The 54,874-nt window shown below is 72.0% G+C and carries 56 protein-coding genes and 1 tRNA gene (2 of these 57 running past the window's edge); 18 read left to right on the top strand and 39 right to left on the bottom strand.

From position 1 onward, the window contains the following. The 4 genes from Sco07f_RS30165 to Sco07f_RS30150 all read left to right on the top strand — a co-directional run. A protein-coding gene (locus tag Sco07f_RS30165; protein WP_108989686.1) for a response regulator transcription factor crosses the window boundary here: on the top strand, positions 1-550 show its 3' portion. It extends 110 nt beyond the left edge of the window; only the last 550 of its 660 coding nucleotides appear in the window; its start codon lies beyond the left edge, outside the window; it ends in the stop codon at positions 548-550. 82 nt (positions 551-632) lie between these two features. Next, positions 633-2,087, top strand: a complete 1,455-nt coding sequence (locus tag Sco07f_RS30160; protein ID WP_087791600.1) for a peptidoglycan D,D-transpeptidase FtsI family protein — start codon at positions 633-635, stop codon at positions 2,085-2,087. Between the two features lie 76 nt (positions 2,088-2,163). Further along, a complete protein-coding gene (locus Sco07f_RS30155) occupies positions 2,164-2,739 on the top strand; it encodes a SigE family RNA polymerase sigma factor (RefSeq protein ID WP_007443393.1) in 576 nt (191 codons plus the stop codon). Next, positions 2,736-3,425: a hypothetical protein gene (locus Sco07f_RS30150; RefSeq protein WP_108989685.1), complete on the top strand. Its 690-nt coding sequence runs from the start codon at positions 2,736-2,738 to the stop codon at positions 3,423-3,425. The genes Sco07f_RS30155 and Sco07f_RS30150 overlap by 4 nt, the downstream gene beginning before the upstream one ends. 12 nt (positions 3,426-3,437) lie before the next feature. Here Sco07f_RS30150 and Sco07f_RS30145 read toward each other — a convergent pair whose 3' ends face one another. From Sco07f_RS30145 to Sco07f_RS30080, 14 genes are all read right to left on the bottom strand, one after another. Then, entirely contained in the window at positions 3,438-4,235 is a 798-nt protein-coding gene (locus Sco07f_RS30145; protein ID WP_087791599.1) for an HAD family acid phosphatase, read from the bottom strand. Positions 4,236-4,361: 126 nt separating this feature from the next. Further along, positions 4,362-5,522 carry a pectinesterase family protein gene (locus tag Sco07f_RS30140; RefSeq protein WP_108989684.1) on the bottom strand — a complete coding sequence of 387 codons (1,161 nt, stop codon included), beginning with the start codon at positions 5,520-5,522 and terminating at the stop codon, positions 4,362-4,364. A gap of 76 nt (positions 5,523-5,598) precedes the next feature. Beyond that, the gene (locus Sco07f_RS30135; protein ID WP_108989683.1) at positions 5,599-6,930 is read right to left on the bottom strand and encodes a pectate lyase family protein; all 1,332 of its coding nucleotides are present in this window, start codon (positions 6,928-6,930) and stop codon (positions 5,599-5,601) included. A gap of 39 nt (positions 6,931-6,969) precedes the next feature. Next, a complete protein-coding gene (locus tag Sco07f_RS30130; protein WP_108989682.1) occupies positions 6,970-7,773 on the bottom strand; it encodes a rhamnogalacturonan acetylesterase in 804 nt (267 codons plus the stop codon). 134 nt (positions 7,774-7,907) lie between these two features. Continuing rightward, positions 7,908-9,278 (bottom strand): ABC transporter substrate-binding protein, encoded by a 1,371-nt coding sequence (locus Sco07f_RS30125; protein WP_174855434.1) that lies wholly within the window; start codon positions 9,276-9,278, stop codon positions 7,908-7,910. A gap of 64 nt (positions 9,279-9,342) precedes the next feature. Continuing rightward, positions 9,343-10,896 carry a glycoside hydrolase family 43 protein gene (locus tag Sco07f_RS30120; RefSeq protein WP_108989681.1) on the bottom strand — a complete coding sequence of 518 codons (1,554 nt, stop codon included), beginning with the start codon at positions 10,894-10,896 and terminating at the stop codon, positions 9,343-9,345. Further along, positions 10,893-11,738, bottom strand: coding sequence for a DUF6807 domain-containing protein (locus tag Sco07f_RS30115; RefSeq protein ID WP_108989680.1), 846 nt, complete (start codon positions 11,736-11,738; stop codon positions 10,893-10,895). Before Sco07f_RS30115 ends, Sco07f_RS30120 begins: the two co-directional genes overlap by 4 nt. After that, a complete protein-coding gene (locus tag Sco07f_RS30110) occupies positions 11,735-12,892 on the bottom strand; it encodes a Gfo/Idh/MocA family protein (RefSeq protein WP_054101603.1) in 1,158 nt (385 codons plus the stop codon). The genes Sco07f_RS30115 and Sco07f_RS30110 overlap by 4 nt, the downstream gene beginning before the upstream one ends. Continuing rightward, a complete protein-coding gene (locus Sco07f_RS30105; protein WP_087791583.1) occupies positions 12,889-13,785 on the bottom strand; it encodes a carbohydrate ABC transporter permease in 897 nt (298 codons plus the stop codon). The genes Sco07f_RS30110 and Sco07f_RS30105 overlap by 4 nt, the downstream gene beginning before the upstream one ends. Beyond that, the gene (locus Sco07f_RS30100; RefSeq protein ID WP_042825915.1) at positions 13,782-14,717 is read right to left on the bottom strand and encodes a carbohydrate ABC transporter permease; all 936 of its coding nucleotides are present in this window, start codon (positions 14,715-14,717) and stop codon (positions 13,782-13,784) included. The genes Sco07f_RS30105 and Sco07f_RS30100 overlap by 4 nt, the downstream gene beginning before the upstream one ends. A gap of 115 nt (positions 14,718-14,832) precedes the next feature. Beyond that, positions 14,833-16,563 (bottom strand): L-arabinonate dehydratase, encoded by a 1,731-nt coding sequence (gene araD / locus Sco07f_RS30095; RefSeq protein WP_087791581.1) that lies wholly within the window; start codon positions 16,561-16,563, stop codon positions 14,833-14,835. After that, positions 16,560-17,468, bottom strand: coding sequence for a dihydrodipicolinate synthase family protein (locus tag Sco07f_RS30090; RefSeq protein ID WP_007448190.1), 909 nt, complete (start codon positions 17,466-17,468; stop codon positions 16,560-16,562). The genes araD and Sco07f_RS30090 overlap by 4 nt, the downstream gene beginning before the upstream one ends. Next, positions 17,465-18,133 carry a GntR family transcriptional regulator gene (locus Sco07f_RS30085; protein ID WP_108989679.1) on the bottom strand — a complete coding sequence of 223 codons (669 nt, stop codon included), beginning with the start codon at positions 18,131-18,133 and terminating at the stop codon, positions 17,465-17,467. The genes Sco07f_RS30090 and Sco07f_RS30085 overlap by 4 nt, the downstream gene beginning before the upstream one ends. 199 nt (positions 18,134-18,332) lie before the next feature. After that, positions 18,333-18,941, bottom strand: a complete 609-nt coding sequence (locus tag Sco07f_RS30080) for a TIGR03086 family metal-binding protein (RefSeq protein ID WP_087791579.1) — start codon at positions 18,939-18,941, stop codon at positions 18,333-18,335. A 139-nt stretch (positions 18,942-19,080) separates the two neighbouring features. Between Sco07f_RS30080 and Sco07f_RS30075 the strand changes: the two genes are divergently transcribed. Beyond that, a complete protein-coding gene (locus Sco07f_RS30075) occupies positions 19,081-20,310 on the top strand; it encodes an MFS transporter (protein ID WP_108989678.1) in 1,230 nt (409 codons plus the stop codon). Between the two features lie 61 nt (positions 20,311-20,371). On the opposite strand, the gene Sco07f_RS30070 is transcribed toward Sco07f_RS30075, so the two are convergent. Next, entirely contained in the window at positions 20,372-21,142 is a 771-nt protein-coding gene (locus tag Sco07f_RS30070) for a methyltransferase domain-containing protein (protein WP_108989677.1), read from the bottom strand. A 28-nt stretch (positions 21,143-21,170) separates the two neighbouring features. Between Sco07f_RS30070 and Sco07f_RS30065 the strand changes: the two genes are divergently transcribed. After that, entirely contained in the window at positions 21,171-21,701 is a 531-nt protein-coding gene (locus Sco07f_RS30065; RefSeq protein WP_244942167.1) for a MerR family transcriptional regulator, read from the top strand. Here Sco07f_RS30065 and Sco07f_RS30060 read toward each other — a convergent pair. Together Sco07f_RS30060 and Sco07f_RS30055 are read right to left on the bottom strand one after the other, a co-directional pair. Continuing rightward, entirely contained in the window at positions 21,638-22,807 is a 1,170-nt protein-coding gene (locus tag Sco07f_RS30060) for a hypothetical protein (protein ID WP_108989675.1), read from the bottom strand. The two genes, Sco07f_RS30065 and Sco07f_RS30060, sit on opposite strands and share 64 nt — an antisense overlap. After that, entirely contained in the window at positions 22,804-23,754 is a 951-nt protein-coding gene (locus Sco07f_RS30055; RefSeq protein WP_108989674.1) for a 5-dehydro-4-deoxyglucarate dehydratase, read from the bottom strand. The genes Sco07f_RS30060 and Sco07f_RS30055 overlap by 4 nt, the downstream gene beginning before the upstream one ends. A gap of 229 nt (positions 23,755-23,983) precedes the next feature. Here Sco07f_RS30055 and Sco07f_RS30050 point away from each other — a divergent pair, with 229 nt between their 5' ends. The 8 genes from Sco07f_RS30050 (at position 23,984) to Sco07f_RS30010 (ending at position 31,818) form a co-directional block, all read left to right on the top strand. Next, positions 23,984-24,793: an NAD-dependent epimerase/dehydratase family protein gene (locus Sco07f_RS30050; protein ID WP_007448205.1), complete on the top strand. Its 810-nt coding sequence runs from the start codon at positions 23,984-23,986 to the stop codon at positions 24,791-24,793. A gap of 284 nt (positions 24,794-25,077) precedes the next feature. Next, positions 25,078-25,854 carry a DeoR/GlpR family DNA-binding transcription regulator gene (locus Sco07f_RS30045; RefSeq protein WP_054101615.1) on the top strand — a complete coding sequence of 259 codons (777 nt, stop codon included), beginning with the start codon at positions 25,078-25,080 and terminating at the stop codon, positions 25,852-25,854. A gap of 111 nt (positions 25,855-25,965) precedes the next feature. Further along, positions 25,966-27,336 (top strand): ABC transporter substrate-binding protein, encoded by a 1,371-nt coding sequence (locus tag Sco07f_RS30040; RefSeq protein WP_007448215.1) that lies wholly within the window; start codon positions 25,966-25,968, stop codon positions 27,334-27,336. After that, positions 27,333-28,277 carry a carbohydrate ABC transporter permease gene (locus tag Sco07f_RS30035; protein ID WP_042825917.1) on the top strand — a complete coding sequence of 315 codons (945 nt, stop codon included), beginning with the start codon at positions 27,333-27,335 and terminating at the stop codon, positions 28,275-28,277. The genes Sco07f_RS30040 and Sco07f_RS30035 overlap by 4 nt, the downstream gene beginning before the upstream one ends. After that, positions 28,274-29,149 (top strand): carbohydrate ABC transporter permease, encoded by an 876-nt coding sequence (locus tag Sco07f_RS30030; RefSeq protein ID WP_042825919.1) that lies wholly within the window; start codon positions 28,274-28,276, stop codon positions 29,147-29,149. The genes Sco07f_RS30035 and Sco07f_RS30030 overlap by 4 nt, the downstream gene beginning before the upstream one ends. Beyond that, the gene (locus tag Sco07f_RS30025; RefSeq protein ID WP_007448217.1) at positions 29,146-30,135 is read left to right on the top strand and encodes a zinc-dependent alcohol dehydrogenase family protein; all 990 of its coding nucleotides are present in this window, start codon (positions 29,146-29,148) and stop codon (positions 30,133-30,135) included. Before Sco07f_RS30030 ends, Sco07f_RS30025 begins: the two co-directional genes overlap by 4 nt. Positions 30,136-30,282: 147 nt before the next feature. Beyond that, a complete protein-coding gene (locus Sco07f_RS30015) occupies positions 30,283-30,504 on the top strand; it encodes a hypothetical protein (protein WP_054101616.1) in 222 nt (73 codons plus the stop codon). 96 nt (positions 30,505-30,600) lie between these two features. After that, entirely contained in the window at positions 30,601-31,818 is a 1,218-nt protein-coding gene (locus Sco07f_RS30010; RefSeq protein ID WP_108989672.1) for a TerD family protein, read from the top strand. A 38-nt stretch (positions 31,819-31,856) separates the two neighbouring features. On the opposite strand, the gene Sco07f_RS30005 is transcribed toward Sco07f_RS30010, so the two are convergent. The 7 genes from Sco07f_RS30005 to Sco07f_RS29980 all read right to left on the bottom strand — a co-directional run bounded on the left by Sco07f_RS30005 (position 31,857) and on the right by Sco07f_RS29980 (position 39,904). Beyond that, positions 31,857-32,417, bottom strand: coding sequence for a TetR/AcrR family transcriptional regulator (locus tag Sco07f_RS30005; protein WP_042825910.1), 561 nt, complete (start codon positions 32,415-32,417; stop codon positions 31,857-31,859). 90 nt (positions 32,418-32,507) lie between these two features. Continuing rightward, complete coding sequence (locus tag Sco07f_RS30000) at positions 32,508-33,524, bottom strand: 1-aminocyclopropane-1-carboxylate deaminase (protein ID WP_007448171.1); 1,017 nt, start codon at positions 33,522-33,524, stop codon at positions 32,508-32,510. 13 nt (positions 33,525-33,537) lie between these two features. Next, positions 33,538-34,182 (bottom strand): GntR family transcriptional regulator, encoded by a 645-nt coding sequence (locus Sco07f_RS29995; protein ID WP_174855433.1) that lies wholly within the window; start codon positions 34,180-34,182, stop codon positions 33,538-33,540. Between the two features lie 98 nt (positions 34,183-34,280). Then, the gene (locus tag Sco07f_RS29990; protein ID WP_054101620.1) at positions 34,281-35,864 is read right to left on the bottom strand and encodes a TROVE domain-containing protein; all 1,584 of its coding nucleotides are present in this window, start codon (positions 35,862-35,864) and stop codon (positions 34,281-34,283) included. A 380-nt stretch (positions 35,865-36,244) separates the two neighbouring features. Beyond that, positions 36,245-36,370, bottom strand: a tRNA-Ser gene (locus tag Sco07f_RS39850). Beyond that, positions 36,363-37,844 (bottom strand): PhoX family protein, encoded by a 1,482-nt coding sequence (locus Sco07f_RS29985; RefSeq protein ID WP_108989671.1) that lies wholly within the window; start codon positions 37,842-37,844, stop codon positions 36,363-36,365. Before Sco07f_RS29985 ends, Sco07f_RS39850 begins: the two co-directional genes overlap by 8 nt. Before the next feature lie 635 nt (positions 37,845-38,479). Continuing rightward, positions 38,480-39,904, bottom strand: a complete 1,425-nt coding sequence (locus Sco07f_RS29980; RefSeq protein ID WP_108989670.1) for a hypothetical protein — start codon at positions 39,902-39,904, stop codon at positions 38,480-38,482. Between the two features lie 217 nt (positions 39,905-40,121). Between Sco07f_RS29980 and Sco07f_RS29975 the strand changes: the two genes are divergently transcribed. Further along, positions 40,122-41,963: a DUF8508 domain-containing protein gene (locus Sco07f_RS29975; RefSeq protein ID WP_108989669.1), complete on the top strand. Its 1,842-nt coding sequence runs from the start codon at positions 40,122-40,124 to the stop codon at positions 41,961-41,963. A gap of 25 nt (positions 41,964-41,988) precedes the next feature. On the opposite strand, the gene Sco07f_RS29970 is transcribed toward Sco07f_RS29975, so the two are convergent. The 3 genes from Sco07f_RS29970 to Sco07f_RS29960 form a co-directional block, all read right to left on the bottom strand. Continuing rightward, complete coding sequence (locus Sco07f_RS29970; protein WP_054102450.1) at positions 41,989-42,693, bottom strand: antibiotic biosynthesis monooxygenase; 705 nt, start codon at positions 42,691-42,693, stop codon at positions 41,989-41,991. Positions 42,694-42,906: 213 nt separating this feature from the next. After that, complete coding sequence (locus Sco07f_RS29965) at positions 42,907-43,356, bottom strand: DUF3618 domain-containing protein (protein WP_054102449.1); 450 nt, start codon at positions 43,354-43,356, stop codon at positions 42,907-42,909. Then, complete coding sequence (locus Sco07f_RS29960; RefSeq protein ID WP_007448266.1) at positions 43,353-43,772, bottom strand: phage holin family protein; 420 nt, start codon at positions 43,770-43,772, stop codon at positions 43,353-43,355. Before Sco07f_RS29960 ends, Sco07f_RS29965 begins: the two co-directional genes overlap by 4 nt. 160 nt (positions 43,773-43,932) lie before the next feature. Between Sco07f_RS29960 and dapA the strand changes: the two genes are divergently transcribed. Then, positions 43,933-44,853 (top strand): 4-hydroxy-tetrahydrodipicolinate synthase, encoded by a 921-nt coding sequence (dapA, locus tag Sco07f_RS29955; RefSeq protein WP_174855432.1) that lies wholly within the window; start codon positions 43,933-43,935, stop codon positions 44,851-44,853. Here dapA and Sco07f_RS29950 read toward each other — a convergent pair. After that, entirely contained in the window at positions 44,838-45,101 is a 264-nt protein-coding gene (locus Sco07f_RS29950) for a hypothetical protein (RefSeq protein WP_108989667.1), read from the bottom strand. The two genes, dapA and Sco07f_RS29950, sit on opposite strands and share 16 nt — an antisense overlap. A 120-nt stretch (positions 45,102-45,221) precedes the next feature. Here Sco07f_RS29950 and Sco07f_RS29945 point away from each other — a divergent pair, with 120 nt between their 5' ends. Then, positions 45,222-45,410: a hypothetical protein gene (locus Sco07f_RS29945; RefSeq protein WP_042825930.1), complete on the top strand. Its 189-nt coding sequence runs from the start codon at positions 45,222-45,224 to the stop codon at positions 45,408-45,410. Positions 45,411-45,456: 46 nt separating this feature from the next. Here the strand turns inward: Sco07f_RS29945 and dapD are convergent, their stop codons facing one another. The 11 genes from dapD to Sco07f_RS29890 all read right to left on the bottom strand — a co-directional run bounded on the left by dapD (position 45,457) and on the right by Sco07f_RS29890 (position 54,049). Next, a complete protein-coding gene (gene dapD, locus Sco07f_RS29940) occupies positions 45,457-46,446 on the bottom strand; it encodes a 2,3,4,5-tetrahydropyridine-2,6-dicarboxylate N-succinyltransferase (protein ID WP_007448274.1) in 990 nt (329 codons plus the stop codon). 9 nt (positions 46,447-46,455) lie between these two features. Next, positions 46,456-47,049, bottom strand: coding sequence for a TetR/AcrR family transcriptional regulator (locus Sco07f_RS29935; protein WP_108989666.1), 594 nt, complete (start codon positions 47,047-47,049; stop codon positions 46,456-46,458). After that, positions 47,049-47,369: a DMT family transporter gene (locus tag Sco07f_RS29930; RefSeq protein WP_007448278.1), complete on the bottom strand. Its 321-nt coding sequence runs from the start codon at positions 47,367-47,369 to the stop codon at positions 47,049-47,051. The genes Sco07f_RS29935 and Sco07f_RS29930 overlap by 1 nt, the downstream gene beginning before the upstream one ends. A gap of 102 nt (positions 47,370-47,471) precedes the next feature. Then, positions 47,472-47,804 carry a metal-sulfur cluster assembly factor gene (locus Sco07f_RS29925; protein WP_007448279.1) on the bottom strand — a complete coding sequence of 111 codons (333 nt, stop codon included), beginning with the start codon at positions 47,802-47,804 and terminating at the stop codon, positions 47,472-47,474. Beyond that, complete coding sequence (gene sufU, locus Sco07f_RS29920) at positions 47,801-48,271, bottom strand: Fe-S cluster assembly sulfur transfer protein SufU (RefSeq protein ID WP_007448280.1); 471 nt, start codon at positions 48,269-48,271, stop codon at positions 47,801-47,803. Before sufU ends, Sco07f_RS29925 begins: the two co-directional genes overlap by 4 nt. Positions 48,272-48,288: 17 nt before the next feature. Then, on the bottom strand, positions 48,289-49,545 hold the full coding sequence (locus Sco07f_RS29915) for a cysteine desulfurase (protein WP_007448281.1): 1,257 nt from the start codon (positions 49,543-49,545) through the stop codon (positions 48,289-48,291). Next, on the bottom strand, positions 49,542-50,306 hold the full coding sequence (gene sufC, locus Sco07f_RS29910) for a Fe-S cluster assembly ATPase SufC (protein ID WP_007448282.1): 765 nt from the start codon (positions 50,304-50,306) through the stop codon (positions 49,542-49,544). Before sufC ends, Sco07f_RS29915 begins: the two co-directional genes overlap by 4 nt. Before the next feature lie 7 nt (positions 50,307-50,313). Next, the gene (locus Sco07f_RS29905) at positions 50,314-50,631 is read right to left on the bottom strand and encodes a non-heme iron oxygenase ferredoxin subunit (RefSeq protein WP_003976896.1); all 318 of its coding nucleotides are present in this window, start codon (positions 50,629-50,631) and stop codon (positions 50,314-50,316) included. Beyond that, complete coding sequence (sufD, locus tag Sco07f_RS29900; protein WP_007448283.1) at positions 50,628-51,812, bottom strand: Fe-S cluster assembly protein SufD; 1,185 nt, start codon at positions 51,810-51,812, stop codon at positions 50,628-50,630. Before sufD ends, Sco07f_RS29905 begins: the two co-directional genes overlap by 4 nt. 60 nt (positions 51,813-51,872) lie before the next feature. Beyond that, the gene (gene sufB, locus Sco07f_RS29895; protein WP_007448284.1) at positions 51,873-53,294 is read right to left on the bottom strand and encodes a Fe-S cluster assembly protein SufB; all 1,422 of its coding nucleotides are present in this window, start codon (positions 53,292-53,294) and stop codon (positions 51,873-51,875) included. Further along, positions 53,291-54,049 carry a helix-turn-helix transcriptional regulator gene (locus Sco07f_RS29890; protein WP_007448285.1) on the bottom strand — a complete coding sequence of 253 codons (759 nt, stop codon included), beginning with the start codon at positions 54,047-54,049 and terminating at the stop codon, positions 53,291-53,293. The genes sufB and Sco07f_RS29890 overlap by 4 nt, the downstream gene beginning before the upstream one ends. 171 nt (positions 54,050-54,220) lie before the next feature. On the opposite strand from Sco07f_RS29890, the gene Sco07f_RS29885 reads away from it, so the two are divergent. Beyond that, positions 54,221-54,874, top strand: partial view of an AAC(3) family N-acetyltransferase gene (locus tag Sco07f_RS29885; RefSeq protein ID WP_007448311.1) — the 5' portion only. The gene runs 135 nt beyond the window's last position; 654 of the gene's 789 nt are visible here — the first part of the coding sequence; its start codon is at positions 54,221-54,223; the stop codon falls past the right edge of the window.

The following is a 54,874-nucleotide window of genomic DNA, read 5'->3' as shown; positions in this document are numbered from 1 at the left end:
CGCCACCGGCGCCGAGGCCGTCTCCGTCGTGCGCGAGGTGCGGCCGGACGTGGTGCTGATGGACGTCCGCATGCCCGAGGTCGACGGCATCCGCGCCACCGAGCAGATCCTGGCCACGCTCGACGCGCCGCCCCGCGTCGTCGTCGTGACCACCTTCGAGAACGACTCGTACGTCTACGACGCGCTGCGCGCCGGCGCCGCGGGTTTCCTGCTCAAGCGGGCCGACGCCGACACCCTGGTCCGGGCCGTGCGGCTGGTGGCGCACAGCGACACGCTGCTGTTCCCGTCGGCGGTGCGGACGCTGGCCGCCGAGCACGCGCGCGCGAACCCCGCGCCGCCGGCCTGGGTGGCGCGGCTCACCGAGCGCGAGGGCGAGGTGCTGCGTCTGATGGCGACCGGGCTGACCAACGCGGAGATCGCCGGGCGGCTGGGGGTGGGCCCGGCCACGGCGAAGACCCACGTGGCGGCGGTGCTGGCGAAGACCGGCGCCCGGGACCGCACCCAGGCGGTGATCCGGGCCTACGAGGCGGGCTTCATGAACGGGCGATGAGACCGGATGAGAAAGATGAGAAAACGGGGCAGACGGGAACGATCAGCTCCGGCCCGTTCGTCCTGTCAGCGGGATGAACGGGATGAACAAGACGATCAGGCGCGCCTCCGTCTTCACGCTGCTCCTGGTGTTCGCTCTGCTGATCAGGGCGACCTGGGTGCAGTTCTACGAGGGTCAGGCGCTCGCGGACAGCAAGGACAACCGGCGCAACGCGATCGAGACGTACGCGGAGCCGCTCGGGAACATCATCGTGGCCGGCCGGTCGGTCACCGGTTCGGCGCCGACGGAGGACGGCGACCTCGCCTACAAACGCACGTACGAGAACGGCAAGCTGTACGCGGCGGTGACGGGCTACGCCTCGCAGGCGTACGCGCCGACCCAGCTGGAGGGCATCTACCAGGACGTGCTGAACGGCACCGATCCCCGGCTGAAGACCGTGATGGACACCGTCACCGGCACCCGGGCGGAGCCGGGCAACGTGGTGACGACGATCGACCCGGACGTGCAGAAGGCCGGGCTCGAGGCGCTGGGCGACAAGAAGGGCGCCGCCGTGGCGATCGACCCGAAGACGGGCAGGATCCTGTCGGTCGTGTCGACTCCGTCCTACGACCCGGCGTCGCTGACCGACGCCAACACCGCCGGTGCGGCCTGGGAGAGGCTGACCAGTGACCCCGACAAGCCGCTGACCAACCGCGCGCTGCGCCAGCCGCTGCCGCCGGGCTCGACGTTCAAGCTGGTCGTGGCGGCCGCCGCGCTGGAGAACGGGCTGTACGACTCGGTGGACGTGAAGACCGACAGCCCCGACCCGTACACGCTCCCGGACACCACGACGGACCTCACCAACGAGAACCCGAACGCCCCCTGCGAGAACGCCACCATCCGCACCGCGCTCCAGTACTCGTGCAACAACGTGTTCGCGAAGATGGCCGTCGACCTCGGCCAGGACGACCTGCGCGCCATGGCGGAGAAGTTCGGCTTCAACGACGAGACGCAGGACGTGCCGGTACGGGCCTACACCAGCGTCTACCCGAAGGACATGAACCGGCCGTCGACGGCCCTGACGGGCATCGGCCAGTTCGACGTGACGGCGACCCCGCTTCAGATGGCGATGGTCTCGGCGGCCCTGGCCAACGGCGGCGAGCTGGTCTCCCCGCACATGGTGTCGCAGATCACCGACAGCGGCGGCGACGTCCTGGAGGACCACACCGACCCGGACTCGAAGCGCATCGTCAGCTCCTCCACCGCCGATCAGCTGCAATCGGCCATGGAGACGGTCGTCGAGGACGGCACGGGGTCCAACGCGCAGATCGCCGGAGCGACGGTGGGCGGCAAGACGGGCACGGCCCAGCACGGCGAGAACAACAGCAAGACGCCGTACGCCTGGTTCACGTCGTACGCCAAGTCCGACACCTCGGACAAGGAGGTCGCGGTGGCGGTCATCGTCGAGCAGTCCGACGCGGCCCGCAGCGAGGTCAGCGGCAACGGCCTGGCGGCCCCGGTGGCCAAGGCGATGATGGAGGCGGCGCTCAAGGGCTGACTTTCCCCGGGCCGTGCGGGTTCGGTCTGCCGTACGGTGTTCGGCATCCGGGAAGCCGCTGCGAGGAGAGTCCGCCGTGAGGACAGTCGTCGACGACGCCGCCTCCGCGGAGTTCCACGCCTTCTTCGAGCGCCACTACGCCGAACTGGCCCGGCTCGCCCATCTGCTGACCGGCGAGCCGGACGCCGCCGACGACCTCGCTGCGGACGCCCTGCTGGCGCTGTGGCACCGCTGGGACCGGGTCCGCGCGGCCGACCACCCGGTGGCGTACGCGCGGGGGGTCGTCGCCAACCTCGCCCGCACCCGCGTCCGGAGCGCCGTGCGCGAGCGCAGGCGCGTCGCCCTGTTCTGGTCGCAGCGCGAGGAGCGGACGGAGAACCCGGACGTCGCGGGCGTGGTGGACGTCCAGGAGGCGCTGCGCAGGCTGCCGTTCCGCAAGCGGGCGTGCGTGGTGCTGCGGCACGCGTTCGACCTCTCGGAGAAGGAGACGGCGCTCGCCCTGGGCGTCTCGGTGGGCACGGTCAAGAGCCAGACGTCGAAGGCGGTGGCCGAACTCCAGCGGCTGCTCGGCACCCGGGCCGCCCCCCGCGCTCCCCAGCAGGTGCGCGCGGCGATCGCGCACAGCGGTGAGGCCGCGGGAGGGACCCGATGACCGGATCGCGGCGGGACGGGGACGTGGACGTGGACGACGGGCTGCGCTCCCGGCTGCACGAGGCGGCCGGGGCGCACCGGCCGGACCGCGCCCGGATGCTGGCCCGGGTCGAACGCGGCATGACGGCCGGGGACCGGGGGCCGGCCCGCCCGGCGCCGGCGGGCTGGGTACGGGTGGCCGGTGCGACGGCGGCCGTGGCGGCCGTCCTGGTGGCCGGCGGCTACACCGTCGCCTCGGCGGTGCGGGACGACGCTCCCGCGCAGCGCTCCGTCGCCGGCTCACCGGCTTCGCGCGAACCCGGCCCGCTGTGGTCGAGCGGCGCGGTGGACCCTCACAGCAACGAGTTCTGGGCACAGAGCAACATCACCCTGAGAACGGGTGCTCCCCTGGCCGCGCTCACCGTCGAACTGCGGGTGGCGCAGACGGGGTCGGTGACCTCCATCGGGGCGTGGCGGTCGCTGCCGGAGGAGGACTTCACGTTCACGGCCGGCGAGCGGGACGGCTTCGTCGTCTACCGGTGGACGCTCAAGGAGGGCCGTACGGTCCCGGCGGGCGAGTGGATCTTCGCCGGGCAGTACAACCACGAACGCGGCGGCCGGGACGCGGGCGGCGACCGCTACACGGCGACGGCCACCACCGCGTCCGGGCGCCTCTCGGCGGAGGGCGGATTCACCACGCGCGGCTGAGCGGAGGACCTGCTACTCGACGAAGTACGTCGGGTTGGGCAGCTTGTAGGTGCGGTCCGCGTAGCCGCCCTGGAGGTCGGAGTACTGGTCGCCGAAGTTGGCGACGATGTCGTACCCGAGGTCCCGTTCGATGTGCCGGCGGGTGCCCGCCTTGTACTCCACCGTGGTGCACTTCCAGGCGCCCGGGGTGGCGCAGTGGGCCAGGTAGGACGGCGGGTTCGCCTTGTCCTTCAGGAAGACGTGGGCGGTGTCGAGGTTGACGTCGGCGCCGACCTTCTTCAGGTTCTCGACGGCGGCGGTGCGCTGCGCCTCGCTCAGCCCCGAGTTGTAGAAGACCTCGACGCCCTTCTTCTCGGCGTACCGGACGAGTTCCGGGCTGCCGGGGACGGCCGGGCGGTCGGCCCGGTCGACGTAGGCGGCCCAGGTGGCGCCGTCGTAGCCGTAGTTGTTCTTCTTCTCGTAGTCGAGGCTGAGCAGCAGCGTGTCGTCGATGTCGAAGACGACCGCGGGCCTGGTGTGCCGGTGGTGCGCCGTGCGGGCCGCCCGGTCGATCTGCTTCTTCGCGGCGGCGTCGACGCGGGCCAGGTCGTCGGCGTACGGGCTGTCCGGGGAGGCCTGGTAGACGCCGTCGTCGTCGAGCGTGGTGCCGTAGTAGGCGTCGATGTCCTTGGCCAGCACCCCGATGTTGTACGGCTCGTGGGTGGAGTTGGCGGTGGACTGGCCGGCGGTGGCGGCGCCCGTGCCGTACAGGACGGCACCGGCGACGGCACAGGCGGCGGTGACGGTCGCGATGCGCAGTGGTTTATGCATGGCACATGTTTCTACGCGCGTCACCCGGGTGAGCGCGAGACCCGTGGCCGGATTCGCGCCCCCGTATCTGGCAAAGATCGCGTCAAGCAGGTCAAGTACCGGCCGCGCGGGCCCGGTCGGACCCGTTCAGTGCCGCCCTCCGCGGTGCGGCTGCCGGTCGTAGGGCCGCCAGTCGCCAAGGTACGCCTCCCGGGTGTGCGCGGCGGCCTCGGCGCGGGTGAGCTGCGGCCGGTTCTCCGGGACGGTGGTCGCGGCGCCGGGCCCGGTGTTGCGGTACTCGCGGAACCGCTGCTCCTGCCAGGGGTACGCGTCCCGCATGTTGGCGTACGGGGCCACCGCGTCGATGCCCGCGCCCAGGTGGGTCTCGCGCACGGTGAGCATCGGGCGGGCGGTGGTGTCGGAGCTGGGCACCCAGGGGCGGGCCAGCTTGTAGTAGCCGTCGGGGGCCTCGCTGCTGACGCGGCCGCGGGCCACCAGGTGGCCGCGCGGGTTGGCGCCCGCCGTGGACGGCGCGAAGACGAAGCCGTACGGGGCCGCGTCGAGGTCGGGGCGGACCAGGGTGCGGAAGTGGCAGTGCTCGTACACCGCGGTCGCCCGGCCGAAGACGAAGTCGACGTCGCCCTCGACGTAGCAGCGCTCGTAGTACTGGCGGGCGAAGAGGGAGAGGTCGCGGGTGTCGGCGTAGAGGGTGTCCTGGTGGCCGAGGAAGCGGCAGTCGTGGAAGGCGGACCGGTCGCCCATGACCTTGATCGCGACGGCCTGGGTTCCGGTCCAGTCGGGCCGGTCGGCGCGCAGCCAGTCGTTGGCGAAGGTGAGGGCGCGGGCGGTGAAGCCGTCGGCGCGCACGGTGGTGGTGGCGGACCCGCTGGTGCCGTGGGTGCCGGAACCGTCCGGCTTGGGGGTGCCGGCGGCGTTGTCGTAGACGATGACGATGTCGCGCGGGTCCCCGGAGGCGCCGATCCAGGTCGCTCCGGTGCGCGAGGCGTCGACGGAGACCGTCTCGCGGTAGGTGCCGGGGGCGAGGACGAGCGTCCAGCCGTCGCCCCGGGCGGCGTCGACGGCGGCCTGGACGGAGGTGAAGTCGCCGCGGCCGTGCGGGTCGACGTACAGGGTCTCGGGAGTGCGGCGGGCGGCCGGTGAGCCGTACCGGCCGAAGGGACGCGGATGCGGGCGGGGACGGGAGCCGGCGACGGCGGAACCGGCTGCCGCGAGGCCGAGGCCGAGGGCGGCGCCCGTGCCGGCGGTCGCCAGGAGGAAGCCCCTGCGGGAGGGGGCGGGTCGGGGCATGCGGGTGCTCCTTCGAAGACGGGCGGGGGTGGGCCGGGGCGGTGCGGGCGCCCCGGCCCGGTTCACGGGGGACGGGTCAGCGCAGGCGGCCGGCGCCCGCGCCGTGGTCGACGACGAAGGGGACCGCCCGGGACGGCAGGACCTTGGTGCGCAGCGTCGGCTTCCAGCCCGCGCCGGAGCGCAGGGCGGCGTCCGGGTTGGCGGCGTTGTGGGCCGCGACGAGGTCGACGGTGCGGCCGTTGACGCGGTTGTGGGCGGCGCTGAGCGGCGAGTCGTTCCAGCGCTTGAGCACCTTCGCGGGGCTGACGCCGGCCGGCAGGGTGAAGGCGTTGTGCTCGGCGACGAGTGCGGACTCCTTGCCGACGCCGAAGCTGTAGGCGTAGTCGTCGGAGGCCACGAAGTGGTTGTTGTAGACGTCGACCTGGCCGAAGCGGACGCGGGGCGCGCGCTCGACGAGGTTCTTGAACAGGTTGTGGTGGAAGGTCGCCTTCAGGTGGCCGCGGTCGACGGCGGCGGTGGACTCGCTGTCGCTGTTGCCGATCAGGATGGTCTTGTCGTGCTCGGTGAAGACGTTCCAGGAGGCGGTGACGTAGTCGGCGCCCTTGACGATGTCCAGCTGGCCGTCGTGCTGCTGGTAGAGCATGCCGAAGTGGGTGGGCGCCGCGCTGTCGGGGTGGTCGCCGTCGGTGAAGGTGTTGTGGTCCAGCCAGACGTGCGTCGACCCGTACACGACGGCGCTGTCGTACTCGGAGTTCCAGTTGCCCCGGTCCCCGTCGGTCGGGTCCCACTGCGGGAAGCAGTCGACGGGGCTCTCGAAGGTCAGGTTGCGGACGATGACGTTGTCGACGCCCTTGATCTGGAGGCTGGCGCCCTTGAGCGCGGCGCCCCGGCCGACGCCGATGATGGTGGTGTTGGAGGGCACGTTCGCCTTGATGGACCGGTCCTGCTGTGCGGCGGAGACACGGCGCAGGCCCTCGGGGCTGTCGTCGGGCTCGGCGCTCAGGTCGGTGTCCATGCCCCAGTTCTCGGGCGCGTACTTCTCCAGGTAGGCGTCGAAGTCGTAACCGGGCGCGGCGAAGGCCTCGCAGCCCTCGGAGACGGCGTCGACGGTGCCCCTGACCTTGATGATCCTGGGCGCGGTGCCGTCGGCGGCGAGGGCGGCCCGGAACTCGGCCCAGGTGGAGACGGTGTACACGTGCTCGGCGTCGGCGGCGGCCCCGCCGGTGGTACCGGCGCCCTGCGAGGCCCAGCCGTCGCCCGCGGGCAGGGTCTGCCGGGCGGTGTCCCGGTGGTGGTGACCGGGGCGGGCCTGTGCCGTGGCAGCGGTCAGGCTCAGCACGAGGGCGGTGCAGCCGACGAGTGCGGCGGTTCTCTTTGTGGCATGCCCATGCCATACATGAGTGCTCATGGTGCGGCTCTCCCTTGTTCTCGGGGTCGGTCGGCGGTGTTACGCGGTGGCCGGTTCCGGCCAGCTGATCCAGGACTCGGGGATCTCCTCGTCCAGCCGGCGCACGTCCCGGTGCGCCAGCACCCGCCCGCGCAGCAGCTCCCGGGCGACGAGCCGGGCGACCGCGATCGCGCCCGGCGGGTTGAAGTGGGTGTTGTCCTGCTCGGTGGCGGTCCAGTTGAAGTACGCCTTGGTCCCCTCGGCACCGAGCCGCTGCCACAGCGCGAGCGACAGCGCCTGTACGTCGAGCAGCGCCACGCCCTCCCGCCGTGCGAGCGCCCGCATCGCCGCCGGGTACTCGCCGTGACTCGGCACGGCGTTCCCCGCCGCGTCGAACCGCCGCCGCTCCACGGGCGTGGCCAGCACCGGCCGCGCCCCACGGGCCCGCGCCCCGTCGACGTACCTCCGCAGGTACTCCTGGTACGTCGTCCAGGGCTCGGTGTAGCGGGCCGGATCCTCGTCCTTCTCGTCGTTGTGCGCGAACTGGATCAGCAGGAAGTCACCGGGCCGGATCGCGCCCAGGACGGCGTCGAGCCGCCCCTCGTCGACGAAGCTCTTGGAACTCCGCCCGTTCACGGCGTGATTGGCGACGCGAAGGCCGTTGCGGAGAAAGAAGGGCAGGGCCATGCCCCACCCGGTCTCGGGCGCGGCGTCGGCGTACTTCTGCGCAGCGGTGGAGTCCCCGGCGATGTAGAGGGTGCGGGGGTGGTGACGTCCGCCGGCCTGGGCGGTTTGAGCGGCGGCGAACGCCAGGGGAATGGAGGAGACGGCAGCTGCAGTGACCTGTCTTCGGCTGAGTGACACGCCGGTCTGCCTTTCAATAGGAGGTGGGGCAGTCCGCCCAGGGGCGCGGGGAACTGCGCGATCAACCACGGACGGCCCGCAGCCCGCGACGAACCACGGACCCCCACGGCGAAACTGAAACCGAAACCGACCGGCTAACCCATCTGCTCGACCCACTCGGCCTGCGCCTCATTCAGCTTCTCGGCCAGCCCGTCCAGAAAGTCCTTGGCGCTCATGTCGCCCAGCAGCACCTTCTGGAACCCCGGCTCACTCTCCGACTTGGACAGCGTGTTCCAGTCCGGCAGGTAGTACGGCAGCTGAACAATGGTCGTGGACCCGTCGTTCAGCGCCTGCGCCGCCAGCTTCGTCGGCTCGGCCTTCTGGATCCACGCGTCGTTCGCGGCCTCGGTGTTGGACGGCACCTGCCCGGCCGACTCGTTGAACTTCGAGTTCTGCTCCTTCGACGTGGCGAACTCGATGAACTTCCAGGCGGCCTCCTTGTTCTTCGAGCTCTTGAAGATGCCGAGCCCGTCGACCGGGTTGGACACCTGGACCCGCTTGCCGGAGGCGCCGACCGGCTGCGGAACGCCGCGGAACTTGTCGACGCCGAGCGCCTTCACGTGGTCCTGGTAGGAACCCAGGTTGTGGTTGAGCATGCCGATGGTGCCGGTGTCCCACTGGGCGACCATCTTGGCGAAGTCGTTGTTGACGTCGGCGGCCGGCGTGACCTTCTTGTAGAGGGCCGCGTACTTCTCCAGCGCCTCGACGTTCTTCGGGTCGTTGACGGTGGTCTTCTTCTTGCCGGCGTCCCAGAACGAGGTGATGCCGGACTGCCCGTACATCGCGTCGAGCGCCTGGGCGATGGAACCGGAGCCGCCGCGGATGGTGTAGCCGAACTCGTTCTTGCCCACGTCGGTCAGCTTCTCGGCCGCGGCGTAGAACTTGTCCCACGTCGTCGGCGCGTCGAGACCGGCCTTCTCGAACAGGTCGGTGCGGTAGTAGAGGACGCCGTTGTTGGCGGAGGTCGGCATCGAGTACAGGGTGCCGTCGCCGCCGCCGGCGGCCTTCAGGGACTCGACCATGTCCTTGTTGAGCTTGGCGCTCAGGGAGGACTTGGCGAGCCGGTCGTCCAGCGGTTCCAGGGCGCCCTGGGCGGAGAACCCCGCGAGCATGGACGCCGTCACACCGCCGACGTCGGGCAGGCCGCCGCCCTGGATGGCGGTGTCGACCTTGGACTGGTACTCGGTGGCGGCGATCCCGACGTACTCCACGTCGATGTCCGGGTTCGCCTTCTCGAAGTCGGCGATGATCGTCTTCCAGACGGCCGTACGGATACCGCCGTTGTTGTCCCAGAAGGTGATCTTCCCCTTGCCGCTGCCCTCGGCGCCCTTGTCGCCGCCCGCCCCGCTGCCGTCGTCACCGCAGGCGGTGGCGGTCAGCGCGAGTACGGCCCCCAGGGCGACGGCGGCGGACGTCCGGCGCCCGACTGTGCCTCGGTCTCTGCTGCTGAGCATGCTGATCCTCATTGGTCGGCTCTCTTCTTCCGGGTCGTCTGGATGGAACGAAGCGGTGGAACGACAACGTGGGGGTTCAGTGGGGCCCGACGCGGAACCGCGTGAAGGTGGCGGTGCCGGCGGGTCCCTGGCCGGCGGGCGCGAGGGCGAACAGGCCGAGCAGTGCGCCGACCCAGCGCCAGGGGGTGGCGGCAAACTCCCGGCCGACGGGGACGGGGTACGGCCCGTCGCCCGGGTCGCCGTCGCCGAGGTCGTACGAGAAGCGGCAGCGCGCCCCCGGCACCGTCTCGATCCGCAGCCGGGCCCGTCCCCCGGGTGCGGGGCGGGGCCGGTCGGCGTCCCGCTCGGCCTCGGCCACCGACTCGGCGAACCGGTGCACCAGGTGCACGGTCCCGTCGGTGTCCCGCTGGAGCCCGATCCAGCGGTAGGCGTCGCCGAGGACCGCGAGCCCGGCCCGCGCCCCCGGTTCCTCGCTGTCCAGGCGCAGCTCGACCTCGATCACCGAGGGCTCGCCGGGGAAGCGCTGGGTCAGGACGCTCGGCAGCAGGCGCAGGTCGTGCGCGTCGGCCGAGCGGACGCAGGCGAGGCGCAGCCCGTCCCCGGCGTGCTGGGTGGCCCAGCCGGCCCGGGGGTTGGCCGTCCACGACCACTGGCGGCCGAACCGCCCGCCGGGGAAGTCGTCGTCGGTGGCGGGCGCGGCGGGCGGCTGCGGGGGCAGGGCTGGGCGCGGGTGCTCGGCGACCGGGGCGCCGTCGTCGCCCAGGACCGGCCAGCCGTCTGTCCCCCACCGCATCGGCTGGAGGTGGACCACCCTCCCGTACGCGCCGCGCTGCTGGAAGTGCAGGAACCAGTCCTCGCCGGACTCCGTGCGCACCCAGCCGCCCTGGTGGGGGCCGTTGACGTCGGTGTCCTTCTGCTCCAGGACGACCCTCTCCTCGTAGGGCCCGAAGAAGTCGCGGGAGCGGAAGGCGCCCTGCCAGCCGGTCTCCACCGATCCGGCGGGGGCGAGGATCCAGTACCAGCCGTCGTGCCGGTAGAGCTTGGGACCCTCCAGGGTGAACCAGCCGGGGAGCCGGTCGCCGTCGACGATCACCGTGCCTTCGTCGAGCAGGCCGGTGCCGTCGGGGCGCATGCGGTGGCCGGTGAGGCGGTTCTTGATCCCGGAGCGGGAACGGGCCCAGGCGTGCACGAGGTACGCCTCGCCGCTCTCCTCGTCCCACAGGGGGCAGGGGTCGATCAGGCCCTTGCCGGCCTTGACCAGGTGGGGCGCGGTCCACGGGCCCCGGATGCCGGGGGCGTTGACCTGGAAGACGCCCTGATCCGGGTCGCCCCAGAAGATCCAGAAGCGGCCCGCGTGGTGGCGCAGGGACGGTGCCCAGACGCCGCAGTCGTGCCGGGGCCGCGCGAACTCCCGCTCGGGCTCCAGGCGGTCCAGGGCGTGCCCGACCAGGGTCCAGTCGACCAGGTTCCGGGAGTGCAGGAGCGGCAGTCCGGGGACGCGGCCGAAGCTGGAGGCGGTCAGGTAGAAGTCGTCGCCGACGCGGACGACGTCCGGGTCGGACCAGTCGGCGTTCAGGACGGGGTTGGTGTAGGTCCCCGGGGTCCCGGGGGCGGTCTCGGCGGCGCTCACGTGCTCACCGCCTTGCGCACGAGGGCGGCGGCGCCGTCGGCGTCGAGGGGGCCGTCGGCGACGACGGTGACGATCCGGCGGACCAGGGTGTCGCCCGGGGCGACGGTCACCCGGTCGTCGTGGGCCAGCGAGGACCCGACGCCTGGGTACTCCTCCGTACGCACGAACCACGGGTCGCGCCTGGTGCGTGCGGTGGCGCCGGCGAACACCAGCGACCAGGTCTCCCCGGTCAGGGCGAGCCAGTCGGCGCCGCGGCCGTGCACCTCCCGCTCGCCCTCCCGGTCGGCGGTGAACACCCTGGGCGCGGCGCTCTCCTTGCGGGCGCGCCAGAAGAAGCCGCCGTAGGCCGCGCCGGGGCGTCCGTTGGTGGCGGGGCTGCCGACGCCGAGCGGGTCCGGGGTGGTGTTGGTGAGGGAGAAGGTGAAGTCCAGCGCCCAGGCGGTGCCCGTGAGTTCGGTGGCCGCGACCGTGCGGCGCTCGCGCAGCAGTTCGGCGCCGGCGGCGATCCAGCGCAGTTCCTCGACGAAGCCGTCGGGGTCGCGGAGCTGGAAGGCGGTGTGCCGCTGGGTGCCGTGGTTGTCCAGCTCGGTCGGCCCCCGGCCCCGGACGAAGGTGCGCCCGCCCCAGAAGTTGTGCCCCTCGACGTCGGGAACGGCGACACCGACGCCGAGGTGATGGAGGTGGTCGGCAGGGCTGAACTCGGTCACGGCCGTGCCGGCCAGGGTGGTGACGGGGTGCAGGTAGGGGCGTGGGGAGAGCCGGTGGGGCAGTTCGGGCCGGGTGACGTAGCGGGCGACGGGGCGGCCCGCCACACGCAGCACCGGGGAGTCGTTGCCGGTCATCGGGTGCTCACCTCGTAGCGCGGGTGCTCGGTGCGCGGCGCCCAGGGCGCGCCCAGTTCGGAGTAGAGGGAGAGGGTCTCGGCGGCGGCGACCACAAGGGCGTCCACGCCGGGGACCACGCGGCGCTCCTCGCCGGGGACGCGGCGCCAGGCGGCCTCGGGCAGCGGCTCCGGGTCGGGTGCCCGGCGGATCGCCTCGACGACCCGCATGAAGGCGCCCGTCCCGTCCGGCGGGACCAGCAGCGGGGCCCCTGTGGCGAGGTGGTCGACCAGGTTCTCCAGCAGGTCGGTGCGGTCGTGGTGGAACTCCTCGGGGCCGTGGCCGCCGCGCTGGAGCAGGACGCGGTCCTGCTTGTACCAGAAGGTGACGCGGCCGCTCGAGCCGTGCACCAGGACGTACGGTTCGTCGGCCCGCTCGGCGCACAGGGTGGCGGCGACGGTGACGCGGTGCCCGCGCGCGGTGCCGATCCGTACGCAGGAGGTGTCGTCGGCCTCGATGTCGTTGGCGTGGCTCAGCTCGGTCTCGATGCCGGTGACGTCCTCGGCGCGGGCGGTGCCGCCGAGCGCGAGGGCGGTGGCGACGGCGTGCGCCAGCGGGTTGGTCAGCGCGCCGTCGATCACGTCGGCCCCGTTCAGCCGCCGCTTGCCCGACCAGGGTGCCCGGCGGAAGTAGGCCTCGTCGCGCACCCAGGCGCCGGCCGCGCCGATGCCCACGACCTCGCCGATGGCTCCCCGGGCGACCAGCTCCCGGATGGCGGGCACCGCGTGCGAGCCCAGCGACTGGAACCCGATCTGGCAGGCGACCCCGGCCTCCGCGACCCCGTCGGCCATCCGCCGGAACTCGGCGTACGACGGTGCCGGGGGCTTCTCGAGCAGCAGGTGCACACCCCGCCGGGCGGCGGTCAGCGCGAGGTCGGTGTGCGTGGGGATCGGCGTGCAGATCACGGCGATCCGGGCGCCGGTGGAGTCGAGCAGGGCCCCGAAGTCGGCGGACTGCTCGGGGAGTTCTCCCTGGGCCTCCTCCTCGGTCAGCGGGGTCAGCTCGCAGATGCCGGCCAGCCGGACCAGTCCCGCCCGCTCCAGGCGGCGGATGTTGGCGACGTGCCAGCGGCCGTGGCCGCGGGCGCCGGCGAGGACAACGGGAACCGGGGTCATCCCTTCACCGCCCCCGCGCTGAAGCCGGTGATCAGCCACTTCTGGATGAAGGCGAAGACGATCACGACGGGGACGGCGGCGACGATGCCGCCGGCGGCGAGCGCGCCGAGGTCGACGCTGTCCGCGCTCATCAGGGAGTTCAGGCCGACCGGGATGGTCTGCTTGCTCTGGTTGTTGAGGAACATCAGGGCGAACAGGAAGTGGTTCCAGGAGTGCACGAAGGCGAAGGAGCCCACCGCGATCAGGCCCGGCCGCAGCAGGGGCAGGACGACGATCCGGAAGGCCCGGAAGCGGCCGCAGCCGTCGACCCAGGCGGCCTCCTCCAGGGAGTACGGCACGTTCTTGATGAAGTTGCTGATCAGGATGATCGACAGGGGCAGCTGGAAGACCGTCTCGGCGATGATGACGCTGCCCAGCGAGTTGATCATCTGGAGTTCGGCGAAGATCTCGAACAGCGGCACCAGGAGCAGTGCGCCCGGCACGAACTGGGAGCAGAGCAGGGCGAGCATGAAGCCCCGCTTGATCCTGAAGTCGAACCGGGCGAGGGCGTAGCCGCCGGCCAGGGCGACGAGGGTGGTCATCACCAGGGTCGCGAGGCCGACGTACACGCTGTTCTCGAAGTAGGTGCCGAAGCCGCGGTCGGTCCACACCTTCTCGAAGTGCTCGGTGGTCATCGGCCAGGGCACGAGCGAGGTCGAGCCGGCCGGGCGCAGCGCGAAGAGCAGGATCCAGTAGAACGGGATCAGGGTGAAGACCAGGTAGATCCCGAGCGGCAGGTAGATCTGCCAGCGGGGCACCTCGTCCCAGGCCGGGCGCTTCCTGCCGGGCCGCGGCACTTCGGGGACGGCCGGCGTGGGGGCGGGTGCTGCCGCGGGGGCCTCTTTGGTGATCACTTGTTCTCGCCTCCGAACTTGCTCAGCCGCAGGTAGACGATCGAGCAGAAGAGCAGGATCACGAACGCGACCGTGGTGAGGGCCGACGCGTAGCCGAAGTCGTGGGCGTCGACGCTGGTGTTGGCGATGTACAGGGGCAGCGTCGTGGTCTCGCCCGCGGGTCCGCCGCCGGTCAGGGTGTAGAGCAGGTCGACGTTGTTGAACTCCCACACCGCGCGCAGCAGCGTGGACAGGATGATGGCGTCCTTCAGGTGGGGCAGCGTGATGTGCCAGAACTGCTTGATCCGGCTGGCCCCGTCGACCTCGGCGGCCTCGTACAGGTCCTTCGAGACGGACTGGAGGTCGGCGAGGATAAGGATCGCGAAGAAGGGCACGCCGCGCCAGAGGTCGGCGACCACCGCCGCGGAGAACACGGTCGAGGTGTCGGAGAGCCAGCTGGTGCCGTACGAGCCGATGCCCATGTCGGCGAGGTAACGGGTCACGCCGGTCTGGGAGTTGTAGAGCAACACCCAGATCGCGGAGGTCAGTACGCCGGAGACGGCCCACGGCGAGAAGACCAGCGCCCGTCCGATGCCCCGGCCCACGAAGGTCTGGTTGACGATGAGCGCCAGCGCCAGGCCGAAGAGCAGTTGCAGTCCGACCTCGACGAAGACCCACTTGGCGCTGAAGACGAGGGTGTCCCAGAACACCGGGTCGTCGGTGAAGATCTTGACGAAGTTGTCGAAGCCCGCGAAGCCGTTCCGCCACGGCTTGGTGGGGTTGTACTCCTGGAGGCTGTAGTAGAAGACGCTGATGACCGGGTAGGCGATGAAGCCCAGCATCAGCAGGGCGGCCGGTCCGATCAGCAGGTAGGGGAGCCTGCGCGGCGTGGCCGAGGCACGGCGCCGCCGGGGCGGCGCGGGCGGTTTCGCCACGGCTGCGGCTTGGGCCATGACAGTTCTCCGTTCTGGTACGTCATCTCTGGTACGTCGTGCGGGGCTTGGCGGAGCTGATGGGAAGCGCTTTCTCGACGGGTAGGGGTGTGCGGGGTCCCGCCGTGCGGCGGGCTCAGCCCGCGTAGGGGTCCCGTACCTTGCCCGGGCGGGCCAGGAACTCGAAGTCGCAGCCGGTGTCGGCCTGGGTGATCTGTTCGTTGTAGAGCGCGCCGTAGCCGCGCTCGTAGCGGGCGGGCGGCGGGGTCCAGGCGGCCCTGCGGCGCTCCAGTTCCTCGTCGTCCACGCCCAGGTGCAGGGTGCGGGCCTCGACGTCGAGGGTGATCGGGTCGCCGGTCCGGACGAGGGCGAGCGGTCCGCCGACGTACGACTCGGGGGCCACGTGCAGCACGCACGCGCCGTAACTGGTGCCGCTCATCCTGGCGTCGGAGATCCGGACCATGTCCCGCACGCCCTGCTTGAGCAGGTGGTCGGGGATGGGCAGCATGCCGTACTCGGGCATGCCCGGACCGCCCTTGGGACCGGCGTTGCGGAGCACCAGCACGCTGTCGGCGGTGATGCCGAGCTCCGGGTCGTTGATGGTGCGCTGCATGGTCTTGTAGTCGTCGAAGACGACGGCGGGACCGGTGTGCTTGAGCAGGTGCGGCTCGGCGGCGATGTGCTTGATGACCGCGCCGTCCGGACAGAGGTTGCCGCGCAGTACGGCGACCCCGCCCTCGCCCGCGACCGGGTTGTCGCGGGTCCTGATGACGTCGTCGTGGTGGACGAGGGCGCCGTCGAGCTGCTCGCGCAGGGTGTCGTGGGAGACGGTGGGCCGGTCGAGGTGGAGCAGGTCGGTGATGCGGGAGAGGAAGCCGGGCAGGCCGCCGGCGAAGTGGAAGTCCTCCATCAGGTAGGTCTGTCCGCCGGGGCGGACGTTGGCGAGCACCGGGACGGTGCGGGCGATCCGGTCGAAGTCGTCCAGGGTGAGGGTGACTCCGGCCCGGCCCGCCATGGCGATCAGGTGGATCACGGCGTTGGTGGAGCCGCCGAGGCCGAGGACGGTGGTGACGGCGTCCTCGAAGGCGTCGGCGGTGAGGATGTCGCTCAGCTTCCGGTCCCGGTGGACCAGTTCGACGATGCGCAGTCCGGCGGCGGCGGCCATCCGGTCGTGCCCGGAGTCGACGGCCGGGATGCTGGAGGCGCCGGGGACGGTGACGCCGAGGGCCTCGGCGGCTGCGGTCAGCGTGGAGGCGGTGCCCATCGTCATGCAGTGGCCGGGCGAGCGGGCCAGGCCGCTCTCCAGCTCCTGCATCTCGCAGTCGCCGATGAGACCGGCCCTCTTGTCGTCCCAGTACTTCCACATGTCGGTGCCGGAGCCGAGGGTCTCGCCCCGCCAGTGCCCGGGGAGCATGGGCCCCGCGGGCACGAACACCGCCGGGAGGTCCACGCTGGCGGCGCCCATGAGCAGGGCGGGCGTGGACTTGTCGCAGCCGCCCATCAGCACGGCGCCGTCGACCGGGTAGGAGCGCAGCAGCTCCTCGGTCTCCATGGCGAGGAGGTTGCGGTAGAGCATCGGGGTCGGCTTCTGGAAGGTCTCGCTGAGCGTGGAGACCGGGAACTCCAGCGGGAACCCGCCCGCCTGCCACACGCCCCGCTTGACCGCCTGGGCGCGGTCGCGCAGGTGGACGTGGCAGGGGTTGATGTCGGACCAGGTGTTGAGGATGGCGATGACGGGCTTGCCGAGGTGCTCCTCGGGCAGGTAGCCGAGCTGGCGGGTACGGGCGCGGTGGCTGAAGGAGCGCAGACCGTCCGTGCCGTACCACTGGTGGCTGCGGAGCTCCTCCGGGGACTTCCTGGGGGTCATATGGACCACCCCGCGACGATGGCGGCGACCTCGGCGCGCTCGCTCTCGGGCAGCGGCTTGCTCGGCGGGCGGACCTCCCGGCGGCACAGACCCAGCGAGGCGAGGGCCTCCTTGACCACGGTGACGTTGTTGGCGGAGCCGTTGGCGGCGCGCAGTTCCTCGAAGCGGCGGATCTGCTCCCAGACCTTCATGGCGGCCGGGTAGTCGCCGGACCGAAGCGCTTCGATCATGTTCAGCGAGACGGCCGGGGCGACGTTCACCAGCCCCGAGGTGAAGCCGGTGGCTCCCGCGCTGAAGTACGAGGGGGCGTACGGCTCGGCGAGCCCCGCGACCCAGACGAAGCGGTCGAGGCCGGCGTCGCGGGCGAACGCGGCGAACTTCGAGGCGTCCGGCACGGCGTACTTCACGCCGACGACGTTGGGGCAGGCGTCGGCGAGGTCGGCGAGGCGGGCGCCGGTGAGCTGGGGGTTGCGGATGTAGGGCACCACGCCCAGCTCCGGCACGGCCTCGGCGATGGCGCGGTGGTAGTCGACCCAGCCGCCCTGGGAGACGTAGGGGTGGACGGGCTGGTGGACCATCACCATGGAGGCGCCCAAGTCGCGGGCGTGCCGGGCGGAGGCGACGGCGGTGGGCACGTCGTGGCCGACGCCGACGAGGATCGCGGCGCGCTCGCCGGCCTCCTCGAAGGTCAGCTCGGTGACGAGGCGGCGCTCGGCCGGGTCCAGGGCGTAGAACTCGCCGGTGTTGCCGTTGGGGGTGAGGGTCGTGATGCCACCGTCGAGGAGACGACGCAGCAGGGCCCGGTAGGTGGCGGGGTCGACGGTGCCGTCCTCGGCGAACGGGGTCACCGGGATCGCCACCACGTCGGCCAGGGCCGCCCGCTGGGTCTCGAACGTCGCTGTCATGCCTGACCGTCCTCTTCCTGGGCCGTAGTCCCCGCTTCGGGGAAGGCCCGCTCGACGAACGACGCGATGTGCGCGTGGAGGGCGCGGGCGGCGCCGTCCGCGTCACCGGCGAGGGCGAGGCGCAGGATCTCCTGGTGCTCGCCGGCCTCCCGTTCCCAGGAGGGGTCGGCGGCCCAGGCGACCGCGGAGACGAGGGCCGCCTGATCGCGGACCTCGTCGAGCATCCGGCCGAGCAGCGGGTTGCCGCACGGCACGTATAGGGCGCGGTGGAACTCGCGGTTGGCCAGCGACCGTTCGGCGGTGTCCGTGGCCCGGTCGGCACGGGTCAGCGCGTCCCGGGCGGCGTCCAGGGAGGCACCGCGGCGCACGGCGCGCTTGAGTGCCTCGGGCTCGAGGAGCAGTCGGACGTCGTAGACCTCGCGCGCCATGTCCGCGTCCACCATGCGCACGGTGACGCCCTTGTACTGGCTCATCACGACCAGTCCGGTGCCGGCCAGGGTCTTGAGCGCCTCGCGCACCGGTGTCTTGGACACCCCGAACTGTGCGGCGAGGTCGGTCTCGACCAGGGCCTGGCCGGGCGTCAGCCGGCCGGTGAGGATGCGGCGTTTGATCTCCTCGAGCACGTACTGCGTGCGGGAGGGGATCGGCGTGGGCACAGAGGTCATGCGCGCCTCTCGGAATCTCGCGTCGGATCCGCGGACCTCGGACGTCCGCTCTCCGAACCGGTGCCGGAACGGAGCTCGGACATCAGATCTCGCGTATCGCGTCTCATATATGACGTACGGAGTACGACGCGTTGAAGGTAAGAGGGGCGCGCGACGGCGTCAATGGTTCTGACAAAGGAAGTCGGAGCACCGCCGACGTCTACTGGGCGGTGCGGCTCCAGCCCGGGTCCCGCCCGCTCAGCCCCACCGCGCGCTCCAGCAGCGGCGCGTCGGCGGGCACGGCGACGACGGGCCCGAACATGCCCTGGTCCCGGTCGGACTCCTCCGCGGCGCCGGCGAGCAGCCCGTACGCCGCCCGCAGCGCGGCCGCGTCGGGGGCGTACTCCTGGCCGGTCGCGCGGGCCAGGTCCCAGCCGTGGATCACCAGCTCGTCGGCGACGACGGCGCCCGCGACCTCGCCGGGCAGGTCGATGCCGCCGGCCCGGGTCATGCCGGTCCAGGCGCCGGGCTCGCGCCACGCGTCGGCGAGTTCGGCGAGGACCTTCGCAAGCTCCTCGCGCCAGCCGGGCCCGATGTCCGGCACGGACGCCTCGGGGCTGGTGTCCGTGGTGGGTCCCAGGTCCTTGCGCGCGGCGTCGCGGAAGGCGACGGCGAGGCCGGTCAGGTGCCCGAGCAGGTTGCGCACCGCGAGGTCGGGGCAGGGAGTCGGGTCCGCGAGCCGGTCGTCGCGCACGCCGTCGGCGAGGCGGGCGAGGATCCGGGCCTGCGGCCCGAGGTCGAGGGTGGCGGTGGTGGTCTCGTGTGTCATCCGTGTCTCCCGGGAACGTGCGCTCGCTCTGTCGGTGGGTAGACCCATCACGACCGCGAAACTCATCGGCCTCCAAGCTCGCGTCCTAGGGCACCTGCCCGATGCCGGCCGTCGCGCCTTAGCCCCACGATGACCAGGCATGACGACAAGAACGACGGACCCGGCCGAGCCGCGGCGGAGCCCTTGGCCGCTGACCCGCGTGCTGCGCGACCGCAACGCCGGTCTGTATCTCGCCGGGGTGGTGGTGTCCGGTTTCGGCAGCTCGGCGCTCGGCCTGGCGGCGGGCGTGTGGGTGAAGGACCTCACCGGCTCGGACGGTCTGGCGGCCCTGTGCCTGCTCGCGCTCTGGACGCCGACCCTGGCCGGACCCGCGCTCGGCACGATCGCCGACCGGGTCCGCCGCAAGCCGCTGCTGATCGCCGCGAACCTGCTGCCGGCCGGCCTCCTGCTCACCCTCTTCGCGGTCGACTCGCCGGGCACCCTGTGGCTGCTGTTCGCGGTGCTGTTCCTGTACGGCGTGGCGGGTGTCGTCCAGGACGCGGCCGAGTCGGCCCTCGTGGCCGCCGCCGTCGATCCCGGCCTGCTCGGCGACTTCAACGGGCTGCGCATGACCGCCAACGAGGGCATGAAGCTGGTCGCGCCCCTCGCCGGTGCGGGACTCTACGCGGCGTACGGCGGCCCGGGCGTGGCGGCACTGGACGCGCTGACGTTCGTGCTGGCCACGGGACTGTACGCGGCCCTGCGGGTGCGGGACGCGCCACCGGAGCGCCCCACGCTGAACTGGCGGCGGCAGACGGCCGAGGGCGCCCGGTACCTGTGGCGGCACCCGGGGCTGCGCCCGCTGGTCCTCGCGGGCGGGGTGACGATGCTGTGCGCGGGCGTCGGCGGCGCCACCCTGTACGCCGTCGTCGACGCCCTGGGCCGCTCCCCCGCCTACGCCGGTGTGCTGTACGCCGTCCAGGGCGCCGGTTCGGTGGCGGTCGGGATCCTGTCCGGCCCCGCCCTGCGCCGCCTGGGCGCACGGCGGTTCGGGGCGGCCGGGATCGCCCTGTTCGCGGTGGCGGTGGCGGTGCGGGCGGTCCCGTCCGACGCGGTGACCCTGGCCTCGAGCGCGGCGGTCGGCGTGGGCCTGCCCACGGTGCTGATCGCCGCCCTGACCGCCGTCCAGCACGAGACGCCGGGCCCCCTGCTGGGCCGGGTCTCGGCGACGGCCAACTCCCTGGTCTTCGCCCCGAACGTCCTCGGCCTGGCCGCGGGGGCGGCCCTGGTGGAACTGACCGAGCTGCGGCTCCTGCTGCCGGCGGTGGGCGCGGTGCTGCTGGTGACGGCACTGACACTGACACCGGCCGGCAGACCGGCCCGCCGGTGAACGCCGGGGGCACGGCGGACTCGTCGAGTACGCGGCACATCAACCTCCCGGCACAGCACCTCTAGGCGGTGGCGGCGGCGACGAAGAACGGGACGGCGATGAGGAGGCGGCCGGCCTGGGCGCGTCGGCGCTGCTCGGCGAGCCACTCGTCGGCCCGGTCACGGCCGACGGCGCCGCTCGTGCAGGCGGGCTCGGCGAGCCTGGTGAGCAGGGACAGCATCCTGGGGTCGGTGAACACGCTGGTGTGCACCTCGACCGTGACGTCGTTGAAGCCGCCGTCCAGGAGCAGGTTGCGGTACTGGCGGCCGGCTCGGGGCGATTCCAGGAGGTCGGCGCGGGCGTGCACGAGGGTGCGGGTGAGCGCCGCGTCGTCCGAGTCGATCATGAGCGCGTCCCAGTCCTGCCCGACCAGGACGATCCTGCCGCCCGGGCAGAGAATTCGCCGCGCTTCCACCACCGCTCGGCCCGGCTCCCGCAGCACGTGGAAGACCTTGTCGGCACGGTAGCCGCGCACGCTTCCGTCGGCGAACGGCAGGTCCTCCGCCCCCGCCTCCCGGAACTCGGCCGCCGGCCACCGTTCCCGGGCCGCGCCCAGCATCCACGGGTCGGGGTCCACGCCCACCGCGTGAACGCCGCGGCCGGCCAGCTCGGCGACGGCGCGTCCGGCACCGCAGCCGACGTCCACGACGGTCGAGCCCGGGACCGGGGACAGCAGTTCGTAGGAGCGGGCACGCAGCCGGGTGGCGCCCGGCATCCGGTCCGCGGCGTCGAGGACGGACAGCAGTGCGTTGGTTTCGCGGCGTTCTTCCACCGCTTCCCGGTTCTTGGCCATGGGCGCCAGGCTCCGACTTAATGTCAGCATGAAGTCAAGCGGAGACAGCGGTGCGAGCGCCATGGGCATCGGCGCCCTCGCGGCACGGTTCGGTCTGGCCACGCACGTCCTGCGGCACTGGGAGTCGATGGGCCTGCTGCACCCCGCACGGGACGCGGGCGGGCGCCGCCGCTACGGTGCGGGCGACCTCACCCGCGTGGCGACGATCCTCGTACTGAAGGAGGCCGGCCTCGGACTGGGCGCCATCAGGAACCTGTCCGCCTCCGTCGACCGCGCCGCCCGGCAGGAGATCCTGCGGGCCGAGGCCGAGGAGCTCCGACGGAGAATCGCCGCGGCCCGAGCCTCGCTGGAGCTCATCGAGGGCGGCCTGCACTGCGAGCACGAGGACATCACCGAGTGCCCGAACTACCGGCGGCGCGTCGCCGAGCAGATCGGCTCCCGAGGGCCGGACGACGGCCGCCCGTCCGGCGCCCCGCGCACCCGGGCTGCCCGCCCTCACCCCGCCCCGAGCCCCGCCCGCACCCCCTCCAGATCCCCGTCCGAAGCCAGCCCCGCGTGATACAGCCGCAGTTCCGTCGCCCCCAGCTCCCGCGCGCGGGCCGCGTCGGCCGCCAGGGTGCCGGGGCTGCCGCCCATGCCCGAGACCACCGTGAGGTTGGCGGCGAGGACGGCCCCGTCGGCGGCCTGTTCGGCGAACGGTGTCAGCAGGGCCGGGCCGCCCGTGCAGGGGACGACCACGCCGTCCGCGACGGCCAGGATGTGCGCGGGGTCGACGCCGGCGTTGGCACCGCAGTGGTGGGAGACCGGGTCGGCGTGCAGCAGGACCTGGAAGCCGTCGGGTGCGGCGGCGCGGACCGCCGAGACCGCCGCCTCCTGGAGGGTGCGGGCCCGGTCGTCCCGCCACGCGCGCGTGGCGTTCGCCTTCGCCTCGCCGAGGAGTTTCTCGACGCCCGCCCAGCCCCCGTCCGAGGGCGCCGCGCCCCGCCACACCGGGTCGAGGGCGGTGCGTACGGTGGTGGCGAGTTCGTCGGCGTCGAGCCCCCGCGTGCCGTATCCCGCCCGGCAGTCGGGGCAGAAGCACAGCGACATCAGGTACTGCCCGGCGTCCCCGAGCCCCACCCCGCCGGTCTTGTCGTGGGCGTGCAGGTGGGCGAGGCCGTACCAGCCGAGGGACTCCAGTTCCGTGCCGCGCGCTCCGGGCCGTACCGCCGCCTCGGCGGCCAGGTCGGTGAGGTAGGCGCGGGTGGCGGGCTGCGCGATGCAGGGGGCCCAGGGGTAGCGGTCGCCGTAGGCGTTGACGACGGAGGTGTCGGGGTGCTCCGCGCCGAGGCGGGAGTTGTGGGCGAGGACGACCCAGGTGTGGACGTCGAGGCCCGCGTCGGCGAGGGCGGCGGCGGCCTCGCCGTAGGCGTCGCCGGGTGCCCAGGCGCCGGACGCGTACGGGCGGAGGGTGCGGCCCTGCCAGCGGGCGGCGTCCGGCGGGTAGAGGACGGCGGCGTGCTCGGCGGTGACGACGCGGTGGCGCGGGTGGCGGGGGGTGAGGGCGCGGGTGGAGTGGTAGGCGGCGGCGAGGGTCACCTGGGCCACGCCGAGGTCCGCGATGCGCGCCGGGGCTTGCGGGTCGCCGTTGACGTCCCAGGGGTAGACGAACGCCGACGTCTTCACCGGCCGGCCCCTTCCTCGAGCAGCGCCCGGCCCCGCTCGACGATCCGCGCGAGCTGCTTCACGTGGTCCTCGGCCGGCTCCCGCAACGGCGTCCGCACCTCCCCCACGTCCAGGCCGCCCAGCCGTACGCCCGCCTTGACCAGGGCGACGGCGTATCCGCTTCCCTGGGCGCGCAGTTCGACGAACGGCCGGTAGAAGCCGTCCAGCAGGCGGTGCACGGTGGTGTCGTCGCCCTCGCGCAGCGCCCGGTGGAAGGCGAGGGCGATCTCGGGGGCGAAGCAGAACACGGCGGAGGAGTAGAGGGGCACGCCGAGGGCGCGGTAGGCGAGCTGGGTCTGTTCGGCGGTCGGGAGGCCGTTGAAGTACAGGAACTCCTCGCCGGGCAGCTCCGTGCGCACCGCGCTGACGATCCGCTGCATCAGGTCGAGGTCGCCGAGCCCGTCCTTGAGGCCGACGATGCCTTCCGTGCGGGCGAGATCCACGACGCTCGACGGGGTGAACACGGCGTTGTCGCGCTGGTAGACGATCACGGGCAGCGGGGTCGCGGCGGCCACCTCCCGGTAGTGCCGCACCAGTCCCTCCTGCCCGGCGTGCACCAGGTAGGGCGGCATGGCGAGCAGTCCGTCGGCCCCGGCCTCCTCGGCGAGGCGGGCGTAACGCACGGCGAGGGCGGTGCCGTAGCCCGCGCCCGCCAGCACGGGCACCCGGCCGGCGCTCTCCTCGACGGCCGCGCGGACGCAGGCGGCGAACTCCTCGGGCGTCAGGGCGTGGAACTCGCCGGTGCCGCAGCAGGCGAACACGGCGGCGGCGCCGGCCTCGATCCCGCGGCGCACATGCGTGCGGTAGACGTCGAGGTCGAGTCCGCCGTCGGGTCCGTACGCCGTGACGGGGAAGAACAGCGGCCCGCTGGGCGCGGTGAGCCGGGCGGCGAGAGGGGCTGAGGTCACGGGAGCTCCCCATTCCATGTGCAGGGTCGATTCACGGGCGTCATCGTCATCATATTCATGACCTACGTCTACATTTCTGAACGCGACCACGCTAAGCCGACCTGTGGGCACCGTCAAGCAGGGCCCCCTTGACTGGTGACCGTCCACTCCTTAGCGTGTCCACGCATATGAACACGAGGCACGCATTCGTACGACTGCCGCCGCTTCAGGAGACCTAGGAGTCCCGAGGATGCCCGCTCCCCGCACCGTCCTGCTCACCGGCGCCGCCGGCGGCCTCGGCACCCTGATGCGGGCACTGCTCCCCGACCACGGCTACGCGCTGCGCCTGCTCGACCTGCGCCCGGTCGAGGGCGAGCCGGACGCGGTCGTCGCCGACCTCGCCGACCGCGACGCCCTGCGCGAGGCGGTCCGGGGCGTCGACGCGATCATCCACCTCGCGGGCATCTCCCTGGAAGCCTCCTTCGAGAAGATCCTCGCGGCGAACATCGAGGGCACGTACAACCTGTACGAGGCCGCCCGCGAGGAGGGCGTCGGCCGCATCGTCTTCGCCTCCTCCAACCACGCCGTCGGCTACACGCCGCGCCCGCGGGGCGACGACCCCCTCATCCCGATCGACACGCCGCGCCGCCCGGACACCTTCTACGGCCTGTCCAAGTGCTTCGGCGAGGACCTGGCCCAGCTCTACTGGGACAAGCACGGCATCGAGACCGTCTCCGTCCGCATCGGCTCCTGCTTCCCGGAGCCGACCAGCGTGCGCATGCTGTCGGTGTGGATGAGCCCCGCGGACGGCGCCCGCCTCTTCCACGCGGCCCTCACCGCCGAGAACGTCGGGCACACCGTCGTCCACGGCTCCTCCGCCAACACCCGCCTGTGGTGGGACCTCACCTCCGCGCGGGCGCTCGGTTACGAGCCGCAGGACGACTCCGAGCCGTACGCCGAGAAGCTCGTCGCCGAGCAGGGAGAACTCGACCCCGGCAACCCGGCGCACGCGTGCCTCGGCGGCCCCTTCGTGACCGACCCCCCGATCTGGCCGTACTGACCGGAAGTAGACCTCACACCACCCCCCGAAGAGGCGGACGGGCACCGAACGGGCCCGTCCGCTTCGGCATGCGGGCATCCGGACCGCCCGTTCTCACCCCGCTTAGCACTGCGCCCCAGGTCCGCGACGGGCACCCGGCGCCGCAAACGGGCACAACCGGGCAGTATCGGATCCGCAACAGGCCTGGTCAGTGCCGCAGGACGCCTGTAGAACTCTCCCCAAGGGCCACGCGGGCCCGAAACGGGCAACCACACGGCGACGAGGCGGTGAGGCAGGTGTTCCGCATGAGCACGGGGACAAGGACGACGGAAGAACGCCGGCACGAGATCGTGCGGGTCGCCCGCGCCACCGGCTCGGTCGACGTCACCGCACTCGCCGCCGAACTGGGCGTCGCCAAGGAGACCGTACGACGGGACCTGCGCGCCCTGGAGGACCACGGCCTGGTCCGCCGCACCCACGGCGGCGCCTATCCGGTGGAGAGCGCCGGCTTCGAGACCACGCTCGCCTTCCGTGCCACCAGCCACGTGCCCGAGAAGCGCCGGATCGCCTCCGCCGCCGCGGAACTGCTCGGCGACGCGGAGACGGTCTTCATCGACGAGGGCTTCACCCCCCAGCTCATCGCCGAGGCCCTGCCCCGCGACCGGCCGCTGACCGTGGTCACCGCGTCCCTGCCGGTGGCCGGCGCGCTGGCCGAGGCGGGCGACACCTCCGTCCTGCTGCTCGGCGGCCGGGTCCGCTCGGGCACCCTGGCCACCGTCGACCACTGGACGACGAAGATGCTGGCCGGCTTCGTCGTCGACCTGGCGTACATCGGCGCCAACGGCATCTCCCGCGAGCACGGTCTCACCACCCCCGACCCCGCCGTCAGCGAGGTCAAGGCGCAGGCCGTCCGGGCGGCCCGCCGCACGGTGTTCGCCGGCGCGCACACCAAGTTCGGGGCGGTGAGCTTCTGCCGGTTCGCGGAGGTCGGCACCCTGGAGGCCATCGTCACCAGCACGCTGCTGCCCACGGCCGAGGCCCACCGCTACTCCCTGCTCGGGCCGCAGGTCATCCGCGTCTGACCACCGGTCGCACCCGCTCCCCGCACCGCACCCCCGCCCACACCCCCTCCCCGTCGGACACTTCCACACCCAACCATGCCCCATACCTCCCCATATGTTCAGGAGCGATCCATGCCAACCCAGAGCCGACGGAGGCCACGAGTCACACTCGCCATGGCCGCCGCAGGGACGCTGCTCGCCCCGCTGCTCACCGGCTGCTGGGTCGGGGCGGGCGGCGCCGGATCCGGCGGCAACGCCATCAACGTCCTGATGGTGAACAACCCGCAGATGGTCGAGTTGCAGAAGCTCACCGCGGACCACTTCACGAAGGACACCGGCATCAAGGTGAACTTCACCGTCCTGCCGGAGAACGACGTCCGCGACAAGATCAGCCAGGACTTCGCCAACCAGGCCGGCCAGTACGACGTCGCCACCCTCTCCAACTACGAGATACCGATCTACGCCCGCAACGACTGGCTGCACGAGATGAACACCTACGTCGCGAAGGATCCGGGCTACGACGAGGAGGACATCCTCGGTCCGATGCGCGAGTCCCTGACCGGCGACGACGGCAAGCTCTACGGGCAGCCCTTCTACGGCGAGTCGTCCTTCCTGATGTACCGCAAGGACCTGTTCGCCGAGGCGGGTCTGAAGATGCCCGAGCATCCCACCTGGACCCAGGTGGCCGGCTTCGCCGAGAAACTCGACGGGGCCGAGCCCGGCATGAAGGGCATCTGCCTGCGCGGACTGCCCGGCTGGGGCGAGATCATGGCGCCCCTGACGACGGTCGTGAACACCTTCGGCGGCACCTGGTTCGACCAGGACTGGCAGGCCCGGCTCGACTCCCCCGAGTGGGAGAAGGCCACCAAGTTCTACGTCGACCTCGTCCGCGAGCACGGCGAGTCCGGCGCCGCCCAGTCCGGCTTCGCCGAGTGCCTGAACAACATGACGCAGGGCAAGGTCGCCATGTGGTACGACGCCACCTCCGCGGCCGGCTCCCTGGACGCCGCCGACTCCCCGGTCAAGGGAAAGATCGGCTACGCGCCGGCGCCGGTGGAGAAGACGGACTCCGCCGGCTGGCTCTACACCTGGGCCTGGGGCATCCAGAAGGCGTCCCGCAACGCCGACAAGGCCTGGAAGTTCGTCTCCTGGGCGTCCAGCAAGGAGTACGAGCAGCTGGTCGGCGACGAGATCGGCTGGTCCAACGTCCCGGCCGGCAAGCGCGCCTCGACGTACGAGAACCCGGCCTACGTCAAGGAGGCCGCCGCCTTCCAGGAGATGACCAGGAAGGCCATCGAGGGGGCCAAGCCCAAGGACCCCGGCCTGCAACCCCGCCCGGCACCCGGCATCCAGTTCGTCGGCATCCCCGAGTTCACCGACCTCGGCACCAAGGTCTCCCAGGAGATCAGCGCGGCCATCGCCGGACGCCAGTCCGTCGAGGAGGCCCTGAAGAAGTCCCAGCAGCTCGCCGAGCAGATCTCCGAGGAGTACGAGGGACGATGACCGCCACGACCACGGCCCCCTCGGCCGCACCCGAACACACACGCCCCACCGTCCGCCCGCCGTCCGGCCGGCTGCGCGCCTGGGCCACCCGGGCCCCCCTCCTCCCCGCCCTGATCTTCATGATCGTGGTCACCCAACTGCCCTTCGTGGCAACCCTGGTGATCTCCTTCTTCGACTGGAACGCCCTCTACCCGGACGCCCGCAGCTTCACCGGCTTCGCCAACTACGGCGACGTCCTCGGCGACCCCGCCCTGCGCAAGTCGGTGTGGACGACGATCCTGCTGACCGTGGCCGTCGTCCTGGCCAGCCTGGTCCTCGGCCTGGCCCTCGCCCTGCTCCTGGACCGGAAGTTCAAGGGCCGCGGCGTGGTCCGCACTCTCCTGATCGCCCCGTTCCTCGTGGTCCCGGTGGCGGCGGCGCTGCTCTGGAAGCACGTCCTGTACAACCCCGAGTACGGCCTGCTCAACGGCCTGTTGCACTACGTCGGCGGACCGCAGCCGGACTGGATCTCCAACACCCCGCTGCTCGCGGTCGAGGCCTCACTGGTGTGGCAGTGGACGCCGTTCATGATGCTCATCCTGCTGGCCGGACTGCAGAGCCGGGACCAGCAGCAGATCGAGGCCGCCCGGGTGGACGGCGCGGGCGACTGGCAGATCTTCGTCCACCTCACCCTGCCCCACCTGCGCCGCTACCTCGAACTCGGCGCCCTGCTCGGCTCGATCTACATCGTCCAGAACTTCGACGCCGTCTTCACCATCACCTCCGGCGGCCTGGGCACCGCCAACCTGCCCTACACCGTCTACCAGAGCTTCTACCAGGCCCACGAGAACGGCCTCGCCTCGGCCGCGGGCGTCCTGGTCGTCATCGGCTCGATCATCATCGCGACCTTCGCGCTGCGCGTGGTGTCGTCCCTGTTCCGCGAGGAGGTCGGCCGCGCATGAGCGCCACCGCCGTACGCCCCGTCGTCACCGACGCCAAGCCCGCACCCGCCCGCCGCAGGGCCGGCGCCGGCCTGGGCCTGGTGGCCTGGCTGGTGGGCATCGTCTTCTTCCTGCCCATCGCCTGGATGGCGCTGACCTCCTTCCACTCGGAGGCGGACGCCGCCACCAACCCGCCGTCCTTCGCCGCCTCCCTCACCCTGGACGGCTACCGCGAGTTCTTCGGCGCGGGCGGCGGTGCCAGTCCCTGGCCGGCGCTGATCAACTCGGCGGTGGCGTCGATCGCCTCGACCCTCTTCGTGCTGGTCCTGGCCCTCCCCGCCGCCTACGCCCTGTCCATCCGCCCGGTGAAGAAGTGGACGGACGTCCTGTTCTTCTTCCTCTCCACCAAGATGCTGCCGGTGGTGGCGGGCCTGCTGCCGATCTACCTCTTCGCCAAGAACACCGACATGCTGGACAACATCTGGCTGCTGGTCATCCTCTACACGTCGATGAACCTGCCGATCGCGGTCTGGATGATGCAGTCCTTCCTGGCCGAGGTCCCGGTCGCGATCATCGAGGCGGCCCGGGTGGACGGCGCGAAACTGCCCACGATCCTGGTCCGGGTCGTGGCCCCCATCGCCCTCCCGGGCATCGCCGCCACGTCCCTGATCTGCTTCATCTTCAGCTGGAACGAACTGCTCTTCGCCCGGGTGCTGACGGGCGTGGTCGCCGAGACCGCCCCCGTCTTCCTGACCGGCTTCATCACCAGCCAGGGCCTCTTCCTGGCCAAGGTGTGCGCCGCGTCGCTCGTCATCTCCCTGCCGGTGCTCGCCGCGGGGTTCGCCGCCCAGGACAAACTGGTCCAGGGCCTGTCGTTGGGAGCCGTGAAATGAAGGCCGCCGTCATCGAGTCCGTGGGCCGCGCCGTCGTCACCGAGGTCCCCGACCCGACGCCAGGACCCCGCGAGGTCGTCGTCGAGGTCGCCGCCTGCGGCCTGTGCGGCACCGACCTGCACATCCTCCAGGGCGAGTTCGCGCCCAAGCTCCCGATCGTGCCGGGCCACGAGTTCGCGGGCGCCGTGGTCGGCGTCGGCGCCCAGGTCACGGAGGTGGCCGTCGGCGACCAGGTCGCGGTGGACCCCTCCCTCTACTGCTACGAGTGCCGCTACTGCCGTACCGGCCACAACAACCTCTGCGAACGCTGGGCGGCCATCGGCGTGACGACGGCGGGCGGCGCGGCCCAGTACGCGGTGGCGCCGGTCGCGAACTGCGTGAAGCTCCCCGAGCACGTCCGCACCCAGGACGCGGCCCTGATCGAGCCGCTCTCCTGCGCCGTCCGCGGCTACGACGTCCTCCAGTCCCGCCTCGGCGCCCACGTCCTGATCTACGGCTCCGGCACGATGGGCCTGATGATGCTGGAGCTGGCCAAGCGGACCGGCGCGGCCAGCGTCGACATGGTCGACCTCAACCCGGCCCGCCTGGAGACGGCCCGCGGGCTCGGCGTCTCGGCCTCGGCCGCGACCCCGGACGAGCTGGACCGCCCCCAGGGCTGGGACCTGGTCATCGATGCCACCGGCAACGCGGCGGCGATCCAGGACGGCCTGGACCGGGTCGCCAAGGCCGGCACGTTCCTCCAGTTCGGCGTCGCCGACTACGCGACGCGCGTCCAGATCGACCCGTACCGCATCTACAACCAGGAGATCACCATCACCGGCTCGATGGCGGTCCTGCACAGCTACGAGCGCGCGGCGGAGCTGTTCGCGAACGGCGTCCTGGACCCGGACGTCTTCATCAGCGACCGCATCGAACTGGACCGCTACCCGCAGGCCCTGGAGCAGTTCGCGGCGGGCGTGGGCCGCAAGATCGTGGTCGTGCCGTGATTCCCTAGCCCGTCCGGCGTTTGAGGACGAGGCCGTTCAGGCCGAAAGGCGGGGTCTGGGGGCGCAGCCCCCAGGGACGGGAACGGGAAGGGGCGGCGGGGCGAAACCCACTGGGCTGACCCCACCGCCGCCTTCTACCATCCCGCCATGCCCAAACCGAACGGCTTCGCCTACACCGCCACCGCATCCGGCACCGTCCACATCACCCACCACAACCGCCCCGCCACCACCCTCAACGGCTCCCGAGCCGCCCGCTTCCTCGAAGAGGTCACGTCCGGCGACCCCCAGCTGGTCATGGCCCGCTGGACCGGCAACTACAAGCACGGCAACGAACGCACGGCCCGCAACCACCCCCGAAACCGCCGCTGACCCGGCGCTGACCCGGCGCTCGGGGCCGCGAACCCGATTGGCCCCCGGGTAAGGGAACGGTAAAACGCCCTCGCTCGTTCACCCGGCATGACAGCTATGACCCCCGGCTCGAACATCCCCCTCTCCGCCGCCCGCGTGACGGTGGACGTCGCCGCGCCCGTGCGGCTCGACGTATCGGGCCTGCTGCTCACCGCCGACGGCAAGGTGCGCTCCGACGACGACTTCATCTTCTACAACCAGCCCACCGGCCAGGGCGTGACCTACCGCTCCGGCGGCGGCACGGCCCCGGACGCGATCGTGGTGGACACCTCCGCCGTCCCGCCGGGCATCGAGAAGATCGTCGTCACCGCCAGCCCAGACGCCGCCGGCCAGACCTTCCAGGGCATCGAGCCCACCGCCACCATCCGCAACGGGGACGACAACTCCGTACTGGCCACCTTCACGCCCCCGCAGCTCGGCACCGAGACCGCCCTGGTGATCGTCGAGGTCTACCTGCGCAACGGCGCCTGGAAGGCCCGCGCGGTCGGCCAGGGCTACGCCAACGGCCTGGCCGGCATCGCGACGGACTTCGGCGTCACGGTGGAGGAGCCCGCGCCGGCCGCTCCCCCGGCGCAGCCGGCGGCCCCGCAGCGGTCCCACGCGGCCACACCCCCGCCGCCGCCCGCCGCCGCGCCCACGATGCCCGCCGCTCCGCCCGCCCCGCCCGCCGCTCCGCCGGCCCCCGCCCCGGGCAGCGGCAAGATCAACCTCGACAAGGGCCGGGTCAGCCTCCAGAAGAACCAGACCGTCTCCCTGGTCAAGGGCGGCCGGCCGGTGCTCTCGCAGGTGAAGATGGGCCTCGGCTGGGAGCCGGCGTACCGCGGCAAGGACATCGACCTGGACGCGTCCGTCATCGCCTACGGTCCGCAGCGCAACCACATCGACAGCTGCTACTTCGGCAAGCTCTCGATCGTCAACGGCGCCATCAAGCACTCCGGCGACAACCTGACCGGTGAGGGCGGTGGCGACGACGAGGTGATCGTCGTGGACCTCGGCCGGCTCCCGCAGGAGGTGTCCGGCCTGGTCTTCACGGTGAACTCGTTCTCCGGCCAGAAGTTCACCGAGGTCGCCAAGGCCTACTGCCGCCTCATCGACGCCGCGAGCGGCGAGGAGCTGGTCCGCTTCGACCTCACCAGCGCCGAGCCGCAGACCGGCGTGATGATGGCGAAGCTGATCCGCCAGTACTCGGGCGAGTGGGAGATGACCGCCATGGGCGACTTCGTCAAGTCCCGCACGGTCCGCGGCATGGTGAAGCCGGCCGCGCAGGCGCTGTAGCCGACCGGGACGCACGGGGCGCCCGGCGGCGGGCGCCCCTAGACCCGCCCCAGTCCCTCCATGAGCAGCGACAGATACCGCCGCACGGCGGCCCCGTCCACCTCGTCGGCCGCCTCCGCCGCCGTCACCAGGCCGTGCAGCAGCCGCAGCACCTCGACCGGCTCGACGTCCGGCCGCAGCGCACCGGCTTGCTGCGCGGCCCGCACCAGCCGGGTCGCCGCGCCGCGCACGCAGTCGCCGCACGCGGGTCCGCCGCCGGTGACGGCCGTACCGAGCAGCGCCTTCAGCCCGCGCACCTGGAGCATCCCGACGGCCAGCTCGTCGAGCCACGCCACCAGCGCCGCACCCGGCGTCCGGGCGGCGGCGATCACGTCGGCGCGGGCCGCGATCGCTTCGAGGCGCTCCAGGTAGGCGGCCTCCAGCAGCGCCTGCCGCGTCGGGAAGTGCCGGTACAGCGTGCCGACCCCCACCCCGGCACGCCGGGCGATGTCGTCCAGGGAGGCACCCTCACCGTGCTCGGCGAACGCCTCCGCCGCGACCGCCAGCAACCGCTCACGATTACGCCGCGCATCCGCCCGCATGGGCCTGACCTGCGCCATCCCGGGCCTTTCTGCACACAGGGGTCCGTCGCCGCACCCTACCGCGCGAGGGCGCTCCCCTTCGAGACCGGCCGGGCGTGACCGCCGCGGTCAGAACAGCGCGCTGTAGGCGTTCAGCGCGGGCTGTCCGCCGAGGTGGGCGTAGAGCACGGTGGCGTCGGCGCCGATCTCGCGCCGGGTGACCAGGTCGACCAGTCCGGCCATCGACTTTCCCTCGTAGACCGGGTCGGTGACCATGCCCTCGGTCCGGGCGGCGAGCCGCATCGCCGCGAGGGTGGCGTCGTCGGGAATGCCGTACGTGCCCGCGTGGTACCGCTCGTCGAGTTCGACGTCCGCCTCCGTGAGTGCGCCGCTCACGCCGATGAGCCGCCCCGTGCGGTCGGCGATCCGGGCGATCTGCTCGCGGGTGCGGGCGGGGTCCGCGGACGCGTCGATGCCGACGACGCGCCGGGGCCGCCCGCCCGCCTCCTCCAGGGCGCGGAAGCCGGCCACCATGCCGGCCTGGGTGGACCCGGTCACCGAGCAGACCACGACGGTGTCGAAGAAGACGCCCAGTTCCCTCTCCTGCTCGGCGACCTCGTACGCCCAGCCGGCGAAGCCGAGTCCGCCGAGCGGATGGTCGGAGGCGCCGGCGGGGATGGCGTAGGGCTTGCCTCCCGCGTCCTCGACCTCCTTGAGGGCCTGTTCCCAGCTCTCCTTGAAGCCGATCCCGAACCCGGCCCTCACCAGCCGCACGTCGGCCCCGGCGAGCCGGGAGACCAGGATGTTGCCGACCTTGTCGTACACGGCGTCGGGCCAGTCCACCCAGCTCTCCTGCACCAGCACGCAGCGCAGGCCCGCGCGGGCGGCGACGGCCGCGACCTGGCGGGTGTGGTTGGACTGCACGCCGCCGATGGAGACGAGGGTGTCGCAGCCCTGGGCGAGCGCGTCGGCGACCAGGTACTCCAGCTTGCGGGTCTTGTTGCCCCCGTAGGCGATGCCCGAGTTGAGGTCCTCCCGCTTGGCCCAGAGCGAGGCCCCGCCGAGCTGCCCGGTGAGGCGTTCCAAGGGGTGCACGGGCGACGGACCGAGGAGCAGCGGGTAACGCTCGTACGCGGAGAGGGACATGGGTACTCCCGGTTCAGTCGGTGTCGGCGAGTTCTTCGAGGCCGCGCCAGATGTCCGCCGTCACCCGCAGCGCCGTCCCGGTGTCCCGGGCCGCGCAGGCCTCGATGAGCTGTTCGTGCAGCCCGGCCGACCGGCAGGTGCCGGCCTCGCCGAAGCGGCGGCGCTCCAGCCGGCGGATGAGTGGGGTGTAGCGGGCGACGGTGGCGGCCGCGGCCCGGTTCGCGGCGGTGCGGACGAGGACGTGGTGCAGGTCGTCGTCGGCGCGCAGCGCGCCGTCGACGTCACCCGCGCGGACGGCTGCCGCGAACCGGGCGTTGGCTTCGCGCATGGCGTCGAGGTCGGTCTCGCGGAGCCGGGGGACGGCGACCCGCGTGACCAGTTCGTGCATGGCCGCGACGACCGCGGCGGCGTCGCGCACGTCGGCCGCGACGACCGGGGTGACCCTGGTGTAGCTCTGCGGCTTGCTCTCCAGCAGCCCTTCGTCCACCAGCCGGGAGAACGCCTCGCGCACGGGGGCGCGGGACAGGCCGAGCCGCTCGGCCAGGTCGGCATCGCGCACGACCGCGCCCGGTTCGATCTCCCCGGCGACGATGGCGTCCCGGATGGCTTCGTAGGCGCGGTCCCTCAGCAGGGTCCGGGAGACGGGTCGGATGGTCACGACTGAAATGTTAGATGTCAGGAGGGTCGCCCGACAAGAGTGCGGCCCGGCCCCGCGATCAGGTGCGGGGCCGGGCCGGATCTCGGACGGCGGTCGGCTCAGGCCGCCCAGGGCCAGTCGGCGTCCCGGCCGGCCTCGAGCAGCGGAACCATCCGGAACGCGGCGTCGGAGAGCCCGCCGAAGGTGTGCCGGTTCGCCCGCCCGGACGGGCCGTGGCCCGCCCGGTACCCGGCGAGGTTCCAGGTGTAGACCGGCACGTGCGCCGGGATCTGCTCGGTCGGGTCGCCGTGCCGGTTGTACGTGTACTGCTCGTCGGTGATGATCAGCACCCGGTCGTGCTTCTTGTAGTGGCGCCGTACCGCCTCGGTGGTGTCGGTGCCGCCGAGGTTGCGGAACCGGTCCAGGATCTTCAGCACCGACTCGCCCTTGCGGTACGCCACGCGGTCGCTCGACGAACCGAACTCGACCAGGTCCGCGTCGGCCGCCCGCAGCGCCAGCGCCGTGCCGAAGACCGCCGCCGCGTCGGCCCGGGTCAGCTCGGAGCGGTCCGACATCCGCGAGTAGAACATCGAGCCCGACCGGTCCACGAGGACGAGCGTCCGGCCGCCCAGCGCGGGCACGTTGGCCAGCGAGTGGCCGAGCGCCTGCTCCAGGGGGTACGACCAGCGCAGCGACGGCGCGTGCCGGTACGCGGCGAGGTAGCGGAAGGGGAACTGCCGCGAGCGCGCCACCTCGGCCGGGTCGCTGATCCTCGCCGCCACCCGGGCGGCGACCTCGTCCGAGACACCGGCCTCGTCGAAGTTCCGCAGGTTGCGCACGAGCGCCATGACGCCCATGGACGGAATCACCGCTTCCCAGGCGGCCTTGTCCATCGGCCCCTGGAGCCAGCCGGCCAGCATCTCCCACGTGATGCCCGCCGCCGCGAGCCGCTCGGCACCGTCGGGTGCCGTGACCACCGCTCGCCGCTCGGGGACGGGCAGCGCCATCAGCTCGCGGTGCGCGGTCAGGACGCGGTTCGAGGCGGGCGGCACCGCGGTGTCCGGGTTGTGCCGGCGGTCGAGGGCGTACTGGAACAGCTCGCCCTGCCACGGCTTGTCCGGGTCGGGCGCCGCGTGGACGAGGTTGAGGATGTCGCCGAAGCGGTACCCCTTGGACGCGGTGTCGTACTTCAGCAGCGACGTGCCGTGGTAGAGCCGCCGCACGGCGTCGGCGATCCCCCGCTTGACCGGCTTGGGCACGGCGCGGCCGTAGGTCGCGGTCCAGTAGGCGAGCAGCTCGCCGGGCTCGTCGGGCCGCCGCAGGACGGAGGCGACGACCTGCCGGTTCGCCGGTCCGTCGGTGACTCCGGAGTCGAGCCGCGCCTTGACGTACTCGGCGGCACCGACGATCGAGGCGGTGCGCAGGTTGCCCTCGCCGCGCAGCCAGCCCAGCAGGCCGGCCGTCCAGGACGGGTCGAAGAGGGCGAGTTCGCGCACCAGCGTGGCGAAGCGGTCGTCGCGGGCGGCGCCGCTCTCGTAGTAGGTCTGCTGGGACACGAAGTTGGCCACCGACAGCAGAAAGAGCTCGGAGCGCGCGTCGCGCTCGGCACCCCGGCCGCCCTCGTAGGTGCGCAGCACGCGGCCCGTCGAGGTCACGCGCGAGGTGGGCTGCGCCTTCGCGGCCTTGGTGTTGAATCGCGCCATGGTGAATTCCCCCGAATTCTCGAAAGCTCGAAATCTCGAACATTTTCGGAGGGAGACACGGCAGCGGAAGGGTGCCCGAGGTCGGAATCGGCGACGGGACTGTGCGGATGCTCTGCCGAATTGAGCTACACCGACTCGAAGTCGATGACGGGATTCGAACCCGCAACCGTCCGATCAAAGGAAGTATCCGCTGCCTGCGCACCGGGCACCCTTCGACTGCTGGGCCTCCCGAGATCAAGTGGGCAGCGGCATGGGATTCTTTTTGCAGAAGAAGTAGCCGCGGCCCGCGCACCGGGAGGTGCGTGAAGTTGTAGGTGTCCAGAGTTCAGGTCGGCGGAACCGACAAGGTGCTCTAACCCCTGAGCTACACCGGCGTGTTGTGCCGGTGACGGGACTCGAACCCGTGGCCGCCCCATTATGAGTGGAAGTAGGTCCTGCCTTCGCACCTGGACGTTCATCACTCTAAAAGGGCGGCCGTCGGTCGTGCGACCGATTTAATTACCGGCGCTTCTGGCGCTTCCAGGGCCCGGTGATGGCGAGCATGATGCCCGGCGTCTGGATGTTGGCGTAGAGGGTCCGGCCGTCGGGCGAGAAGGTGACGCCGGTGAACTCGCTGTACTCGGGGTCGTCCTCGGTGCCGAGGTTCAGCTCGTTGCGGGCGATCGGGTAGGTGCGGCCGCTGTCGGTGGCGCCGAACAGGTGCTGGACGCCGTCGCCGTCCTCGGCGATGACCAGGCCGCCGTACGGGGAGACGGTGATGTTGTCGGGGCCGTCGAAGGCGCCGTCGGCGGACGGGTCGGCGTTGACGCCGAGCAGGACCTTCAGCGTGAGGGTGCGGCGCTTGGGGTCGTAGAACCAGACCTGGCCGTCGTGCGGGCGGCCGGGGCTCTCGTCACGGGCGAAGGAGGAGACGATGTAGGCGCCGCCGTCGGCCCACCACATGCCCTCCAGCTTGCGCGCGCGGGTGACCTCGCCGGCGGCGAACTGCTTGCGCACGGAGGTGGTCTTCGCGTCGCGGTCGGGGACGTCGACCCAGTCGACGCCGTAGACGGTGCCGGTCTTCGTGGCGCGGGAGAGGTCGTCGACGAACTTGCCGCCGGAGTCGAAGCACTTGAAGGCCTGGAGGACCCCGGCGTCGTCGGCGAGGGTGCGCAGCCGGCCGCGGCCGTGCCGGAAGTGCTCCGGCGGGGCCCAGCGGTAGAACAGGCCGTTGGGTCCCGAGGCGTCCTCGGTGAGGTAGGCGTGGCCGCGTTTGGGGTCGATGACGACGGCCTCGTGGGCGTAGCGGCCGAGCGCCTTGACCGGCCTGGGGTCGCGGTTGGCGCGGTGGTCCTCGGGGTCGACCTCGAAGACGTAGCCGTGGTCCTTGGTCATCCCCTCCTCGCCGGCCTTGTCCTCGGTCTCCTCGCAAGTCAGCCAGGTGCCCCACGGGGTGCTGCCGCCGGCGCAGTTGGTGGCGGTACCGGCGATGCCGACCCACTCGGCGACGTGGCCGCCGCGGCGGACCTCGACGACGGTGCAGCCGCCGGCGGCCGCCGGGTCGTAGACGAGGCCCTCGGTGAGCGGGACGGGGTGCGGCCATTCGTCGCGGTGGCCGCCGAGTTCGTGGTTGTTGACGAGGAGGGTGGTGCCGCGCGGGCCGTCGAAGGCGGCGGTGCCGTCGTGGTTGGACGGGGTGTACTCGCCGGACTCCAGCTTGGTCCGGCCGGAGTAGGTGATGATCTCGTACCGGAAGCGGGCGGGCAGGGCGAGGATGCCGTCCGGGTCGGGGATCAGCGGTCCGTAGCCGACCCCGCCGTGGTGGTGACCGTGGTCGTGGTCGTGGTCGTGGCCGCGTCCGTGCTCCTCCCCCGCGCTGTCGGTGTCCGTGGACGCGAGGGCGTTCGGGGCGGTGGCGAGGGCGCCGACGCTGCCCGCCAGCACGACCCCGGCGCCGGTGAGCGCGGAGCGGCCGGCAAAGTCCCTGCGGGTGAGCGACATGGTGTCTCCTGTGACGGTGGGGCTGGTCGTGGAGGGTGGCGGACCTCGGTCAGGCGTCACGGTCGCGCCCGTGCCTGAACGGGAGTCCCGCGGGTTCCTGAACGGCAGTTGAACTGGCGAAGACGCCTCCCGCCCGCGGTCCGGGCAGGGCCGGCCTGCTCCCCGTCCGCGGCCCGACCGGTTCTCGGGCGCGGCGGCCCGACCGGATCTCGGGCGCGGCGGCCCGACCGGATCTCGGGCGCGGCGGCCCGACCGGATCTCGGGCGCGGCGGCCCGACCGGGTCTCGGGCGCGGGCCGGCCCGGCTTTTGGCCGCGGGCCGGGCGACTCTTGGCCGTGGCGGGCCGGTCGCGCTCCCCCGCCCGGGACGGGCCTTACTCCCCTCCCCCCCCCGCAGGCAGGCATCGCGCCCGCGCCCCGGCGCGGGGTTCCACTGCACCCCTCCGGTCTCGGGTCACCCCGCCGCTCCGGGCCGCGGCCCGGCCGTCCCCGCCCGGTTGTCCCCACCCGGCCGGGCATCCCGAGCGGCAGGCCGCCCGCCGACCCCGACCCCCGACCGCCCGGACCCGACTCGCCCCACCTCCATCGGCGGGCCCGGCAGGGCGCCCCGCACCGCCTCGCACCGCTCCGCGCGCGTCAGCCGCCCTGCTGCGAGCGAGCTTTGAAGGCCGCCTTGCGGGCCTCCTTGGCGATCTTCTTGTCGGGGTGCAGCCGCCCCATCGCCTCCAGGACGTCGGGCGTGGCCGGGTGTTCGACCCGCCAGGCCGTGTCGAAGAAGCCGCTGTGCTGCTGGGCCAGGCCCTCCACGAGGGCGCGCAGCTCCTCGGAGTTGCCCTCGGCGGCGAGCTGGGCGGCGACCGTGTCGATGGTCAGCCAGAAGACCATCTCCTGCGGCGGCGCCGGCACGTCCCGGGCACCGTGCTCGGTGAGCCACACCCGGGCCAGGCCGCCCAGCTCGGCGTCGTCGAGGACCTCCCGCAGCGCGGGTTCGGCCTCCGCGCCGACGAGGGAGAGCGCCTGCTGGCAGCGGAGCCGGCGCAGGGGCGCGCCGGCGTCGGAGCCACGGGCCGCCACCAGCAGTTCGCGGGCGGCGTCGAGCGGGCCGCGTCCGGCCAGCCACAGCTCGGTCTCGGCGTGCGCGGCGGCCGGCGGGAAGGGGGCGGTGCCGTCGAGCAGCACGTCGGCGCCCTTGTCGGCGAGGTCGCCCACGGCGGGGGCCTCGAAGCCGGCGTCCAGGAGCCGGGCGCGCAGTCCGTACAGCCCGAGCGGGGTGAGCCGCACCATGCCGTAACGGGAGACGTCGGCCTCGTCGACGGGGGCGGCGGGCTCCTCGTCGGCGTCGGCCATGAGCGCCTCGTCGACCGGCTGGTACTCGACGAGGCCGATCGGCTCGAGCAGCCGGAACTGGTCGTCCAGGCGCATCATCGCGTCCGACACCTGCTCCAGGACCTCGTTGCTGGGCTCGCCCATGTCGCTGGGCACGATCACGGAGGCGGCCAGCGCGGGCAGCGGTACCGGGGCGTCGCCCGGGCCCTCCTCGCCGACGGTGAGCAGGTAGAGGTTGCCCAGCACGCCGTCGAGGAACTCGGACTCGGCGTCGGGGTCCCAGTCGAGGGAGGAGAGGTCGACCTCGCCGCCCTCGGCCATCGCGTCGACCAGGTCGTCGAGGTCGGGGACGCTCGCGTCGGCGAGGACCGCCTCCAGGGCGGTGAGCCAGACGCCGAGCACGTCCTGGGGGGAGCCGGTGAGCAGGGCGAGGTCCTCGCCCGGGGCCACGGTGCCCGCCTCCTCGTCGGTGATGTCGACGAGCCCGGTGTCCACGGCGATCCGCCAGGCCTCGCTCGCGTACGCGGCGGCGTCGTCCCCGCTCAGCCCTAGCTGCTCGGCCGCGGCGGGCAGCTGCTCCTCGACGAGTCCGCCCCCGGCGTCGACGCGGGTGCCCGGGCCGGCCCAGCGGGCCAGCCGCGCGGCGCGTGCCAGCACCGGCACGGACAGCGCGGCGCTGGCCAGCTCCGCTTCGGGGCGCAGCCGTGCGGGCGGCAGGGTGGAGCTGTCTGACATCGGAAGTTTCTCCTCGCGCGCCTCTTGACCGCCGTACGGCCGCGTTGGGACCGCGTACGGCTCAACGGCTCAGCCTAGACGGGTTTCGCCCCATGCCGCCCGGTTCATCTCCCCGTCGGGTGGTGTACATGGCCGAAACCTTGACAACTGGCCGGACCAGGCAGGAGATTGACGCGCGTAGAGTCCCCGCGCCACGTCACATCCCCGGAGGGATCCGTTGGCCAGCAAGTCCTCCGCGCGCCTCGCCGCGCTCACCGTCGCCGCCGTCTGCTCGGCGGCGTCCACCGTCGTCCTCACCGTGCCCGCGCACGCAGGTTCGGCAGCGGCCGATCCCGTGCGCGTCCACGACATCCAGGGCAGCACCAGGCTGTCGCCGTACGCCGGCGAGCAGGTCACGGACGTGGCCGGAATCGTCACCGGCGTCCGTGGCTACGGCTCCTCCAAGGGCTTCTGGATCCAGGACCCGCGGCCGGACGCCGACCCGGCCACCAGTGAGGGCGTCTTCGTCTTCACGGGCAAGGCCCCCGAGGTCGCCGTCGGTGACGCGGTCACCGTCTCCGGCACGGTCTCGGAGTACGTGCCCGGCGGCACGTCCTCGGGGAACCAGTCGCTGACCGAGATCACCCGCCCGACGGTCACCGTCGTCTCGAGCGGCAACGCGCTCCCGGCCGCGACGACCGTCTCCGCCCGCTCCGTGCCGCGCGCGTACGCCCCCGAGGGCGACGGGAGCGCGAACGGGTCGGTCAACGCCCTGCCCCTGAAGCCCGCGAAGTACGCCCTGGACCACTACGAGTCCCTGGAGGGCATGAACGTCCGGGTGTCCGACGCCCGTGTGGTGGGCGCCTCGGACCCGTACACCGAGCTGTGGGTCACGGTGAAGCCCTGGGAGAACGCCAACCGCCGCGGCGGCACGGTGTACGGCTCCTACGACGACCAGAACACCGGCCGGCTCCAGATCCAGTCGCTGGGCAAGCCGGCCGACTTCCCGGACGCCAACGTGGGCGACACGCTGGCCGGCGCCACCGCCGGTCCGCTGGACTACAACCAGTACGGCGGCTACACGCTGGTCGCGAGCGAGATCGGCACCCTGGAACGCGGCGGCTTGGAGCGCGAGTCGACGCGCCGGCAGAGCGCGCGCGAGCTGGCGGTGGCGACGTACAACGTGGAGAACCTCGACCCGTCGGACGACACGTTCGCCGCGCACGCCGACGCGATCGTGCACAACCTCAAGTCGCCCGACATCGTGTCCCTGGAGGAGATCCAGGACAACAACGGTGCCACGGACGACGGCACGGTGGCGGCCGACGAGACGCTCGGCAGGCTGGTCGACGCGATCGTCGCGGCCGGCGGCCCGCACTACGAATGGCGGGGCATCGACCCCGTCGACAAGGCGGACGGCGGCCAGCCCGGCGGCAACATCCGCCAGGCGTTCCTGTTCAACCCGGAGCGGGTCTCCTTCACCGACCGTGCGGGCGGCGACGCCACCACGGCGACCGGGGTGCGCAAGGTGCGCGGCAAGGCCGCGCTGACCCTCTCCCCCGGCCGGGTGGACCCGGCGGACCCGGCCTGGGAGGACAGCCGCAAGCCGCTGGCGGGCGAGTTCGTCTTCCGCGGCCGGACGGTGTTCGTGATCGCCAACCACTTCAACTCCAAGGGCGGCGACCAGGGTCTGACGGCGCAGTACCAGCCGCCGTCGCGCGGTTCGGAGACGCAGCGCCACGCCCAGGCGAAGGTGGTGAACACCTTCGTCAAGGAGATCCTGGCCGCCCAGAAGAACGCGGACGTCGTCGCCCTCGGCGACATCAACGACTTCGAGTTCTCGGAGACCACCCGCCTCCTGGAGGACGACGGCGCCCTGTGGTCGGCTGTGAAGTCACTGCCGAGGAGCGAGCGTTACTCGTACGTCTACCAGGGCAACAGCCAGGTACTGGACCAGATCCTGGTCAGCCCGTCGGTCCGCCGCGGCGGTCACCTGTCCTACGACAGCGTGCACGTCAACGCGGAGTTCCACGACCAGATCAGCGACCACGACCCGCAGGTGCTGCGGTTCCGTCCGTAACCGGGTCGCCGCCCCTGGGGCGAGTTCAGCGGGGCACGAGGCCCAGCGCGTGGTCGTAGCGGCTGACCGTGCTGCTCTTCAGACCCGGCCAGTTCTGCACCCGCTCCCACTGGGGCGTCGCCGAGCCGACGCCGTCACCGGGCGCGGCGAGGGCGTCGAGGTGGGCCTCGGCGCTCTCCCACTCGGCGTAGTTGAGGACGCGCGTGCCGTCGGTGCCGAGGTGGAAGTGGGCGGAGATGCCCCCGGGGTGCGGGTCCGGCTCGCTCTCCAGGGCCTCGAAGACGGCGTCGACCCAGGCGCGCTGCCGGTCGGGGTCGGGCGCCTCGAACTCGACCTCAACGATCACGATGCAGCCGGGGACGGCTCCCGCCCGGTCCTCGCGGGTGGCGCTGCGGTAGCGCCGGTACCGGTTGAGCGCCAGCCGCTCGATGCCGGGCACGGCGGTGTCGATCTCGTCGACGCGCTCCTGCCGGTGCGTCTTGACGAAGGCCTCGTACGCCTGCTCGCTCGCCCACTGGGAGTGGTGCAGCAGGGTGCTGCCGTCGTGCCCGGTGTAGACGTGGTAGCCGCGCAGGTCTTCGGCGGGCCAGGGCCGGCTCTCCCAGGTGCGGGCGATGGCGTCGACGGCCTGCCGCTGCCGTTCGGGGGTGCCCATCCGCCAGGTGCTGAAGAAGGGCGCCAGGACGTCGGGGCGGTCGAACCGGGGATGTGCGTCGGTGCGGCGGGTCATGCCGGCCTCCGGTGGTCGTGTCGTCGCGTGCGCGGTGCGTACGCGCGGTCGGTGCACACGGTCGACGCACACGTTCTGTGCGTTCGATCGGTGCACGCACCACCTTCCGACCTCGACCAAGGTTGAGGTCAAGCCCCTTCCGGTACCGGCGGGTCACACAGGGCGAGGGGCCCGCCCGGGGCCCCTCGCCGTACGCCGTTTCCGTGAGTGCCCTCAGCAGTGGCCGTGGTGACGGCGCCGGGCGAGGCTCGCCGCGACCACCACGCCGGCCGCCGCCCCGGCGACGGCCACGGCGCGCGGGTGACCGAGCCCCGCACGCACGGCACCCCGCGCCCGTCCGGGTGGGGTGTGCCGGGCGCGGTCCGCCTTGTCCTGTGCGGCGTGCCCGGTCCGGCCCGCCTTGTCCTGCACGGCGTGCCCGGCGTGCGCGGCGGAGCTGCGCAGTTGCACGCTCATGGCGCCGGCCTTGTCCTTGAGGTCGGCGGCCCGGGCCTTGGCGCGGCCCTTCACGTCGGCCTTGCCCGCCAGTTCCTCCACGGTGTCGCCGAGCTGTCCGCGGGTCTGTTCGATCTGCTGCCGCAGCTCGTCGGGACCCTTGGCACCGCCGACCGGCTGCGCGGTGGAGCCGCTCCTCGTACCGTCCCGGCTCGTCGCGTCGGTCATCGATGTGCCCTTTCCCTGATCTGGTCCACGTCGGCCCTGACGCTGCCGAGGGTCTCCTCGGGCTTGGGTGGCACGGCCCGGCGGAGCTGGGTGCGACCGGCCATGGCCAGGACGCCGGCGATCACGAAGAGCGCCGCCGTGACGATGAGCGCCGCGGCCCAGACGGGCAGTACCAGTGAGAGCGCGGCGGTGGCCGTGCCGGCCAGGGCGAACAGGCCCACGTACGCGATGGCGCCCGCGGCACCGAGCATTCCGCCGCCGCGCCCGGCCCGCTTGCCCTTCTCGGCCAGTTCCATCTTGGCGAGGGCCACTTCCTGGCGCACGAGCCGGGAGAGCTGTTCGGTGGCCTGCCCGACGAGTTCGCCCACGGAGTGCTGCTCGTCGCGCACCGGCCTGGTGTGCATGGTTCCGGTCACGGTGTTCCCGCCTCCTCTCGGTTCGGAGCACCCCGGGTACCCCGGCCCGGGCGGCACTACCCGCACCCGCACCGCACCACTCGGCACTGAAGCATCACTTACAGGTACCTCGTAGAAGAATTAAGTGGAGCTACACCATCGGTCCGCCGACACTACTCCTATGACGCCAGACGACCACCGCCCCGCTCCCTTCGGCCGCGCCCTGTGCGCCATGGTCACCCCCTTCACCGAGTCCGGTGCGCTCGACCTCGACGGTGCCCGGCGCCTCGCGGAGCGGCTGGTCTCGGGTGGCTGCGACGGTCTCGTGCTGTCCGGCACCACGGGCGAGTCGCCGACCACCACGGACGCCGAGAAGGCGGCGCTGGTGACGGCGGTCCGGGAGGCGGTCGGGGACCGTGCTGCCCTCGTCGCGGGGGTCGGCACCGCGGACACCCGCCACACCGTGGAACTGGCGCTGGCGGCGGAGAAGGCCGGCGCGGACGGACTCCTGGTCGTCGCCCCGTACTACAGCAGGCCCCCGCAGGACGCCCTGGAGGCGCACTTCTGCGAGGTCGCCGACGCGAGCGGCCTCCCGGTGATGCTCTACGACATCCCGGGCCGCACCGGCACCCGCATCGAGCCCGACACCATGGTCCGCCTGGCCGGGCACCCGCGGATCGTCGCCGTCAAGGACTGCTCGTACGACCTCCTCGGCACCCAGAAGGTGCTGTCCCGCACGGACCTGGCGTACTACACGGGCTGCGACGAGCAGGTCCTCGCCCTGTACGCGCTCGGCGCGACGGGGTACGTCAGCACGGTCGCGAACGTCGTGCCGGACCTGTTCCGGGCCGTCCTCGACGCCTTCGACGCGGGCGACACCGGGCGGGCAGCCCTGCTCCAGCGTCGGGCGGTCCCGCTCGTCGAGGCGATGATGGCGTCGGGCCTGCCCGGCACGGTCACCGCGAAGGCCCTCCTCGGCGCGCTGGATCTGCCGGCGGGCCCGGTCCGCGCACCGCTGCGGTCCGCCGACCGGGAGACCGCGGCCGCCCTGCTGGCCGCCTACGGGGAACTGGCCGCGGACGCCGGTCAGTTCCAGGCGTAGCCGTCGCCGAACAGCAGGGTGTGCTCCAGTACGTCCTCCGCCGGGTCGTCGATCTGCCCGACGTGGACGTTGAGGAGGCCCACGCGGGGGCCGTTGTGCGAGCCGGTCGTCGTCTCGTCGGCGTGCGCGGCACCCGCGGCCCCCAGCGACAGCCAGCACAGCAGCAGCGCGGCCCCCGTCCCGGCCGGCAGCCGCGCCACGGCTCCCGCCCGCTCGTCCGTCTTCCCAGGTGTCGTCTCGCGCGTCATCCCAGGTCCCTCGTTTCGTCGGATCGGCCTCTGATCGGACTCTGTGTCCACCCGTTCATCGGCCGGGACCGCCGACAGGTCACGGGCAGTCATCCGTACGTGCGGGTTACGGTGCCCGCGATGAGCAGACGACGCTACGTGGCCCGGGGCGTCCCGGGCGGATACCGCATCTGGGACAGCAAGGGCCGCCGCTGGTGGGGCGACCACTACGAGCTGTGCCCCGACGACCTCCTGACCGAGCTCAACGGCGCGGCCGACCCGTCCCGCGTCACCGCCCTGCTGAAGCGCTACCGCGCCCTGAAACGCTGAACGCCCTCCCCGCGGCGGACGGGGAGGGCGCTCGGCGGACGTGCCGTCAGTTGTGGCTGTGCAAAACCTCGTTGAGGCCGCCCCACACCGCGTTGTTCGGGCGGGCCTCGACCGTGCCGGTGACCGAGTTGCGGCGGAAGAGGATGTTGGAGGCGCCGGAGAGTTCGCGGGCCTTCACGACCTGGCCGTCGGGCATCGTGACGCGGGTGCCCGCGGTGACGTAGAGGCCGGCCTCGACCACGCACTCGTCGCCCAGCGCGATGCCGACGCCCGCCTCGGCGCCGACCAGGCAGCGCTCGCCGATGACGATGCGGACGTTGCCGCCGCCGGAGAGGGTGCCCATGGTGGAGGCGCCGCCACCGATGTCGGAGCCGTCGCCGACGACGACGCCGGCGGAGATGCGGCCCTCGACCATCGAGGTGCCGAGCGTGCCGGCGTTGAAGTTGACGAAGCCCTCGTGCATGACCGTGGTGCCCTCGGCCAGGTGCGCGCCGAGCCGGACGCGGTCGGCGTCGGCGATGCGCACGCCCTTGGGGGCGACGTAGTCCGTCATGCGCGGGAACTTGTCGACCGAGGTGACCTGGAGGTGCAGGCCCTCGGCGCGGGCGTTGAGGCGGACCTTCTCGATGTCGTCGACGGCGACCGGGCCGAGCGAGGTCCAGGCGACGTTGGCGAGGTGGGCGAAGATGCCGTCCAGGCTCTGGCCGTGCGGCTTGACCAGGCGGTGGGAGAGCAGGTGCAGGCGCAGGTAGACGTCGTGCGTGTCGACCGGCTTCTCGTCCAGCGAGGAGATGACCGTGCGGACCGCGACGACCTCGACGCCGCGGCGGGCGTCCGGACCGACCGCGGCGGTGGCGCCGCCGCCCAGGAGTTCGGCGGCCTGCTCGGCGGTGAGGCGCTCGGTGCCGGAGGGACCGGGCTCGTCGGACAGGGCGGGGGCCGGGAACCAGGTGTCGAGGACGGTGCCGTCGGCGGCGATCGTGGCGAGGCCGGCGGCCACGGCGCCGGTGGTGCGGGGAGCAGTCGTGTCGGTCATGAGGGCAACCTAACCGGCCGTCGCCGGTGGAAGCGAGCCGGGACCGGAGGCGTCTCGGGTGCCGGGCACGGGGAGCAGCCGGGTGAGCACCTCGCGCGCGTACTCCTCGTCGTACGGCGTGTCCGTGAGCAGGACCTGGAGGCAGATGCCGTCGATCACGGCGACCAGGGCGCGGGCCGTGACGGGGTCCGTGCGGGCGGCGAGCAGGACGCCCACGCCCTCGGCCCACTCGGCGGCGACCGGGCGCAGGGCGGGGCGGCGCAGGGCGGCGAGGTACAGCTCGTACTCCAGCTCCACGCCGGTGCGGTCGCCGCCGAGCCACTCGCCGAGGACGCGGGCCAGTTCGGCGGGCAGGTCGGCCTCGGGGTCGGACAGCGCGGGGTGGGCCGCGACGACCTTGGCGAAGCCCTCGTTGGCCTGGCGCAGGGCGGCGACCATGAGGTCGTCGAGGGTCGCGAAGTGGTAGGTCGTGGAGCCGAGCGGGACGTCGGCCTCGGCGGCGACGGTGCGGTGGCTGAGGCCCTCGATGCCCTTCTGCCCGACGACGCGGATCGCCGCGTCGATGAGGCGCTGGCGGCGCTCGGGGTCGTGGCGGCGGGCCATCAGTGCGCCCCGCCCAGGTTGAGGACGACGACGCCGACGATGATCAGCGCGATACCGGCGGCCTTGGTGAGGGTCATCCCCTCGCCCATGAAGGCCACGCCGATGGTGGCGATGGCGGCCGTGCCCACCCCGGCCCAGATGGCGTACGCCGTGCCCATGGCGAGGACCTTCAGGGTCTGGGCGAGGAGCGCGAAGGAGAGCACGTAGGCGAGGGCCGTCAGGAGCGACGGCACCAGCCTGCTGAAGCCCTCGCTGTACTTCATGGCGGTGGTGCCGGCGACCTCGGCGGCGATGGCTCCGGCCAGGAGCAGATATCCCATGTGTACGAGCGTACATAACGAGGGGCGAGGGCGGGCGCGAAGACGAGGAACGGCGGCACCCGGAGGTGCCGCCGTTCCCGGAATCATCGGTGCCGGTGTGTCTCAGACGTTGAACCCCAGCGCGCGCAGCTGCTCGCGGCCGTCGTCGGTGATCTTGTCCGGGCCCCACGGCGGCATCCAGACCCAGTTGATGCGCAGCTCGTTGACGAGGCCGTCCGTGGCGGACTTGGCCTGGTCCTCGATCACGTCGGTCAGCGGACAGGCCGCCGACGTCAGGGTCATGTCGATGGTCGCGATGTTCGCGTCGTCGATGTGGACGCCATAGATCAGGCCCAGGTTGACGACGTCGATGCCCAGCTCGGGGTCCACGACGTCCAGCAGGGCCTCACGGACCTCCTCCTCGGAGGCCGGCTTCATTTCCACGGTCTCGCTCATGCCGTCGTCTCCTTCTCGGCGTCGGCGCCGTCCAGCGCCTGGGCCGTCGCGTCCTTCCAGGCCATCCAGCTCAGCAGGGCGCACTTGACCCGGGCCGGGTACTTCGAGACCCCGGCGAACGCGACCGCGTCCTCCAGGACCTCCTCCATCGCGTCGTCGGGCTCGATCCTGCCCTTGGACTGCATCAGCTCCAGGAAGGTCTCCTGGATCCGCTGCGCCTGGGCGAGGTCCTTGCCGACCAGCAGGTCGTTCAGCACGGAGGCGCTCGCCTGGCTGATGGAGCAGCCCTGGCCCTCGTAGCTGACGTCGCTGACCGTGGTGCCGTCGTACTTCACGCGGAGCGTGATCTCGTCCCCGCAGGTGGGGTTGACGTGGTGGACCTCGGCGTCGCCATCCCGCAAGCCCCGCCCGTGCGGGTTCTTGTAGTGGTCCAGGATGACTTCCTGGTACATGGAGTCCAGCTTCATGCTCTTCGCTCGTCCCGTCAGCCGAAGAAGTTCCGTACGTGCTCCAGGCCGTCGACCAGTGCGTCAATCTCGGCCGGCGTGGAGTACAGATAGAACGACGCTCGCGTGGTCGCAGGAATTCCGTAGCGCAGGCAGACGGGGCGGGCGCAGTGGTGGCCGACCCGGACCGCGATGCCCTGCTCGTCGAGGACCTGGCCCACGTCGTGGGGGTGGATGTCCCCCAGCGTGAAGGAGATCGCCGCGCCGCGCTCCTCGGCCGTGGTGGGGCCGATGATGCGCAGGTCCGGAACCTCCAGCAGACGCTTGACCGCGTACTCGGTCAGCGCGTGCTCGTGGGCGAGGATCTTGTCCATGCCGATGGAGTTCAGGTAGTCGATCGCCGCGCCCAGGCCGACCGCGCCCGCGATGGGGGGCGTGCCCGCCTCGAACTTGTGCGGGGCCGGGGCGTAGGTGGAGGAGTGCATCGAGACGGTCTCGATCATCTCGCCGCCGCCGAGGAACGGCGGGAGGTCCTCGAGCAGCTCCTGGCGGCCCCACAGCACGCCGATGCCGGTCGGGCCGCACATCTTGTGGCCGGTGAAGGCCACGAAGTCGGCCTGGAGGGCCTGTACGTCCAGCGGCATGTGCGGCGCGGCCTGGGAGGCGTCGATGCACACGAGCGCGCCGACCTCCTGGGCGCGGCGCACGATCGCCTCGACCGGGTTCTGGGTGCCCAGGATGTTGGAGACCAGCACGAAGGAGACGATCTTCGTCTTCTCGGTGATGACCTCGTCGATGTTGGACAGGTCCAGGCGGCCGTCGTCGGTGAGACCGAACCAGCGGAGCTTCGCGCCGGTGCGCTGCGAGAGCAGCTGCCACGGCACGATGTTGGAGTGGTGCTCCATCTCCGTGATGACGATCTCGGTCTCGTGGTCCACGCGGTAGGGGTCGTCGGCCCAGCCCAGCATGTTCGCGACCAGGTTGAGGGACTCCGAGGCGTTCTTGGTGAAGATCACCTCGTCGCGCGACGGCGCGTTGACGAACTCCGCGACCTTGTCACGCGCGCCCTCGTACAGCGCCGTGGCCTCCTCGGCGAGGACGTGCACGCCGCGGTGGACGTTGGCGTTGTAGCGCTCGTAGTACTCGCTGAGCGCGTCCAGCACCTGTCGCGGCTTCTGGCTGGTCGCCGCGTTGTCCAGGTACACGAGCTTGTGCCCGTCGTGGACCTGGCGGTCCAGGATGGGGAAGTCCTTGCGGATCGCCTCGGTGTCGAGGAGGCCCGGCAGCTGTGTCACTCGGATGCGCCGCCCTTCGTGTATGCCTCGTAGCCCTCGGCCTCCAGCTTGTCGGCCAGCTCGGCGCCGCCGGACTCGGCGATGCGGCCGTTGGCGAAGACGTGGACGTAATCGGGCTTGATGTAGCGCAGGATGCGCGTGTAGTGCGTGATCAGCAGCGTGCCGACCTCACCGGTCTCGCGGACGCGGTTGACGCCTTCGGAGACGACGCGCAGGGCGTCGACGTCCAGGCCGGAGTCGGTCTCGTCGAGGATCGCCATCTTCGGCTTGAGCAGCTCGAGCTGGAGGATCTCGTGGCGCTTCTTCTCACCGCCGGAGAAGCCCTCGTTCACGTTGCGCTCGGCGAAGGCGGGGTCCATGTTGAGGCGCTCCATGGCCTCCTTGACCTCCTTCACCCAGGTGCGCAGCTTGGGGGCCTCGCCGCGGACGGCGGTGGCGGAGGTGCGCAGGAAGTTGGAGACGGAGACGCCGGGGACCTCGACCGGGTACTGCATGGCGAGGAAGAGGCCGGCGCGGGCGCGCTCGTCGACGGACATCTCCAGGACGTCCTCGCCGTCGAGGGTGACGGTGCCGCCGGTGATCGTGTACTTGGGGTGACCCGCGAGGGAGTAGGCGAGGGTCGACTTGCCGGAGCCGTTCGGGCCCATGATGGCGTGCGTCTCGCCCTGCTTCACGGTGAGGTCGACGCCCTTGAGGATCTCCTTCGTGGCGTTGTCGGCCTCGACGGTGACGTGCAGGTCTCGGATTTCAAGCGTTGCCATGGGTGCCTCAGGACTCCTGGGTGAGGGAGACGAGCACGTCGTCCCCTTCGATCTTTACGGGGTAAACGGGGACGGGGCGCGTCGCCGGAAGACTGTCGGGCTTGCCGGAGCGGAGGTCGAAGCGCGAGCCGTGCAGCCAGCACTCGATGTGGCAGTCGTCGACCTCGCCCTCGGCCAGCGAGACGTTCGCGTGCGAGCAGATGTCGTGGATGGCGAAGAGCTCGCCCTCGGTCCGCACGACGGAGATCGGCGTGCCGTCGAGTTCCACCCGCTTCGGGGTGTCCTCCTCCAGCTCGTCCGCTCCACAGACGCGTACGAAGGTCATGCGACCGACGCCTCCAGCTCCTGAGCGATCTTGCCGAGCAGGCGCTCCTCGATGTCCGCGACGCCGATCTGCTGGACCAGCTCGGCGAAGAAGCCGTGGACCACCAGGCGGCGGGCGTCCAGCTCGGGGATGCCGCGCGCCATCAGGTAGAAGAGCTGCTCGTCGTCGAAGCGGCCGGTGGCGGAGGCGTGACCGGCGCCGACGATCTCGCCGGTCTCGATCTCCAGGTTCGGCACCGAGTCGACCCGCGCGCCATCGGTGAGGACGAGGTTGCGGTTCATCTCGTAGGTGTCGGTGCCCTCGGCCGCGGCCTCGATGAGCACGTCGCCGATCCACACCGCGTGCGCGTCGTCGCCCTGGAGCGCGCCCTTGTAGACGACGTTGGACTTGCAGTGCGGGACGTTGTGGTCGACCAGGAGGCGGTGCTCCTGGTGCTGGCCGGCGTCGGTGAAGTACAGGCCGAACAGCTCGGCCTCGCCGCCGGGGCCCGCGTAGGCCACGCGCGGGTGCAGCCGGACCAGGTCGCCGCCGAAGGTGACGACGAAGGACTTGAAGGTCGCGTCGCGGCCGATCAGCGCGTTGTGCTGGCCGACGTGGACGGCCTTGTCGTCCCAGTCCTGCACGGAGACGACGGTCAGCTTGGCGCCGTCGCCCAGGACGTAGTCGACGTTGGCGGCGAGCACCGCGTCGCCGGTGTGGTCGATGACGACGACCGCCTCGGCGAAGGCGCCCAGCTCGATCACCTGGTGGCCGAAGCGGGTGCCGCCCTCGCCGTGCACGGCGATGCGGATCGGCTCGGTGAGGACCGTCTCCTTGGGGACGGTGATCACACCGGCCTTCTCGAACGCCGAGTAGGCCTGCGCGGCGACCCGGTCCACGGGGGTGCCGGCCCTGCCGATGCGCGCGTCGTCGCGGCCGACGGTCTCGACGACGACGCCCTCGGGCGCGTCGACGTCGACCTTTACGCCGTCACCGGTGGCGACGGCGGTGCCGTCGTGCAGCCCGCGCAGCCGCTCCAGCGGGGTGAACCGCCACTCCTCCTCGCGGCCGTGGGGGACGGGGAAGTCCGCCACGTCGAAGGACGCGGGCGCGCTCATGCGCGTGGCGACGGTCGACTCGGCGGCCACCGCGATCTGGCCCGCGGTGGTGGACCCCACGGGGATGTTCTGAGCCTCAGCCATGGCTGTCGGTCTGCTCTCTTCCTACGTTCCTGAATCTGGTGACTGCGGTGGGGGCCGGGGTCAGCCGACCGCGCCCTCCATCTGCAGCTCGATCAGCCGGTTGAGCTCGAGGGCGTACTCCATGGGCAGCTCCTTGGCGATCGGCTCGACGAAGCCGCGCACGATCATCGCCATCGCCTCGAACTCGCTCAGACCGCGGCTCATCAGGTAGAAGAGCTGGTCCTCGGAGACCTTGGAGACGGTCGCCTCGTGGCCCATGGACACGTCGTCCTCGCGGACGTCCACGTAGGGGTACGTGTCGGAGCGGGAGATGGTGTCGACGAGCAGCGCGTCGCACAGCACGTTCGACTTGGAGCCGTGGGCGCCCTCGCCGATCTCGACGAGACCGCGGTAGGAGGTGCGGCCGCCGCCGCGCGCCACGGACTTCGAGACGATGTTGGAGGAGGTGTTCGGCGCCATGTGGACCATCTTGGAGCCGGCGTCCTGGTGCTGGCCCTCGCCCGCGAAGGCGATGGACAGGGTCTCGCCCTTGGCGTGCTCGCCCATCAGGTAGACGGCCGGGTACTTCATCGTCACCTTGGAGCCGATGTTGCCGTCGATCCACTCCATGGTCGCGCCCTCGTACGCCACGGCGCGCTTGGTGACCAGGTTGTAGACGTTGTTCGACCAGTTCTGGATGGTCGTGTAGCGGCAGCGGGCGTTCTTCTTGACGATGATCTCGACGACCGCGGAGTGCAGCGAGTCCGACTGGTAGATCGGCGCGGTGCAGCCCTCGACGTAGTGCACGTAGGCACCCTCGTCGACGATGATCAGGGTCCGCTCGAACTGGCCCATGTTCTCCGTGTTGATGCGGAAGTAGGCCTGGAGCGGGATCTCGACGTGCACGCCCTTCGGCACGTAGATGAAGGAGCCGCCGGACCACACGGCGCTGTTCAGCGAGGCGAACTTGTTGTCACCGACGGGGATGACGGTGCCGAAGTACTCCTTGAAGAGCTCCGGGTGCTCCTTCAGGGCCGTGTCGGTGTCGAGGAAGATGACGCCCTGCTCCTCCAGGTCCTCGCGGATCTGGTGGTAGACGACCTCGGACTCGTACTGGGCCGCGACACCGGCGACGAGGCGCTGCTTCTCCGCCTCGGGGATGCCGAGCTTGTCGTACGTGTTCTTGATGTCCTCGGGCAGGTCCTCCCAGGACGCCGCCTGCTTCTCCGTGGAGCGCACGAAGTACTTGATGTTGTCGAAGTCGATCCCCGACAGGTCCGAGCCCCAGTTCGGCATGGGCTTCTTCTCGAAGAGGCGCAGGCCCTTGAGGCGGAGCTTGGTCATCCACTCCGGCTCGTTCTTCTTCGCGGAGATGTCGCGGACGACGTCCTCGTTGATGCCGCGCTTGGCAGAGGCGCCGGCCGTGTCGGAGTCGGCCCAGCCGTACTCGTACTTGCCCAGGCCCTCGAGCTCGGGGTGAGCAGTCTCCGTGGGGAGAGTCATGCGGGGTTCCTCCCGGCCGTGCTTGCAGATGCGTTAGCGGTGTTCTCGGGCGCGCGCGCCGGGGGCGGCGCGTGCGAAGTCTTCGGAATGAACGTGGTGCAGACGCCGTCGCCGTGCGCGATGGTCGCGAGCCGCTGTACATGCGTACCGAGCAGCTCGGCGAAAAATTCCGTCTCCGCCTCGCACAGCTGCGGAAACTGCTCCGCGACGTGGGCGACCGGGCAGTGGTGCTGGCACAGCTGCTCGCCCTGCTGGGGGTGGGGCGCGCTCCGCGCGGTAGCAGCGTACCCGTCCCTGCTCAGGGCCTTGGCCAGCGCTTCCGCGCGCTTCTCGGCGGGGACGGACTCCACGGCCTTGCGGTACGCGCCCGACTGGGCGGCGATGCGGGCGCGGGCGAAGGCGGCGATCGCCTGCTCCCCGCCCTCCCGCTCGGCGATCCAGCGCAGGGCGTCGGCGGCCAGCTTGTCGTACGACTGGTCGAAGGCGTCCCGGCCGCAGTCGGTGAGCGCGAAGACCTTGGCGGGCCTCCCGCGCGTGCGCGCGCCGTAGACCCGCTGCTCGCGGGCCTCGACCACGTCGTCGGCGACCAGGGCGTCGAGGTGGCGCCGGACGGCTGCCTGGGTCAGGCCCAGACGCCCGGCGAGCTCGGCGACGGTCGAGGGCCCGTGGTCCAGGATGGAGCGCGCGACCCGGTTGCGGGTGGACCGCTCACCGGTCGCGAGTTCCTCCTGCGGAGCCTCACCGACGTTTTTCACAACGCCATTGTTGCGTAATTCATCCGGGGCGGGCAAGCCGCGTCCGGATCATCGGACGGTGCCCTGCGTCACTTAGGCATACCTAAGGTGACCTGCGGAAACGATCTTTGATCGATCAGGCGCCGGGCAATCCGCTGGCGTCCGCGACCGGCTTCCGGAACACTCCCCCGCATGCCCACGCCCCCTCCGACCGGCCCACTCGTCACCCGCGGCACGCTCGCCGCAGGGCTGCGCGAACTGGGGGTGCGCACCGGCGACACCCTCCTCGCGCACACCTCCCTCAGCTCGCTCGGCTGGGTCTGCGGAGGCCCCGTCGCGGTCGTCCGGGCGCTGCTCGACGTACTCGGCCCGGACGGCACCCTGGTGGTCCCGACACAGACCGGCGACCTCTCCGACCCGGCCCTGTGGACCAGCCCGCCGGTGCCCGAGGCGTGGTGGGAGACCGTCCGCGCGGCGACACCTCCCTACGACCCGCTGATCACGCCCTCGCGCGGCGTCGGCGTGGTCCCGGAGACCGTCCGCACCTGGCCCGGCGCCCGGCGCAGCGCCCATCCGCAGACCTCCTTCGCGGCCCTGGGCGCCCGCGCCGCCGAGGTGGTCGCCGGCCACGCGACCGACTGCCGGCTGGGCGAGCGCAGCCCGCTGGCCGCGCTGGAACGGCTGGACGCCCGGGTCCTGCTGCTCGGGGCGGACTACGACGCGTGCACCGCCTTCCACCTCGCCGAGTACCGGATCCCCGCACCCCTGGTGGTGGTGGGGCGCCCGGGGCCGGTCGGCTGGGAGCGGGTGACCGAGGTGTCGATCACCTCGGACCGCTTCGACGAA

This window comes from Streptomyces coelicoflavus (assembly GCF_003112555.1).
Lineage (GTDB): Bacteria > Actinomycetota > Actinomycetes > Streptomycetales > Streptomycetaceae > Streptomyces > Streptomyces coelicoflavus.
Note: the sequence above shows the minus strand (reverse complement) of the source record. Positions and strands in the feature narration are given on the sequence as shown.

Bases quoted from the DNA above. Each gene is read 5' to 3' on its own strand.
- sufU (WP_007448280.1), bottom strand. From the start codon at position 48,271: ATGAAGCTGGACTCCATGTACCAGGAAGTCATCCTGGACCACTACAAG.
- Sco07f_RS30040 (WP_007448215.1), top strand. From the start codon at position 25,966: ATGCCAACCCAGAGCCGACGGAGGCCACGAGTCACACTCGCCATGGCC.
- Sco07f_RS30150 (WP_108989685.1), top strand. From the start codon at position 2,736: ATGACCGGATCGCGGCGGGACGGGGACGTGGACGTGGACGACGGGCTG.
- Sco07f_RS29970 (WP_054102450.1), bottom strand. From the start codon at position 42,693: ATGACCCGCCGCACCGACGCACATCCCCGGTTCGACCGCCCCGACGTC.
- sufD (WP_007448283.1), bottom strand. From the start codon at position 51,812: ATGGCTGAGGCTCAGAACATCCCCGTGGGGTCCACCACCGCGGGCCAG.
- Sco07f_RS30075 (WP_108989678.1), top strand. From the start codon at position 19,081: ATGACGACAAGAACGACGGACCCGGCCGAGCCGCGGCGGAGCCCTTGG.
- sufB (WP_007448284.1), bottom strand. From the start codon at position 53,294: ATGACTCTCCCCACGGAGACTGCTCACCCCGAGCTCGAGGGCCTGGGC.
- Sco07f_RS29925 (WP_007448279.1), bottom strand. From the start codon at position 47,804: ATGAGCGAGACCGTGGAAATGAAGCCGGCCTCCGAGGAGGAGGTCCGT.
- Sco07f_RS30000 (WP_007448171.1), bottom strand. From the start codon at position 33,524: ATGTCCCTCTCCGCGTACGAGCGTTACCCGCTGCTCCTCGGTCCGTCG.
- Sco07f_RS30030 (WP_042825919.1), top strand. From the start codon at position 28,274: ATGAGCGCCACCGCCGTACGCCCCGTCGTCACCGACGCCAAGCCCGCA.
- Sco07f_RS30035 (WP_042825917.1), top strand. From the start codon at position 27,333: ATGACCGCCACGACCACGGCCCCCTCGGCCGCACCCGAACACACACGC.
- Sco07f_RS29935 (WP_108989666.1), bottom strand. From the start codon at position 47,049: ATGGCCCGCCGCCACGACCCCGAGCGCCGCCAGCGCCTCATCGACGCG.
- Sco07f_RS29965 (WP_054102449.1), bottom strand. From the start codon at position 43,356: ATGACCGACGCGACGAGCCGGGACGGTACGAGGAGCGGCTCCACCGCG.
- Sco07f_RS30140 (WP_108989684.1), bottom strand. From the start codon at position 5,522: ATGCCCCGACCCGCCCCCTCCCGCAGGGGCTTCCTCCTGGCGACCGCC.
- Sco07f_RS30070 (WP_108989677.1), bottom strand. From the start codon at position 21,142: ATGGCCAAGAACCGGGAAGCGGTGGAAGAACGCCGCGAAACCAACGCA.
- Sco07f_RS30050 (WP_007448205.1), top strand. From the start codon at position 23,984: ATGCCCGCTCCCCGCACCGTCCTGCTCACCGGCGCCGCCGGCGGCCTC.
- Sco07f_RS30010 (WP_108989672.1), top strand. From the start codon at position 30,601: ATGACCCCCGGCTCGAACATCCCCCTCTCCGCCGCCCGCGTGACGGTG.
- dapD (WP_007448274.1), bottom strand. From the start codon at position 46,446: ATGACCGACACGACTGCTCCCCGCACCACCGGCGCCGTGGCCGCCGGC.
- Sco07f_RS30015 (WP_054101616.1), top strand. From the start codon at position 30,283: ATGCCCAAACCGAACGGCTTCGCCTACACCGCCACCGCATCCGGCACC.
- Sco07f_RS29905 (WP_003976896.1), bottom strand. From the start codon at position 50,631: ATGACCTTCGTACGCGTCTGTGGAGCGGACGAGCTGGAGGAGGACACC.
- Sco07f_RS30160 (WP_087791600.1), top strand. From the start codon at position 633: ATGAACAAGACGATCAGGCGCGCCTCCGTCTTCACGCTGCTCCTGGTG.
- Sco07f_RS30025 (WP_007448217.1), top strand. From the start codon at position 29,146: ATGAAGGCCGCCGTCATCGAGTCCGTGGGCCGCGCCGTCGTCACCGAG.
- Sco07f_RS30135 (WP_108989683.1), bottom strand. From the start codon at position 6,930: ATGAGCACTCATGTATGGCATGGGCATGCCACAAAGAGAACCGCCGCA.
- Sco07f_RS30005 (WP_042825910.1), bottom strand. From the start codon at position 32,417: ATGGCGCAGGTCAGGCCCATGCGGGCGGATGCGCGGCGTAATCGTGAG.
- Sco07f_RS30145 (WP_087791599.1), bottom strand. From the start codon at position 4,235: ATGCATAAACCACTGCGCATCGCGACCGTCACCGCCGCCTGTGCCGTC.
- Sco07f_RS29945 (WP_042825930.1), top strand. From the start codon at position 45,222: ATGAGCAGACGACGCTACGTGGCCCGGGGCGTCCCGGGCGGATACCGC.
- Sco07f_RS29980 (WP_108989670.1), bottom strand. From the start codon at position 39,904: ATGTCAGACAGCTCCACCCTGCCGCCCGCACGGCTGCGCCCCGAAGCG.
- sufC (WP_007448282.1), bottom strand. From the start codon at position 50,306: ATGGCAACGCTTGAAATCCGAGACCTGCACGTCACCGTCGAGGCCGAC.
- Sco07f_RS29985 (WP_108989671.1), bottom strand. From the start codon at position 37,844: ATGTCGCTCACCCGCAGGGACTTTGCCGGCCGCTCCGCGCTCACCGGC.
- Sco07f_RS30115 (WP_108989680.1), bottom strand. From the start codon at position 11,738: ATGACCGGCAACGACTCCCCGGTGCTGCGTGTGGCGGGCCGCCCCGTC.
- Sco07f_RS30090 (WP_007448190.1), bottom strand. From the start codon at position 17,468: ATGACAGCGACGTTCGAGACCCAGCGGGCGGCCCTGGCCGACGTGGTG.
- Sco07f_RS30125 (WP_174855434.1), bottom strand. From the start codon at position 9,278: ATGAGGATCAGCATGCTCAGCAGCAGAGACCGAGGCACAGTCGGGCGC.
- Sco07f_RS29950 (WP_108989667.1), bottom strand. From the start codon at position 45,101: ATGACGCGCGAGACGACACCTGGGAAGACGGACGAGCGGGCGGGAGCC.
- Sco07f_RS30110 (WP_054101603.1), bottom strand. From the start codon at position 12,892: ATGACCCCGGTTCCCGTTGTCCTCGCCGGCGCCCGCGGCCACGGCCGC.
- Sco07f_RS30045 (WP_054101615.1), top strand. From the start codon at position 25,078: ATGAGCACGGGGACAAGGACGACGGAAGAACGCCGGCACGAGATCGTG.
- Sco07f_RS30080 (WP_087791579.1), bottom strand. From the start codon at position 18,941: ATGACACACGAGACCACCACCGCCACCCTCGACCTCGGGCCGCAGGCC.
- Sco07f_RS29930 (WP_007448278.1), bottom strand. From the start codon at position 47,369: ATGGGATATCTGCTCCTGGCCGGAGCCATCGCCGCCGAGGTCGCCGGC.
- Sco07f_RS29990 (WP_054101620.1), bottom strand. From the start codon at position 35,864: ATGGCGCGATTCAACACCAAGGCCGCGAAGGCGCAGCCCACCTCGCGC.
- araD (WP_087791581.1), bottom strand. From the start codon at position 16,563: ATGACCCCCAGGAAGTCCCCGGAGGAGCTCCGCAGCCACCAGTGGTAC.
- Sco07f_RS30085 (WP_108989679.1), bottom strand. From the start codon at position 18,133: ATGACCTCTGTGCCCACGCCGATCCCCTCCCGCACGCAGTACGTGCTC.
- dapA (WP_174855432.1), top strand. From the start codon at position 43,933: ATGACGCCAGACGACCACCGCCCCGCTCCCTTCGGCCGCGCCCTGTGC.
- Sco07f_RS30100 (WP_042825915.1), bottom strand. From the start codon at position 14,717: ATGGCCCAAGCCGCAGCCGTGGCGAAACCGCCCGCGCCGCCCCGGCGG.
- Sco07f_RS30065 (WP_244942167.1), top strand. From the start codon at position 21,171: ATGAAGTCAAGCGGAGACAGCGGTGCGAGCGCCATGGGCATCGGCGCC.